This is a genomic window from Pseudomonas fungipugnans (genome assembly GCF_029955235.1).
Taxonomy (GTDB): domain Bacteria; phylum Pseudomonadota; class Gammaproteobacteria; order Pseudomonadales; family Pseudomonadaceae; genus Aquipseudomonas; species Aquipseudomonas fungipugnans.
In genome coordinates this window covers 2,473,256-2,530,659 of the sequence record NZ_JARBWL010000001.1, presented here as the reverse complement: position 1 = coordinate 2,530,659, position 57,404 = coordinate 2,473,256, and the positions used below count along the sequence as shown (strand labels likewise).

The following is a 57,404-nucleotide window of genomic DNA, read 5'->3' as shown; positions in this document are numbered from 1 at the left end:
AGGTCCATGCGCGAGAACACCTTGCCGGGTTGGCGGGCAAAGAAATACAGCAGGTCGAATTCCCGGGGCGTGAGGTCAAGACGACGGCTGTCGAGAGAGACTTCGCGGGTGATCGGGTCGATGGACAGACCGTCGATGATCAGGCTGCCGGCGTCCATCTTCAGGTTGCGCGCCATGGCATCGACCCGGCGCAGCAGCGCCTTGACCCGTGCCACCAGCTCCAGCATGGAAAAGGGTTTGGCCAGATAATCATCGGCGCCCAGTTCAAGGCCGAGGATGCGGTGCAGTTCACTGGAGCGCGCGCTGGTGATGATGATCGGCGTATAGCGCGCCATGGCCCGTGCGCGGCGGCAGATTTCCAGGCCATCCACGCCGGGCAGCATCAGGTCGAGAATCAGTGCGTCCCAGCTGCCTTGCTGCAACAGGCGCATGCCTTCGTCGCCGTCGGCGCAATGCACCACCTCGAACTGCTCATCGCGCAGATGCAGGCAGATAAGGTCGGCAATGTGCAGGTCGTCTTCGACCACGAGGACGCGTTTGGTCTGTTCCATAAAGCTCAATCCCTGGTGCGTAATGGGCACATTGTGCGGGTTTTCCCCGGAGCGAGTTATCACGAATTGTTTAACTCCCCGTGAGGATTTGGCGATCAACCCAAGCCTAGGCTGTGTTCCATGACACACGACTGGGATTTTCGGAGGCAGCCATGTTTTCACGGCGACAATTTCTGTTAGCGAGCGGCGGGCTGGGGGCTGCAGCCCTGGTCATCGGTGTATTGCCAAAATTTTCCGCAGGCACGGCGCTGATCAGCGAGGCCAGCGCCGCCGAAGCATTCGAAGTGACGCACAGCGACAGCGAATGGCACACCCTGCTCAGCGCCGAGCAGTACGATATCTTGCGCGAGGAGGGCACCGAACGGGCCTACTCCAGCTCACTGAATGATGAACACCGGGACGGCACCTTTGCCTGCGCCGGTTGCCAGTTGGCGTTGTTTTCGTCGACGACCAAGTTCGACAGTCACACCGGTTGGCCCAGTTTCTGGGCGCCGCTGGACAAGGCCGTGGCGACCCGCCAGGACCGCTCGTTCGGGATGACGCGCGACGAGGTCCACTGTCGTCGTTGTGGCGGTCATTTGGGCCATGTGTTCGACGATGGTCCGAAACCGACCGGACTACGCTATTGCATGAACGGCCTGGCAATGACTTTCGCGCCGCAGACGGCTTGATCCCACGGGCACTTTCTTTCACTCCTTTGATACAGGTCGACGTTTATGTGGCTACTGGTTCTCTCTTATCTCGGCGGTGTGCTGACGATCGTCAGCCCATGCATTCTGCCGGTGCTGCCCTTTGTCTTCGCCCGCACCGGGCAGCCGTTCATGAAGAGCGGCCTGCCGCTGCTGGCGGGCATGGCCCTGACCTTCGCGCTCGTGGCCTCGTTGGCGGCGGTGGGCGGTGGCTGGGTGGTGCAACTGAACCAGTACGGTCGCTGGCTGGCCTTGGTGTTCGTGGCGTTGTTCGGCCTGACCCTGTTGCTGCCGCAATTGGCTGATCGACTGACCCGGCCGCTGGTGGCCGCGGGCAGTCGTTTGTCGGAAGCGGCTGGCGCCGATCCTCGGCCACGTCCGGGGGCTTCGTTCCTGATCGGGGTCGCCACGGGGCTGCTCTGGGCGCCGTGCGCGGGGCCGATTCTGGGCTTGGTGTTGACCGGTGCGGCGCTGCAAGGCGCCAGCGTCGCGACCACTCTGCTATTGCTGGCTTATGCCGCTGGCGCCGCCACTTCACTGGCCGTGGCGTTGCTGCTGGGCGGCAAGGTGTTTGCCGCGATGAAGCGCTCGATTGGCGCAGGGGAGTGGGTGCGACGTGGGCTGGGTGCGCTGATGCTGGCCGGTGTGGCGGCGATCGCCCTGGGTCTGGATACCGGGATTCTGGCGCAGTTTTCCACGGCGTCTACCGGCGGTATCGAACAAGCGCTGGTTGGCCGGTTGGCCGGCAAGTCGCCGAACAACAGTGCAGTCCCGGCTGACGATCAATCGGCTGGCGCGATGAAAGTGGCGGCGAACACGCCGGGAGCACCCCTGCCGGTAGAAGGCAATCTGCCGCCGCTGGAGGGCGCCGTGCAATGGCTCAATTCTCCGCCGCTGACCGCCGAGGCGCTGAAAGGCAAAGTGGTGCTGGTGGATTTCTGGACCTACTCCTGCATCAACTGCCTGCGTACCCTGCCGTATGTGAAGGCCTGGGCCGAGAAGTATCGTGATCAGGGTCTGGTGGTGATTGGCGTGCATGCGCCGGAATTCGCCTTCGAGCGGGATGTGGGCAACGTCACCAAGGCCATGAAAGACCTGGGCATCAATTACCCGGTGGCCATCGACAACGATTACAAGATCTGGCGCGCCTTCAATAACGAATACTGGCCGGCGCACTACTTTGCCGATGCTCAGGGCCGTATTCGTTATCACCATTTTGGCGAAGGCGAGTACGCCGAGTCGGAGCGCGTTATCCAGCAGTTGCTGCGCGAAGCCGGCGCCAAGCAAGTCTCGGACGGCTTGATCAATGCCAATGCCGCAGGCGTCCAGCTGGCCCCGGACATGGGCGAAGTGCAGTCGCCGGAAACCTATGTCGGCTACCAGCGCGCCGAGCATTTTGTGCCTGAGGCAAGCCTGGCGCCGGACAAACTGGCGACGTACACCCCACCCGCGCAACTGGCCCTCAATGACTGGAGCCTCGGCGGCCAATGGAAAGTCGGCCCGGAACGTGCCACCGCCAGCGCCCCGGCCAGTCGCATCGTCTATCGCTTCCACGCCCGTGACCTGCACCTGGTGCTGGGGCCGGGCGCCGATGGCAAGCCGGTGCGTTTCAAAGTGCTGGTCGACGGCAAGGCCCCGGAAGCGGCCCACGGCACTGATGTGGCGCCCGATGGCAGCGGCACGGTGACCGAGCAGCGTTTGTATCAGCTTGTACGTCAGCCCGATGGCGTAACGGACAGGACGTTCAGCATCGAGTTTCTTGACCCTGGCGTATCGGCCTACGCGTTTACGTTTGGTTGATCACGTTCTCAATTTCCAAGGAGTCAGCTCCATGAAAACTCTCTTTACCTGGCGCCGGAGCTTGTTGGCTCTGGCCGCCGCCAGCGTCATGGGTCAGTGCTCGGCATTCTCCTTTGGCGCTGAAGACGCGGTCGCCATCGCCCCGCCAGCGCTGGACGAAACCACTCAGGCGCACAGCGAAACGGCGGTGTTCGCGGGCGGCTGCTTCTGGGGCGTGCAAGGCGTGTTTCAGCACGTCAAAGGCGTGAAAAAAGCCGTCTCCGGTTATGCCGGTGGCGCGGCCGATACGGCGCAGTACGAGCGGGTCAGTGATGGCGATACCGGCCATGCGGAATCGGTCGAAGTCACCTTCGACCCCACGCAAGTCAGTTACGGCAAGTTGCTGCAAATCTACTTCTCGGTGGCGCATAACCCGACCGAACTCAACCGTCAGGGGCCGGACAGCGGGACGCAATATCGCTCGGCAATTTTCCCGGAAAACCCCGAGCAGCAGCGCGTTGCCCAGGCCTACATCCGCCAGCTCGACGCCGCGCACTCGTTCAGCAAACCCATTGTCACCAAACTGGAAACCTATAACGGCTTCTACCCGGCTGAGGATTATCACCAGGACTTCCTGACCGAGCACCCGACGTATCCCTACATCGTGATCAACGACATGCCGAAAGTGCAGCAGTTGAAGCAGCTGTATCCGGATCGTTATCAGGAGAAAGCGGTGTTGGTGAAGGTGGGGTCATGAGTCTGGACGGCAGGTCGTTGGTGGTTGCTCGGCGGTAGAGCGGCGATGAAGACATTGGCTTTCCCTGGCGTTTTATTTGTCAGTGAATGCAAGCTTGATAAGCACAGCTGCGACTAGCGCTTGCCCCACATCTCAATGGCAAAGTCGACAAAGGCGCGCAGTTTTGGCAAACGGTGGCGATCCTGAGCGTACAACAGCGTCATCGGTCGGCTCGGCAGCAGGTAGTCCTGCATCAACGGCACCAGTGTTTCGTCCTTCAGGTCCTGCTCCACCAATGCGTCGGGCACCATCACGATGCCCATGCCGGTGCGTGCCGCCTGGTGCAGGCCTGCCGAACTGTTCATCAGCATCGGGCCGCTGACGTCGACCATGACTTCGCCGTCGGGCCCGCTGAGTCGCCATTGTTTTTCCACCGAGTGCCAGTCGTCGCCAGCCGGATAGGCGAAGGCCAGGCAGTCGTGATGTCGCAGGTCTTCGGGTTTTTGCGGTGTGCCCTTGCGTGCAAGGTAGGCCTTGGAGGCGCACATGGTCAGTGTGTACTCGAACAGTGGCCGGGCGATGAGGTTGGACGGTTCGATGGCGCCCAGACGAAACGCCGCGTCGAAGCCGTTTTCGAGCAAATCGGGTCGACCGTTGGTGAGCACCACGTCCAGTTTGACCCGCGGGCAGCGCAGGGAAAATTCGCTTAACGCCGGCGCCAGCCGCTCCGTGCCAAACGTTATCGGCGCGGTGATGCGCAGCGTCCCGGTGGGCTCGTCGAGGTTTTGTTCGGCCAGGCGCTCGGAGTCGGCGACCAGCCCCAGCACTTCGACACAGCGCTGGTAATACGCGGCGCCGAACTCGGTCAGGCGTTGACGCCGGGTCGTGCGGTTGAGCAGGCGCACGCCCAATCGTTCCTCCAGTGCCCGCAGATGATTGCCCACCATGGTCGTGGACATGCCGCACTGGAAAGCGGCGGCCGTCATGCTGCCGCTTTCCACCACCCTGACGTACACGGTCATTGCCTGGAACACATCCATTATCAAGCCCAGCTTTAAAATGATTGAAGAGATAGAGCGTTTATCCAACTCAGGTGGCTAACCATACTGCAAAAACACCGACCTTTGCTGGAGCTTGATGCCATGACCGCCGCCTGCCTGATGAGCACTTACCAACCGCTGGCCCTGAGCTTCTGCAAGGGCTTGGGCACGCGCCTGTGGGACCAGGCCGGTCGCGAATACCTGGACGCGGTGGCGGGTGTGGCGGTGACCAATGTCGGCCATTCCCATCCCAGAATTGTCTCGGCCATCACTGAGCAGGCCGGGCTGCTGCTGCACACCTCCAATCTCTACAGCATCGACTGGCAGCTGCGGCTGGCCCACAAGCTGACCCAACTGTCTGGGATGGACCGGGCCTTTTTCAACAACTCCGGCGCCGAGGCCAACGAGACGGCGCTGAAACTGGCGCGTTTGCATGGCTGGCACAAAGGCGTCGAGCATCCGCTGGTGGTGGTCATGGAGAACGCTTTTCATGGCCGCACCCTTGGCACGTTGTCCGCCAGCGACGGCCCGGCGGTGCGCCTGGGTTTCAATGAGTTGCCGGGGGATTTCGTCAAAGTGCCGTTTGGTGACTTGAAGGCGCTGGACAGGGTGCAACAGGCTCACGGCCAACGGATAGTGGCCGTGTTGATGGAGCCGATTCAGGGCGAAAGCGGCGTGCATCTGGCGCCGCCTGGTTACCTCAAGGCTGTACGCGCCCTGTGTGATCGGCGCGGCTGGCTGTTGATGCTCGATGAAATCCAGACCGGCATCGGTCGCACAGGGCGCTGGTTTGCGTTCCAGCACGAAGGCATCGTCCCGGATGTCATGACCCTGGCCAAAGGCCTGGGCAACGGCGTGCCCATCGGTGCCTGCCTGGCCCGTGGCAAAGCCGCCGAGCTGTTTACACCCGGCAGCCACGGCAGCACGTTCGGCGGCAATCCGCTGGCCTGTCGGGTCGGTTGCACGGTGCTGGACATCATCGAAGAACAAGGCTTGCTGGAAAACGCCTGGCTACAGGGCGAGCGGCTGCTGGAAAGATTGCGCATCGAGCTGGCAGACAACCCGAACGTGGTGGCGGTCCGTGGGCAAGGCTTGATGATCGGCATCGAGCTGGCGAACCCGGTCCGCGACCTGACCCTGATTGCCGCTCGCGATCATGGCTTGCTGATCAACGTGACCCGGGGCAAGACCATTCGATTGCTGCCGCCGCTGACGATTGATGAGCGGGAGGTGGAGATGATTGTCAGAGGGGTGGGGCGGGTGGTGAGTCCGGTGTAGTCAGCTCGATCTCGGCGTAGGAGCTGCCGAAGGCTAGTGTCACTCAGCCTGCCGCGCCTTGACCTTCGCCCGCCAATGCCGAACCAACGCAATCACCACCGCCAGCACCAGCACCCCCAACGCAATCGGCAGTCGATACGGTTTCAGGTTGCCCAGCATGCCTTCCAGCGCTTCACCCGCCCAGTAACCGCCGCTGGCGAAAAGTGTTGCCCAGACCACGGCGCCCAAGGCATTCAACAGGCTGAAACGGATGGGCGACAAGCCGCTGGCGCCGATCACCATCGGTCCTACCAGGCGCATGCCATACAGAAAGCGTACGGAAAAAACCGAAATCGAAGGGTAGCGATGAATCAGGTCTGTCACGCGGTCGATGGCCGCTTGCTTGCTTTTGAGTCGCGGCAGCAGGCGTCCGCCGAAATAGCGTCCGGTCCAGAACAGCAACTGATCGCCCAGCATCCCGCCGAGGCTGGCCCAGCCAATCACCGGCCACAGGTGCAGCAAATGCTGGTGAGCCGCCATGCCGCCGAGGATCAAAATGGTTTCGCCCTCCAGCAGACAGCCGAAGAACACCGCCCAGTAACCGTAGGTGGCCAGCAGATAATTGAAATCTATGTGTTCAAACACTGATGTTCCCCCAGACCTTTTGCCCATTGGAGCAGATACCGGCCTTGCACCCGATATTCACGCTAGCCGACTTTCACTGCATTGGCCGGCCATTCCACTTCGGCCAGCCGCTGGAGGATTGGTTCGATCAATCAACAACTTCCGGCGCCACCCTCCGGGTTCGCGGCGATCTATCCGGGTTGGGCTGGTAGATGGCCAACGGTGCAGCCAGGCTCGGTATCACTTGGCAGGAAAGATCACTGCCCATAGCACTAATGTGATGCACGCCGCCAGCAGGCCACAGGAGCCGCCGATCAAATGACGCCCGACCGGATGCGCATCCGGCCTGGATCTGGCGACTACCAGCAGCCATGTCCCGACGAAGGCGCCGATGATCGCCATGAACGCATAAAGAAAGTAAGCCGGCCCCCGAGGTCCAACCTGTTCGCCCATGAATATCAGCACGAGAGTCCCGACAATGAGACTGGCCAAAAAACCTGCCAGGTTGGCAAGCCAAAGGCTGAAGCTGCCACGGTTTCTGACGATCCAGGACCAGATCCCCGCTGACGCAGCGAAGAACACCAACATGCCGATGGGTACCATTCAGTCTTCCTTGTTAACAATGGCCTGCATTGTTCTTTGATGTGAGTCGATGGCGCGCACGATATCAAACCGTCGGCTCAATGTTGAAGGGCGCTACCGGTTACTGGATATCCTTCAGATAGTCCTTGAGCGCGATCAGCGGAGCATCCAGTTGCCCCATCGTCTGCGCGCTGTAGAAATTATCCGCCAGCCTTTGCAGCTCGCGACCCAACGCTGTGCCAGCCCCACCCAAAGCGTCCAGCGCCAACCCCACGCATTCAGCCACTTTGCGCTGAATAACCTCGACATCACCCCGGCGCACCAGCAAGCCAAACACCTCTCGCTCATAGTCACTCATCATCAAATCGTCCCGCAGAATCGGGCTTTGATCTTCTGTCTCATAAGCGATCTTGAGACAGAACAGGGCGACGGTTTCCAGTGGCAGTTCCATGGGGGTGAATCCTTGTGATGTCTTGTCGGTCCGCCTCAAGCACTTTATTGCAGGCGAAAAAAAAGGCCTTGCAAAGCAAGACCTTTCTTAATTTTGGTGCCCCGAGGGAGACTCGAACTCCCACTCCTTTCGAAAACGGATTTTGAATCCGCCGCGTCTACCAATTCCGCCATCAGGGCTCAATGGCGGCGAAGTATAGAGATGAGATTACCGTTGGTCAATCACGTTTCATGGTCAATTTTCACTATTTCGGCTAGACTTCCGGGCCCTGCTAGACGAACCCCATCATGCGCGTTGCTGACTTTACTTTCGAACTCCCTGATTCGCTGATCGCTCGCCACCCTTTGGCCGAGCGGCGCGGCAGTCGCCTGTTGACCCTCGATGGGGTCAGCGGCGCCCTGGCACACCGTCAATTCACTGATTTGCTTGAGCATTTGCGCCCGGGCGATTTGATGGTGTTCAACAATACCCGGGTGATTCCGGCGCGGCTGTTTGGCCAGAAGGCGTCCGGCGGCAAGCTGGAAATCCTGGTGGAGCGTGTGCTCGACAGCCATCGCGTGCTGGCCCATGTGCGCTCCAGCAAGTCGCCAAAGCCGGGGTCGAAGATCCTGATCGACGGCGGCGGCGAAGCCGAGATGCTGGCGCGTCACGACACGTTGTTCGAGTTGGGGTTTGCCGAAGAGGTATTGCCGCTGCTCGACCGTGTCGGGCACATGCCGCTGCCTCCTTATATAGACCGCCCGGACGAAGGCTCGGATCGCGAGCGCTATCAGACCGTGTACGCCGAGCGCCTGGGCGCGGTGGCGGCGCCGACGGCGGGGCTGCATTTCGATCAGCCGCTGCTGGAGGCGATTGCCGCCAAGGGCGTCCAGACTGCGTTCGTGACGTTGCACGTCGGCGCCGGGACCTTCCAGCCGGTGCGCGTTGAGAAGCTTGAAGACCACCACATGCACAGCGAATGGCTGGAAGTCGGCCAGGACGTGGTGGATGCGGTCGCGGCCTGTCGCGCTCGCGGCGGTCGGGTGGTGGCGGTGGGGACCACCAGTGTGCGTTCCCTGGAAAGTGCCGCGCGCGATGGCGTGCTCAAGCCGTTCAGTGGCGACACCGACATCTTTATCTACCCGGGCCGGCCGTTTCATGTGGTCGATGCCCTGGTCACCAACTTCCATTTGCCGGAATCCACGCTGTTGATGCTGGTTTCGGCGTTCGCCGGTTATCCCGAAGCCATGGCCGCTTATAAAGCCGCCGTCGAGCATGGTTACCGCTTTTTCAGCTACGGTGATGCGATGTTTATCACCCGTAATCCCGCACCACGTGGCCCCGAGGAAACAGAATGAGTCGCCAAAGTCGTATGTCTTTCGAGCTGCTTGCCACCGATGGCAAGGCTCGTCGTGGTCGTTTGACCTTCCCGCGCGGTACCGTCGAGACCCCGGCCTTCATGCCGGTGGGCACCTACGGCACGGTCAAGGGCATGCTGCCACGGGATATCACCGCCACTGGCGCGGAAATCATTCTGGGCAACACCTTTCACCTGTGGCTGCGTCCTGGCACTGAAGTGATCAAGAAGCACGGCGACCTGCACGATTTCATGCAGTGGAAAGGCCCGATCCTGACCGACTCCGGCGGTTTCCAGGTGTTCAGCCTGGGCGCCATGCGCAAGATCAAGGAAGAGGGCGTGACTTTCGCCTCTCCGGTCGATGGCGCCAAGGTGTTCATGGGGCCGGAAGAATCGATGCAGGTGCAACGTGACCTGGGCTCCGACATCGTGATGATTTTCGACGAATGCACCCCGTACCCGGCTGACGAAGACGTCGCCCGTGTGTCCATGGAACTGTCGTTGCGCTGGGCCCAGCGCTCGAAAAACGCGCATGGCGACAACACGGCGGCGCTGTTCGGCATCGTCCAGGGCGGCATGCACCAGGACCTGCGCATGCGCTCCCTGGAAGGCCTCGACAAGATCGGCTTCGATGGCCTGGCCATCGGCGGACTGTCGGTGGGCGAGCCCAAGCACGAAATGATCAAGGTGCTGGATTACCTGCCGGGTCAAATGCCGGCTGACAAACCTCGTTACCTTATGGGCGTTGGCAAACCGGAAGATCTGGTTGAGGGTGTGCGCCGCGGTGTGGACATGTTCGATTGCGTGATGCCAACCCGTAATGCCCGCAACGGGCATCTGTTCATTGATACAGGCGTGCTGAAGATCCGTAACGCGTTCCATCGCCATGATGATTCGCCACTGGATCCGACCTGCGATTGCTACACCTGCCAGAACTTCTCCCGTGCTTATCTGCACCATCTGGACAAGTGCGGCGAAATGCTGGGTAGCATGTTGAATACCATCCACAATTTGCGCCATTACCAGGTGCTTATGGCTGGTTTGCGCGAGGCTATTCAACAGGGTACATTGGCCGCCTTTGTCGATGCCTTCTACGCCAAACGCGGGCTTCCCGTTCCGCCTTTGGACTGAGTTTTCTGACCCCAAGATTCAACATTTGCAACTGGAGTGCTAAATGAGCTTTTTTATCTCTAATGCCATGGCTGACGCTGCTGCACCTGCGGCCGGCCCAATGGGCGGCGGCTTTGAGTGGATTTTCCTGGTCGGCTTCCTGGTCATCTTCTACCTGATGATCTGGCGTCCACAGGCCAAGCGCGCCAAAGAGCAGAAGAACCTGCTGGGCAGCCTGCAAAAAGGCGACGAAGTCGTGACCACCGGTGGTATCGCCGGCAAGATCACCAAAGTGGCCGATGATTTCGTGGTTCTGGAAGTTTCCGACACCGTGGAAATGAAGTTCCAGAAGGGCGCCATCGCCGCCACGCTGCCAAAAGGCACGCTCAAAGCGATCTAAGTTTCAACTTCTACTCAATCGACGGGGCGCGCAAGGCGCCCCGCGTCATAAGCGGGCGGCGTGATGCTGAACAAATACCCTCTGTGGAAATACATTCTGATCCTGGCGGTGCTGGCGGTCGGTCTGATTTATTCCGCTCCCAATCTATACCCTGATGACCCGGCCATTCAGGTCAGCGGTGCAAGCACTGCGCTGCTGGTCAATCAGGCGGATCTGGACCGTGTGAGCACAGCGCTCAAGGAGTCCGGGATCAACGTCAAGGCAGCCACGCTGTCGGCGAACGGCAAGGGCGGCCTGATCCGTCTGACCAAGGCTGAAGACCAGCTGCCAGCCAAAGACGTTGTGCGCAAGGCATTGGGTGATGACTACGTCGTTGCACTGAACCTGGCCCAAACCACCCCGCAATGGTTGCGTGCTCTTGGTGCGCATCCGATGAAGCTGGGTCTGGACTTGTCCGGTGGTGTGCACTTCCTGCTGGAAGTGGACATGGACAAAGCCCTCGACGCGCGTCTGAAAGTCTACGAAGGCGACGTCAAGAGCCTGTTGCGTAAAGAGAAGCTGCGCTATCGCAGCCTGCCGCAACTCAATGGCGCCATTCAGCTGGGCTTCGCTGACGAAGCAACCCGCGAACAGGCCCGTGCGCTGGTGCGCAAGAACTTCAACGATTTCGACATTGTTCCGGCTGACCTCAATGGCCAACCGGTGCTGCGTCTGGCGATGACCCCGGCCAAGCTGGCGGAAATCCGTGAATACTCCATCAAGCAGAACTTGACCACGGTACGTAACCGCGTCAACGAGCTGGGTGTTGCCGAGCCGATCGTTCAGCGTCAGGGCGCCAACCGCATCGTGGTTGAGCTGCCGGGCGTGCAGGACACCGCGGAAGCCAAGCGTATTCTCGGCAAGACGGCCAACCTTGAGTTCCGTCTGGCTGCCGAGCCGGGTGCTTCGAAAGCCACCTCCGAAACCTTCGAGTTCCGTGAGGGCAATCGTCCACCTGCACAGATCGAGCGTGGCCTGATCATCACTGGTGACCAGGTAACTGACGCCAAGGCTGGCTTCGGCGAGCACGGCACACCGGAAGTGAACATCCGTCTGGATGGTCATGGTGGCGAGCTGATGAGTCGTGCGACTCGCAGCAACGTCGGTCGCAGCATGGCGGTGATCTTTATCGAGCAGCGTCCTGTTACCACCTACACCAAGCAATTGGTCGACGGTGTCGAGAAAGACGTACCGGTTCAGACGTTCAAGGAAGAGAAGAAGATCATCAGCCTGGCGACCATCCAGTCGCCACTGGGTGCCCAGTTCCGTATTACTGGTCTGAACGGTCAGGGCGAATCGTCCGAACTGGCGCTGCTGCTGCGTGCCGGTGGTCTGGCTGCACCGATGTACTTCGCTGAAGAGCGCACCATTGGTCCAAGCCTGGGTGCCGACAACATCACCAAGGGTATCGATGCATCGCTGTGGGGCATGCTGTTTGTCTCGCTGTTCATCATTGCCATCTACCGCTTCTTCGGCGTCATCGCCACCGTCGCTCTGGCCGTGAACATGGTGCTGCTGCTGGCCCTGATGTCGCTGCTGGGTGCAACGCTGACCCTGCCGGGTATCGCCGGTATCGTGCTGACCATGGGCATGGCGGTCGACGCCAACGTTCTGATCTTCTCGCGGATTCGTGAAGAGATCGCAGCGGGCATGACGGTTCAGCGGGCAATCAATGAAGGCTTCGGCCGGGCATTCACCGCGATTCTCGACGCCAACCTGACAACATTGTTGGTCGGCGGGATTCTCTTTGCGATGGGCACCGGCCCGGTCAAAGGCTTCGCAGTGACCATGTCCCTCGGGATCTTTACCTCGATGTTCACGGCCATCATGGTGACCCGCGCGATGGTCAACCTGATCTTCGGCGGTCGTGACTTCAAGAAGTTGTGGATTTAAGGGGCTGCCATGTTACGTACAATCAACTTCATGGGCGTTCGCAACGTTGCGTTCGGCGTCACATTGTTCCTGACGGCGCTGGCCATTTTCAGCGTCTTCCACAAGGGCATGAACTATGGCCTGGACTTCACCGGCGGTACGCTCATCGAGCTGACCTACGAGCACCCGGCTGACGTCACCAAGGTGCGTGAGCAGCTGACTTCGGCCGGTTATCACGAAGCCATCGTGCAGAGCTTCGGTGCTACTACCGACCTGCTGGTGCGTATGCCGGGTGAAGATCCGCAGTTGGGTCACCAGGTGGCCGATGCCTTGAAAAAGGTTGGTGGCGATAACCCGGCCGTGGTCAAGCGCGTCGAGTTCGTAGGGCCGCAGGTCGGTGAAGAACTGCGCGATCAGGGCGGCCTCGGCATGCTGATGGCGCTGGGCGGCATCCTGATCTACCTGGCTTTCCGCTTTCAGTGGAAGTTCGCGGTCGGCGCCATTGTCTCGCTGATCCACGACGTGATCGTGACGGTTGGTATCCTGTCGTTCTTCCAGATCACCTTCGACCTGACGGTGCTGGCGGCGGTACTGGCGATTATCGGTTACTCGCTCAACGACACCATCGTGGTATTCGATCGGGTTCGTGAGAACTTCCGTGTTCTGCGCAAGGCCAGCCTGATCGAGAACATCAACATCTCGACCACGCAAACCCTGCTGCGGACCATGGCGACATCGATCTCCACCTTGCTGGCGATCTCGGCCCTGCTGTTCTTCGGTGGTGACAACCTGTTCGGTTTCTCCATTGCCCTGTTTGTCGGTGTTCTGGCGGGTACTTACTCGTCGATCTACATCGCGAACGTGGTGCTGATCTGGCTGAACCTCAACAGTGAGGATCTGATTCCTCCTGCCGCGACCGAGAAGGAAATCGACGACCGTCCATAACGGCCATCGTTTTTCCAGCTGTCAGCCGAAAAAAGGCGCGAGTTGAACTCGCGCCTTTTTTTATGCTCCAAGGCTGGGAGAAGCGCGGGCGATGACCCGCATGTGATGGTCAGGAGGTTCATGTGAACAAGTCGTTGCTGGTTGGTGCGGTATTGGGTGCTGTCGGTGTGACTGCCGGGGGTGCTGTTGCCACCTACAGCCTGGTAAAAAGCGGCCCTGAGTATGCGCAAGTGCTGGCAGTAGAGCCGGTCAAGACACAGATCAAGACTCCACGTGAAGTGTGCAAGGATGTAGCGGTAACCCGGCAAAAACCGGTCCAGGACCAACACCAGATCCTCGGTACAGTGATCGGTGCGGTGGGCGGTGGTTTGCTGGGTAATATGGTCGGCGGCGGTAACGGCAAGAAGATTGCCACCGTGGCGGGTGCGGTAGGTGGCGGTTATGCCGGTAACAAGGTGCAGGAAGGCATGCAGAACCGCGACACCTACACCACGACCCAGACTCGCTGTAACACCGTGAACGACATCAGCGACAAGGTCGTCGGTTACGATGTTCGTTACTCGTTGGACGGCAAGGAAGGCAAGGTGCGGATGGATCGCGATCCGGGTAACCAGATTCCGGTTGATAAGCAGGGGCAACTGGTCCTGGGGCAGAATCAGCCAGCTCAGTGACGGGCTGATTGCCTGACTCAAAAAGAAGCACCTTTCGGGGTGCTTTTTTTGTGGCTGAAATTCAAGTGACGCCACCGATCAATGTGGGAGCGAGCTTGCTCGCGATGACGGCCTCACATTCGATATTGATGGTGGCTGACATATAGCTATCGCGAGCAAGCTCGCTCCCACAGGGAGTTTGTTGCGCGCCTTGAGTCCGGATTCCAGGCATAAAAAAACGCACCGAAGGGCGTTTTCTCTGTCGCTGGACGCTTAGCGTTTCAGCGAAGGCGGCAGGTGCGGCTGGATCGCCGTCAATACTGCCTTGAAGCACTTGGTGTTACCGGCAACGATGTGGCCTTTTTCAAGGAAGTCGTGACCGCCGGTGAAGTCGCTCACCAAACCGCCTGCTTCCTGGATCAGCAGGGCGCCTGCAGCCATGTCCCACTCGGACAGGCCCGACTCCCAGAACGCGTCGAAACGGCCGGCTGCCACGTAGGCCAGGTCCAGGCTCGCCGAACCGGCGCGACGGATGCCGGCGGTCTGGCCTACCAGGGCGCGGAACATGCCCAGGTAGTTGTCGAGGTTGTCCATCTGGTCGTCACGGAACGGGAAGCCGGTGCCGAGCAGGGCGCCGTCCAGGCTGGTGCGGCCGCTGACGCGCAGACGACGACCGTTCAGTTGAGCGCCGCGACCACGGCTGGCGGTGAATTCTTCCTGGCGGACCGGGTCCAGAACCACTGCGTGTTCCAGGCGACCGCGGTATTTGCAGGCGATGCTGACCGCAAAGTGAGGAACGCCGCGCAGGAAGTTGGTCGTGCCGTCCAGTGGGTCGATGATCCACAGGTATTCTTCGCCTTCGATACCGGTGCCGGCGTGCATACCGGTTTCTTCACCCCTGATCGAGTGATTCGGGTAGGCCTTGCGCAGTGCGTCGATGATTTTCTGTTCGGCGGCGCGATCCACCTCGGATACATAATCCTTGGCGTCTTTTTCGTCGACCTTGATGGTATCCAGGCGCTCGATGGAGCGGAAGATCAATTCACTGGCGCTGCGGGCGGCGCGCAGCGCGATATTCAGCATGGGCTGCATGGATGTGTCACCTAAGGTTGTTAAAGAAAGCCGGGCATTCTATCAGAAAGTTTCTACAGGTGAAGGTCGGTGTTCGCTTTCATAGCTTAACGGTAGGTGGTTCTGTAAGATTTGCTCCCCTTTCCCGTGTTCGAGAACGCCTCCCGTGCTGCAAAACATTCGTGTCGTCCTGGTCAATACCAGCCACCCCGGCAATATCGGCGGGGCTGCGCGTGCCATGAAGAACATGGGCCTGTCGCGGCTGGTACTGGTCGAGCCGCGGCTGTTCCCGCACCACGAAGCCGATGCCCGTGCATCTGGTGCCGGGGATATCCTTGAAAATGCACAGGTCGTCGCCACTCTGGAAGATGCCTTGGTCGGCTGCAATCTGGTGCTGGGCACCAGCGCTCGTGACCGGCGTATTCCCTGGCCGCTGCTCGATCCCCGCGAATGCGGTGTGAAAGTGGTCGAGGAGGCAGGGCAGGGCGCCGAAATTGCGCTGGTCTTTGGTCGCGAAGATTCAGGCCTGACCAATGAAGAGCTGCAGCGATGTCATTATCACGTGCACATTCCATCCGACCCCGAGTTCAGTTCGCTGAACCTGGGGGCGGCGGTGCAGGTGCTGAGCTACGAAGTGCGCATGTCCTGGCTGACGGCCCAAGGCCAGCCGAGCAAGGTCGAGAAGGATGAAGTGGCGTCCACCAAAAGCGGTGAGCTGGCGACCATGGATGAACTGGAGCGATTCTATGAGCACCTGGAGCAAACCCTGGTGGCCATCGAATTCCTCGATCCGGAAAAACCACGGCACTTGATGGCGCGCCTGCGTCGGTTGTACGGACGCAGCTCGGTCAGCCGGGCGGAAATGAATATATTGCGTGGCATCCTCACGGAAACCCAGAAAGCGGCCCGTGGCGAGCTTCTAAAGCGGAAGGATTAAACATGTTCGAGCGTTTGCGTGAAGATATCCAGAGTGTTTTCCATCGTGACCCGGCAGCACGCAACGCCTTTGAAGTCCTGACGTGCTACCCCGGCATGCATGCCATCTGGATCCACCGCCTGTCGTCGGCCTTGTGGGGCATGGGCTGGAAATGGCTGGCGCGGCTGGTGTCGAACTTCGGCCGCTGGTTGACTGGCATCGAGATTCATCCCGGCGCCAAGGTTGGCCGTCGCTTCTTTATTGACCATGGCATGGGCATTGTCATCGGCGAAACCGCGGAAATCGGCAACGATGTCACCCTCTACCAGGGCGTGACCCTGGGCGGCACCAGCTGGAACAAGGGCAAGCGTCACCCGACCCTGGAAGATGGTGTGGTGGTTGGGGCGGGTGCCAAGGTGCTCGGGCCGTTCACCGTGGGTGCCGGCGCCAAGGTCGGCTCCAATGCCGTAGTGACCAAGGCTGTGCCGCCTGGCGCGACGGTGGTGGGGATTCCGGGGCGGATCATCGTCAAGAGTGACGAAGAGCAGGACGCTCGGCGCAAGGCCATGGCCGAGAAGATCGGCTTCGATGCCTACGGCGTCAGCGAAGACATGCCTGACCCGGTAGCGCGTGCCATTGGTCAGTTGCTGGATCACCTGCAAGCAGTCGATGGCCGGCTGGAGGGTGTGTGCGGCGCGTTGAAGGATCTGGGCAGTGATTATTGCGCCAAGGATTTGCCTGAGTTGCGCGAAGAGGATTTTGCCTGCGTGAAGGGCAAGGACGAGACCAAGGCCGGCTAAATGGCCGTGGCCCATTCGCGAGCAGGCTCGCTCCCACAAGAGTTTGCGCAAGTCCAATGTGGGAGGGAGGCTGCTCGCGAAGAACGGTAACGCGCATTTGCTGGTGATACGCTGCCAGCCTTTGCTATGATGCGCGCGCTCTTTTGCGGGTAAACCTGACTAAAGTACTAGGTCTTATAGTTGACTTAAATACTCGGGAATTGCATACTCGCCCCATTCTGAACTCCGTGGTAATTGTCCATGCGACTGACTACAAAAGGCCGATACGCCGTGACCGCCATGCTCGATCTGGCGTTGCACGCGCAGCACGGGCCGGTGTCCCTGGCCGATATCTCCGAGCGCCAAGGCATCTCCCTGTCCTATCTCGAACAGCTCTTCGCCAAATTGCGCCGCAGCAATCTGGTGTCCAGTGTTCGTGGTCCCGGTGGCGGCTACCAGCTGTCACGCGAGATGCAGGGCATCCAGGTGGCCCAGGTGATCGATGCGGTCAACGAATCGGTCGATGCCACCAAATGCCAGGGGCAGGGTGATTGCCATTCCGGCGACACTTGCCTGACCCACCATTTGTGGTGCGATCTGAGCCTGCAGATTCACGAATTTCTGAGCGGTATCAGCTTGGCTGACCTTGTGACTCGCCGTGAGGTGCAAGAAGTAGCCCAGCGTCAGGACCAGCGCCGTTGCAATGGCAAGGCGCCACGCCTGGACAAGATTGAAGCGTCCGCCGTCGAATGACAGCCAAAGAGCTAGCGGCACGCCAGCCAGCCTGATTTAGGAGATAGTCCATGAAATTGCCGATTTACCTTGATTACTCTGCGACCACCCCGGTTGATCCGCGTGTCGCGCAAAAGATGAGTGAATGCCTGCTGGTCGACGGAAACTTCGGTAACCCGGCGTCCCGTTCCCACGTATTCGGCTGGAAAGCTGAAGAGTCCGTCGAAAACGCTCGCCGTCAGGTCGCTGACCTGGTCAACGCCGATCCGCGTGAAATCGTCTGGACCTCCGGTGCCACCGAGTCCGACAACCTGGCAATCAAGGGTGCGGCGCATTTCTATGCCACCAAGGGCAAGCACCTGATCACCACCAAGATTGAGCACAAGGCTGTCCTCGACACCATGCGCCAACTGGAGCGTGAAGGCTTCGAAGTGACCTACCTCGAGCCTCGTACCGATGGCCTGGTCACCCCGGAAATGATCGAAGCAGCGCTGCGCGAAGACACCATCCTGGTGTCGGTCATGCACGTGAACAACGAAATCGGCACCGTCAACGACATCGCCGCCATTGGCGAGCTGACCCGCTCCAAGGGCATTCTGTTCCACGTTGACGCCGCTCAGTCCACCGGCAAGGTCGACATCGACCTGTCGAAGCTGAAAGTCGACCTGATGTCGTTCTCCGCCCACAAGACCTATGGCCCTAAAGGCATCGGCGCGCTGTACGTGAGCCGCAAGCCGCGTGTTCGCATAGAAGCGACCATGCATGGCGGCGGTCACGAGCGCGGCATGCGTTCCGGCACCCTGGCGACCCACCAGATTGTCGGCATGGGCGAAGCGTTCCGTGTGGCCAAGGAAGACATGGCTGCCGAAAACGTGCGCATCAAAGCCCTGAGCGACCGCTTCTTCAAACAGGTCGAAGGCCTGGAAGAGCTGTACATCAACGGCAGCATGACCGCCCGCGTACCGCACAACCTGAACCTGAGCTTCAACTACGTCGAAGGCGAGTCGCTGATCATGGCGCTCAAGGATCTGGCGGTTTCGTCCGGTTCGGCCTGCACCTCGGCGTCCCTTGAGCCTTCGTACGTACTGCGCGCCCTGGGCCGCAACGACGAACTGGCACACAGCTCGATTCGCTTCACCTTCGGCCGTTTCACCACCGAAGAAGAAATCGACTACGCCGCGCAGAAAGTCTGCGAGGCCGTTACCAAGCTGCGCACTCTGTCGCCGCTGTGGGATATGTACAAAGACGGTGTCGACATTTCGAAAATCGAGTGGGCGGCACACTGATTTCAAGTCGCCGCAAACCGGCCCTGTAGACCTCTGGTTGGCGGGGCTTCAAGAGCGACTCTCTGATGAGTGAGGATTAAGCACCATGGCTTACAGTGAAAAGGTCATCGACCACTACGAAAACCCGCGCAACGTCGGCAAGATGGACGCGGAAGATCCAGATGTCGGCACCGGCATGGTCGGCGCCCCGGCGTGCGGCGATGTGATGCGCCTGCAGATCAAGGTCAACGAAGCCGGCATCATCGAAGATGCCAAGTTCAAGACCTATGGTTGCGGTTCGGCCATCGCCTCCAGCTCCCTGGCGACCGAGTGGATGAAAGGCAAGACTCTGGATGAAGCAGAGACCATCAAGAACACTCAGCTGGCTGAAGAGCTGGCGCTGCCACCCGTGAAAATTCACTGCTCCGTACTCGCCGAAGACGCCATCAAGGCGGCCGTTCGCGACTACAAGCAGAAGAAAGGCTTGATCTAAGCATTTGGCGACGAGTAAGGAGTCAACGATGGCTATCAGCATGACAGAAGCGGCTGCTCGACACGTGCGACGCTCCCTCGACGGGCGCGGCAAAGGTGAAGGGATTCGTCTGGGTGTTCGCACCACGGGCTGTTCCGGCCTTGCCTACGTGCTGGAGTTCGTCGACGAGGTGGTTGCAGAGGATCAGGTGTTCGAGAGTCACGGCGAGAAAGTGATCATCGACCCGAAAAGCCTGTCCTACCTGGACGGCACCGAACTCGATTTCGTCAAGGAAGGGTTGAACGAAGGTTTCAAGTTCAACAATCCCAACGTGCGCGGTGAATGTGGCTGCGGCGAAAGCTTCAATATCTGAGGCTTCTCGTGGGTACTCCTTGTCATTTCGCTTTATTTGAGCTGCAACCGAGCTTCAATCTGGACCTCGACCAGCTGGCTACGCGCTACCGTGAGTTGGCGCGCAGTGTTCATCCGGACCGCTTTGCTGACGCCTCCGAGCGTGAGCAGCGGCTGGCGCTAGAGCAATCCGCGAGCCTCAACGAGGCCTACCAGACGCTCAAGAATCCCCCAAAACGCGCGCGATACCTGCTCGCCATGGGTGGTCGCGAGTTGCCGCTGGAGGTCACGGTGCATGACCCCGAGTTCCTGCTGCAACAAATGGAACTGCGCGAAGAGCTCGAAGACCTGCAAGACAGCGCCGATCTGGCCGGTGTTGCCGTGTTCAAGCGCCGCCTCAAAGCCGCCCAGGATGAACTGAACCAAAGCTTCGCAGCCTGTTGGGATGATGCAGCGCAACGTGAACAGGCCGAACGCCTGATGCGACGCATGCAGTTCCTCGACAAGCTCACCTACGAAGTGCGCCAGTTAGAAGAGCGCCTCGACGATTAACCCAGTGCCGCTCCGGTCGCACGCCTGATATACAGATAAGTCCTGATTACGATGGCCCTACTGCAGATCGCCGAACCCGGCCAAAGTCCTCAACCGCACCAGCGTCGTCTGGCTGTGGGGATCGACTTGGGCACTACCAATTCGCTGGTCGCTGCGTTGCGCAGTGGTCTTTCCGAGCCGCTGGCCGATGCTGACGGGCAGGTGATCCTGCCGTCTGCCGTGCGCTATCACGCCGACCGCGTCGAAGTCGGCGAGTCCGCCAAGCTGGCCGCCGCCACCGATCCCTTGAACACCGTGCTGTCGGTCAAGCGCCTGATGGGTCGTGGTCTGTCCGACGTCAAGCAGCTGGGCGACCAGTTACCGTACCGCTTTGTCGGTGGCGAGTCGCACATGCCGTTCATCGACACGATCCAGGGCCCGAAAAGCCCGGTCGAAGTCTCCGCCGATATCCTCAAGGTGCTGCGTCAGCGCGCCGAAGCGGCATTGGGTGGCGAGCTGGTGGGTGCGGTAATCACCGTTCCGGCCTATTTCGATGACGCTCAGCGCCAGGCCACCAAGGACGCGGCCAAGCTGGCCGGTCTGAACGTGCTGCGTCTGCTCAATGAGCCGACCGCTGCCGCCGTGGCGTACGGTCTGGATCAGCATGCCGAAGGCCTGGTCGCGATTTATGATCTGGGCGGCGGTACGTTCGATATTTCGATTCTGCGCCTGACCGGCGGTGTCTTCGAGGTGCTTGCCACTGGCGGCGACAGCGCGCTGGGCGGCGACGATTTCGATCACGCGATTGCCGGCTGGATCATCGAGAGCGCCGGTTTGTCGGCTGATCTCGATCCGGGTGCGCAACGTCATCTGCTGCAAGCAGCTTGCGCGGCGAAAGAAGCGCTGACCAATGCCTCGTCCGTTGAAGTCGCTTATGGCGACTGGAAGGCGGCACTGACCCGTGAAGCCTTTGATGCGCTGATCGAGCCAATGGTCGCTCGCAGCCTCAAGGCCTGCCGTCGTGCGGTGCGTGATTCCGGCGTCGAGCTGGAAGATGTGCATGCGGTGGTCATGGTGGGTGGTTCGACCCGGGTGCCACGCGTACGCGAAGCGGTTGCCGAAGCTTTTGGTCGCGAGCCGTTGACCGAGATCGATCCGGATCAGGTGGTGGCCATTGGTGCCGCGATCCAGGCCGATACGTTGGCGGGCAACAAGCGCGATGGCGGCGAATTGCTGCTGCTCGACGTGATTCCGTTGTCCCTGGGGCTGGAAACCATGGGCGGCTTGATGGAGAAGGTGATTCCGCGTAACACCACCATCCCCGTCGCCCGCGCCCAGGACTTCACGACTTACAAAGATGGCCAGTCGGCCATGGCCATCCATGTCTTGCAGGGCGAGCGCGAGCTGATCAGCGACTGCCGCTCCCTGGCGCGCTTCGAATTGCGCGGTATTCCGGCGATGGTGGCCGGTGCGGCGAAGATTCGCGTGACGTTCCAGGTCGATGCCGACGGTCTGCTCAGCGTTTCGGCCCGTGAACTGGGTTCGGGCGTTGAAGCCAGCATTCAGGTCAAGCCGTCCTATGGCCTGACCGATGGCGAAATCGCCAAGATGCTCAAGGATTCGTTCCAGCATGCCAATGACGACAAGGTCGCCCGTGTTCTGCGTGAGCAGCAGGTCGATGCCCAGCGCCTGATCGAAGCGGTGCAGGGTGCCCTCGATGTCGATGGCGAGCGCCTGCTCGACGCCGAAGAGCGCATGGTCATCCAAATGCAGATGCAGGAACTGACCGAACTGATGAAAGGCACCGATGGTTACGCCATCGAGCAGCAGACCAAGCGTCTGTCGCAAGTGACCGACGCCTTTGCTGCCCGCCGCCTGGACTCGACGGTGAAAGCCGCGCTGGCGGGGCGCAACCTGAATGAGATCGAGGAATAACAATGCCGCAGGTCATTTTTCTGCCACACGAGAAGTTCTGCCCGGAAGGCATGGTTGTCGAGGCTGAGCCCGGCACTTCCATTCTCGATCTGGCCCACGAACACCACATCGAGATGGAAAGCGCCTGCGGCGGCGTCTGCGCCTGCACGACCTGCCATTGTCTGATTCGCGAGGGTTTCGACTCGCTGAATGAGGCGGATGACCTGGAAGAAGACTATCTTGATCGGGCCTGGGGTCTGGAAGCGCAATCGCGACTGGCCTGCCAGGCGATCGTCGGCACTGAAGACATCACTGTCGAAATCCCGAAATACTCGCTTAACCACGCAGCCGAAGCGCCGCACTGATTCAAGGAATTTTCATGAGTCTGAAGTGGACTGATGTGCTGGAAATCGCGATCCAACTGGCTGAAAGCAAGCCGGATGTTGATCCAATGTCGGTTAATTTCGTCGATCTGCGCAAGTGGGTCATGGAATTGCCCGAATTTGACGACAAGCCTGAGCACTGTGGCGAGAAGGTTCTGGAGGCCATTCAGGCCAACTGGATCGAAGAGCGCGACTGAAGCGCGCCGCAGGTTAGGCAATACCCAAGAACCCGCGTATAATTCGCGGGTTTAATTTTTCACAAATTACCGTTTCTGGAGTTACACCATGGCTGTTCAACGTACTTTCTCCATCATCAAGCCTGACGCTGTTGCAAAAAACGTCATCGGCGAGATCACCACTCGTTTTGAAAAAGCTGGCCTGCGCGTTGTAGCTTCGAAACTGAAGCAACTGTCCAAAGCTGAAGCTGAAGGCTTCTACGCTGAACACAGCGCTCGTGGTTTCTTCGGCGACCTGGTTGCTTTCATGATTTCCGGCCCGGTTGTTGTTCAGGTTCTGGAAGGCGAAAACGCTATCGCTCTGAACCGTGAGCTGATGGGCGCTACCAACCCTAAAGAAGCTGCTGCCGGTACCATCCGCGCTGACTTCGCTGATTCCATCGATGCCAACGCTGTACACGGTTCGGACTCCGAAGCCGCTGCTGCTCGCGAAATCTCGTACTTCTTCGCAGCTACTGAAGTAACCACTCGCTAAGCATTGGCTTATGAGTGAAGGTGAATCCATGACTACATCGACTGTTAAAACTAACCTGCTGGGTCTGACTCAGCTGGAAATGGAAAAATTCTTCGACTCAATCGGGGAGAAGCGTTTCCGTGCCGGTCAGGTAATGAAATGGATTCACCATCTTGGCGTCGATGATTTCGACGCCATGACGAACGTCAGCAAGGCCCTGCGCGACAAGCTCAAGGTCATTGCCGAGGTTCGCGGCCCCGAAGTGGTCAGCGAGGACATTTCCACCGACGGCACCCGTAAATGGGTGGTGCGCGTGGCGTCCGGCAGCTGCGTCGAGACCGTCTACATTCCCCAGGGCAAGCGCGGCACTCTGTGCGTTTCGTCCCAGGCAGGCTGTGCCCTGGATTGCAGTTTCTGCTCCACCGGCAAGCAAGGATTCAACAGCAACCTCACCGCCGCCGAAGTCATTGGCCAGGTGTGGATTGCCAATAAATCGTTCGGCAGCATCCCGGCGACCGCCGACCGTGCCATCACCAACGTGGTGATGATGGGCATGGGTGAGCCGCTGCTGAACTTCGACAACGTCGTGGCCGCCATGCATCTGATGATGGATGACCTGGGCTACGGGATCTCCAAGCGCCGCGTGACCCTGTCCACTTCGGGCGTGGTGCCGATGATCGATGAGCTGTCCAAGCACATCGACGTGTCCCTGGCGTTGTCGCTGCACGCACCGAATGACGCATTGCGTAATCAATTGGTGCCGATCAACAAAAAATATCCGCTTAAGATGCTGCTTGAGTCGTGCCAGCGCTACATGTCGTCCCTGGGCGAAAAACGTGTGCTGACCATCGAGTACACCTTGCTCAAGGACATCAACGACAAGGTTGAACACGCGGTCGAAATGATCGAGTTGCTCAAGAACATCCCGTGCAAGATCAACCTGATCCCGTTCAACCCGTTCCCGCACTCCGGGTACGAGCGTCCGAGCAATAACGCCATTCGGCGTTTCCAGGATCAGCTTCACCATGCCGGTTTCAATGTCACAGTACGCACCACCCGCGGTGAAGACATCGATGCCGCGTGTGGCCAATTGGTAGGGCAGGTGCTGGATCGCACCCGTCGCAGCGAACGTTATATCGCCGTGCGCGAGTTGAGCGCCGAAAACGATATCGCACAGAACGCCGCGAACAATAATTAAGAGAGGATCTCTATGTCCCTGCGCTTTGCGCTGCCATTGCTGATAGCCAGTCTGTGTACTGGTTGTGTCGTGACGGGCGATTCCAACCCGATGAAGACCAGCAAGGGCCGCGACGAAGCGCGTGCCGCTTATGTGCAGCTGGGGCTGGGATACGTGCAGCAGGGCATGACCGAGCGGGCCAAAGTGCCGCTCAAGAAGGCGCTGGAGCTGGACGATTCGGATCCGGACGCCAACGCGGCGCTGGGGCTGGTGTTTCAGGCCGAAATGGAGCCCGAGCTGGCCGACCAGCATTTTCGCAAGGCGCTGTCCTCGCGTCCCGCCGATGCCCGTATCCTCAACAACTACGGCAGTTTTCTTTACGAACAGAAGCGTTACAAGGAAGCGTACGAGCGCTTTGAGCAGGCCGCTGCCGATACCCTGTATCCTGAGCGTTCGCGAGTGTTTGAAAACCTCGGCATGACAGCGTCGATGCTTGGCCAGCGTGAGCTGGCGCAGCAGCAACTGGAAAAAGCCCTGCGTTTGAACCGCCAACAGCCTCGTGCATTGCTGGAAATGGCTGAGTTGTCTTACGAAGACAGGCATTATGTGCCCGCGCGTGACTATTACGACCGTTTTAGCCTGCTGACCGAGCAAAATGCACGTAGTCTATTGCTCGGCGTTCGACTGGCAAAAGTGTTTGAAGATCGCGACAAGGCCGCCAGTTTTGGCCTGCAATTAAAACGACTCTATCCCGGTACGCCGGAATATCAGCAATACCTGTCGGAGCAATGATGAAAGCGGCGCATCCCGAAGTTGTAGCAGCGAATCGCGTTAACCCCGGTGAGACTTTGCGCCAGGCCCGCGAAAGCAATGGCTGGTCGCTGGCCGAAGTGGCCCTCAAGCTCAACCTCACCGTGACTTCCCTGAGCAATCTGGAAGCCGGCGCTTTCGACAAGCTGCCGGGGCACACCTTTGCTCGCGGTTATATTCGCGCCTACGCCAAGTTGCTGGGCATGGACCAGACTGTTCTGGTTCAGCAGTTCGACCAATCCACCGGCACCGATTCCCAGGGCAGCAACGTTCACAGCCTGGGTCGCATCGAAGAGCCGGTTCGGGTATCCCACACCATTTTGCGCATTGTCAGCCTGCTGTTGCTGATCGCGGTGATTGGTGGTGGTTTTGTCTGGTGGCAGGATCAAACCTCGCAGCGTACCAAGGACCTGGTCGGCCTGACCCCTGAACACGTTGAAGTCGAGGGCGCCGACGGCACCACGCAGATTCATCCGCTGGACGAGCCGGAAGACCAGGCTGTCGCGGAAGGTGAAGCCGAGGGCAAGACGGCCCTGGCGTTGCCACAAGCCGAACCATCGGCTGAAGCACCGACTGCTGCCGAGCCTGCAGCGCCTGCTGTTGTTGCGCCAGTTGCGCCAGTTGCTCCGGCAGCAACGCCAGCGGCTGCGGTACACAATGTCGCGCCAGTGGTTGCCGCTCCGGTAACGCCGGCGCCAGTTGCTCCCGCGCCAACCGTGGCCGCAGCTGTTGCACCGGTAGCGCCTGCTCCGGTAACTCCGGTGGCCGGCGAAGGCCAGGTCCAGCTGCAATTTACCGCCGATTGCTGGACGCAAGTGACCGATGGCAACGGCAAGGTGCTGTTGAGCGGTCTCAAGCGCAAGGGCGAAAACGTTTCTGTCAGCGGCAAGCCGCCCTTTGCCGTGCGTCTGGGCTTTGCCCGTGGCGCGCAGGTCAGCTACAACGGGCAAGTGGTTGATGTCGCTCCGTTCACCAGTGGCGAGACTGCTCGCCTGAAGTTGGGTCAATAAGTCATGCACGGCGAATCTCCAATCAAACGTCGCGAATCCCGCAAGATCTGGGTCGGTAACGTACCGGTAGGCGGCGATGCGCCTATCGCTGTGCAGAGCATGACCAACAGCGACACCAATGACGTGGCCGCCACCGTGGCCCAGATCAACCGCCTGGAAGCCGCTGGCGTCGATATCGTGCGCATTTCCGTGCCGGACATGGACGCCGCCGAAGCCTTCGGCAAGATCAAGCAACTGGTCAAGGTGCCATTGGTCGCCGACATCCACTTCGACTACCGGATCGCGCTGCGTGTCGCCGAACTGGGTGTCGATTGCCTGCGGATCAATCCGGGCAACATCGGTCGTGAAGATCGCGTGCGTGCGGTAGTCGATGCCGCCCGTGACCGCGGGATCCCGATCCGCATCGGCGTCAACGCCGGCTCCCTGGAAAAAGACCTGCAAAAGAAATACGGCGAGCCGACGCCGGCAGCGCTGGTCGAGTCGGCCCTGCGTCACGTCGAACACCTGGAACGCCTGAACTTCAAGGACTTCAAGGTCAGCGTGAAGGCCTCCGACGTGTTCATGGCCGTCGCCGCCTACCGCCTGCTGGCCAAGGAAATCGTCCAGCCGCTGCATTTGGGTATCACTGAAGCAGGCGGTTTGCGCTCAGGCACAGTGAAATCCGCCGTCGGCCTCGGTATGCTGCTCGCCGAAGGGATTGGCGATACTATTCGCATCTCGTTGGCGGCCGACCCGGTCGAGGAAGTGAAAGTCGGCTACGACATTCTCAAATCCCTGCACCTGCGTTCCCGTGGCATCAACTTCATCGCCTGCCCGAGCTGCTCGCGGCAGAACTTCGATGTGGTCAAAACCATGAACGAGCTGGAAGGGCGCCTCGAAGACCTGCTGGTACCGCTGGATGTCGCGGTGATCGGTTGTGTGGTCAACGGTCCGGGCGAAGCCAAGGAAGCCCATATCGGCTTGACCGGCGGCACGCCAAACCTGATTTACATCGACGGCAAGCCGGCGCAGAAACTGACGAATGATAATCTGGTGGATGAGCTTGAACGCTTGATCCGCCAGAAAGCGGCCGAAAAGGTCGAGGCTGACGCAGCAGTAATCGCGCGCGGCTGATCAAACGAATTAAGGAAATTTTGTGAGCAAGTCTTTGCAAGCCATACGTGGCATGAACGACATCCTGCCCGAACAGACTCCCCTGTGGCGTCATTTCGAAGGCACGGTTTCGCGTTTGCTGGATAACTACGGTTACAAGCAGATCCGCATGCCGATCGTCGAGTTCACCGAGCTGTTCAAGCGCTCCATCGGTGAAGTGACCGACATCGTCGAAAAAGAGATGTACACCTTCGACGACCGCAACGGTGACTCCCTGACCCTGCGCCCTGAAGGCACGGCGGCCTGTGTGCGTGCGGTACTTGAACACGGTATCACTGGCGGCGGCCAGGTACAGAAACTCTGGTACATCGGTCCGATGTTCCGCCACGAGCGCCCGCAAAAAGGCCGTTATCGCCAGTTCCACCAGATCGGTTGCGAAGTCTTCAACCTCGACGGTCCGGACATCGATGCCGAGCTGATCGTGTTGACCTGGCGCCTGTGGGGCGAGTTGGGCATCCGCGATGCGGTCAAGCTCGAACTCAACAGCCTGGGCACCAGTGAATCCCGTGGCCGTTATCGCGACGCCCTGGTTGAATTCCTGTCCGCACACCTGGACAAGCTCGATGAAGACAGCCAGCGCCGTTTGAAGACCAACCCACTGCGGGTTCTGGACACCAAGAACGCTGACACGCAAGCCGTGCTGGTCGATGCGCCGAAAATGGCCGACTACCTCGACGACGAGTCCCGCGTGCACTTCGAGGGCCTCAAGGCTCGCCTGGACGCTGCCGGCATTCCTTATGTGATCAACCCGAAGCTGGTTCGCGGGCTGGATTACTACAGCAAAACCGTTTTCGAATGGGTCACCGACAAGCTGGGCGCCCAAGGCACCGTGTGTGCCGGTGGTCGTTACGACGGTCTGGTGGAGCAGATGGGCGGCAAGCCGACCCCCGGCGTTGGTTTCGCCATGGGTATCGAGCGTCTGGTGCTGCTGCTGGAAACCCTGGAACAGATTCCGGAAGAAATTTCCCGTCAGGTTGACGTCTATCTCTGCGCCTTCGGTGAAGCCGCCGAGCTGGCCGGTCTGACCCTGAGTGAACGCGTTCGTGACCAATTGCCCAACCTGCGCCTGCAAGTCAATGCCGGCGCCGGCAGCTTCAAAAGCCAGTTCAAGAAAGCCGACAAGAGCGGTGCGCTGTATGCGCTGATCCTCGGTGACGACGAGATGGCCCAGCAAGTGGTAGGTTTCAAACCCCTGCGTGGCCAGGGCGAACAACAAAGCATTGCCTGGGATGCGCTCGCTGCACACCTGGCCACCTGCGTCGTGCAGGGTTGAAGCTGTCAAACAGCCGATTTAGCGATTAAGGAGTATTGGGGTGTCGAGTACCGAAGACGAACAACTGGCGGATTTGAAGGACTGGTGGACACGCAACGGCAAGCCCCTGGTCACTGGCGGCCTGTTGGCGCTGGTAATCGTGTTCGGCTGGCAGGCCTTTCACAAGTATCAGAGCAATCAGTCGCAAGGCGCCTCGATTCTCTATCAGCAATTGCTGGAAACCACGCTGACGCCGGACGGCAAGCCTGACGCCGCTCGTGTTTCGGACCTGGCCGGCAAGCTCAACAGCGAGTTCGGCGGCAGCGCCTACGCGCAGTACGGCAGCCTGTTCGTGGCGAAAGTTGCAGTCGACAGCGGCAAGCTGGATGACGCAGCCAGCGAGCTGAAAGCCATTACCGACAAGCCGGCCAACCCGGCGCTGGGCGAAATCGCCCGTCAGCGTCTGGCGCAAGTGCTGGCCGCACAGAACAAGGCCGATGAAGCCCTGAAACTGCTCGAAGGCGATGCCGACAAGTCGTTCCTGGCCACTCGTGAAGAACTCAAGGGCGACCTGCTGGTGCAACTGGGCCGTACCGACGAAGCGAACAAGGCGTATCAAAAAGCCAAGGCTGCACTGTCGGATGAAGCGGCGGTTGGCGGCTTACAAATCAAGCTGGACGACCTGGCCAAAGGGGATGCGTGACGTGATCCGTTGGAAACATGCAGCATTGCTGGCTCTGGCCTTGTTGGCCGCGGGTTGCAGCAGCAACAGCAAAAAAGAACTGCCACCGGCCGAACTGGTCGACTTCAAGGAAGAAGTGGTTCTGCACAAGCAATGGAGTCGTTCGATCGGTGACGGTCAGGGCGAAACCTACAACATGCTGGTGCCGGCAATCGATGGCGACAGCATCTACGCCGCTGACGTAAACGGTATTGTGGTCTCGATGGACCGCATGACCGGCGACGTCAAATGGAAGAAAGACCTTGAACTGCCTGTTTCCGGCGCCGTTGGCGTGGGTTACGGTCTGGTCATGGTCGGCACCCTCAAGGGCGAAATCGTTGCCCTGGACGCCACCAACGGTGAAGAGAAATGGCGCGCTCGCGTGTCCAGCGAAGTCCTCGCACCACCTGCCAACAACGGCGACGTTGTGGTGGTTCAGACTCAGGACGACCGTCTGATCGGTCTGGATGCCGCCACCGGCGCCCAGCGCTGGTTGTATGACAGCACGCCTGCGGTCCTGACCCTGCGTGGCACCAGTGCCCCCGTCGTCACCAACCGCCTCGCGGTCGCCGGGCTGTCGACCGGTAAAGTGGTTGCACTCGATATCACCAACGGCGTGCCGGTGTGGGAACAACGAATTGCCATTCCACAGGGTCGTTCGGAACTGGAGCGTGTGGTCGACATCGACGGCGGCCTGCTGCTGTCTGGCGGTACCGTCTATGTAGCCAGCTACCAGGGTCGCGCTGCGGCACTGGACCTGGAAAGCGGTCGTCAGCTCTGGCAGCGTGATGCTTCCAGCTATGCCGGTCTGGCCCAGGGTTTCGGCAGCGTCTACATCAGCCTGTCCACGGGCACGGTTGAAGCGGTCGACGAGCGTTCCACCACTGCATTGTGGAGCAACGACTCGCTGGCCCGCCGTCAGCTGTCGGCTCCGGAAGTGTTCTCCAGCTACGTTGCAGTCGGCGACATGGAAGGCTACCTGCACCTGCTGAGCCAGGTCGACGGTCGTTTCGTCGGTCGTGAGCGCATCGACAGCGACGGCCTGCGGGCTCGTCCGCTGGTGGTGGGTGACATGATTTATGTGTATGGCAACAGCGGCAAACTGGAAGCCCTGACCATCAAGTAATGGATTGACTATGCTTGGGTTGACCCCAAGCGGCTTCACCTGTGGGAGCGGGCTTGCTCGCGAAAGGCGTCAACGATGACGCGTGCGGTCTGGATAAACGCGGTGCTGTGACGTTTATTCGCGAGCAAGCCTGCTCCCACAGTGCTGCCCCGAGCACCAGCCGCTGCCTCGCAGCGGCTTTTGTATTTTCTGAAATAACGAAGTGGAGAGCCGCATGGTTCCCGTAATCGCCCTGGTGGGCCGACCGAACGTCGGCAAGTCCACCTTGTTCAACCGCCTGACCAGGACTCGCGACGCCATCGTCGGCGACTTGTCCGGTCTGACCCGTGATCGCCAATACGGTGAGGCCAAGTGGCAAGGGCGTTCCTACATTCTGGTCGACACCGGCGGTATCTCCGGTGACGAGCATGGTATGGACGAAAAAATGGCCGAGCAGTCGCTGCTGGCCATTGAAGAAGCCGATGTCGTTCTGTTCCTGGTAGATGCCAAGGCTGGTTTCACCGCCGCCGACCAGATGATCGCCGAGCATTTGCGCAAACGTAACAAGCGTTCCTACGTGGTTGCCAACAAGGTCGACAACATCGACCCGGAAATGGCCCGCGCTGAATTCGCCCCGCTGGGCATGGGCCACGCGATCCCGATCGCCGGCGCCCACGGTCGTGGCATCACCCAGATGCTGGAAATCGCCCTCAGCGACTTCCCCAAAGACGACGAAGAGCCTGAAGACGGCGAAGAAGAAATCGTTGCCGAGGGCGAGGAAGCCAAGCGCATTCCTGGCCCGAGCGAAAAAGACGGGATCAAGATCGCCATCATCGGTCGTCCGAACGTTGGCAAGTCGACCCTGGTCAACCGCATGCTCGGTGAAGACCGGGTTATCGTCTACGACCAGCCCGGCACCACCCGCGACAGTATCTACATTCCCTTCGAGCGTAACGAAGAGAAGTACACGCTGATCGACACCGCTGGTGTGCGCAAGCGCGGCAAGATCCACGAAGAAGTCGAAAAATTCTCCGTGGTCAAAACCCTGCAAGCGATCAAAGACGCCAACGTGGTGATCTTTGTGATGGACGCCCGCGAAGGCGTGGTGGACCACGACCTCAACCTCTTGGGCTTTGCCCTGGAAGCCGGTCGTGCACTGGTTATCGCGATCAACAAGTGGGACGGCATGACGCCGAGCGAGCGCGATTTCGTCAAGGTCGAGCTACAGCGTCGTCTGTTCTTCGTTGACTTTGCCGACATCCACTTTATCTCGGCACTGCACGGTACTGGCGTGGGCAACCTTTACGCCTCGGTACAGAACTCGTTCAAGTCCGCGGTTACCCGCTGGCCGACCAACCGTCTGACCCAGATTCTGGAAGATGCGGTTGGCGAGCACGCGCCACCGATGGTCAACAACCGCCGGATCAAGCTGCGTTATGCGCACTTGGGTGGTGCCAACCCGCCGATCATCGTGATCCACGGTAACCAGATCGAGAAAGTGCCGAAGTCGTACGTTCGCTATCTGGAGAACACTTACCGTCGTGTCTTGAAGCTGGTTGGTACGCCGATCCGCATCGAGTTCAAGGGCGGCGAAAACCCGTACGAAGGCAACAAGAACTCGCTCACCGACCGCCAGGTCAACAAGAAGCGTCGGATGATGTCGCACCACAAGAAAGCCGACAAAAAGCGCCGCGACAAGCGCTGATTGTCGACTTGCCCGCTCAATGTGGCGGGCCTTTGTGGCGAGGGAGCTTGCTCCCGCTCGACTGCGCAGCAGTCGCAAAACCAGCCGACGCGTTCTCTCTGAACGATCTCGGTTGCAGATATTGGGACCGCTTCGCGATCCAGCGGGAGCAAGCTCCCTCGCCACAGGTATGCGGTGATTGATTTAGAAGAAGGGCGCCATCAGGCGCCCTTTTTTTATGGGCGCCGTATGGGCTATCCTCGGGCTCTCCCGCGCCGCCGTAGAGCCGGGTGTTGAGCAGGGAATCACCGATGATCACCAGTAAGCTGCCGAATGTCGGCATCACTATCTTCACTCAGATGTCTCAGCTCGCGGCGCAGACCGGAGCCATAAACCTGTCCCAGGGCTTTCCCGATTTCGAGGGCCCGCAAGCCCTGCGCGATGCCGTGGGCTGGCACATCGCCAACGGCCATAACCAATACTCGCCAATGACCGGCCTGCCAGTACTGCGTCAGCAGATTGCGGCCAAGATCGCGCGCAGTTACGGCGCCCAGGTCGATGCCGACAACGAAGTGACCGTCACCCCCGGTGCGACGCAGGCGATCTTCTGTGCCATTCAGGCCGTTATCCACAGCGGCGATGAAGTGATCGTGTTCGATCCGGCCTATGACAGCTACGAACCGGCCGTTGAACTGGCAGGCGGTCGTTGCGTGCATGTGCAGCTTGGCCTGAAAGACTTCTCCATCGATTTCGAGAAGCTCACGCAAGCCCTCAGCCCACGTACACGGATGATCATCCTCAATACCCCGCACAACCCCAGCGGTGCGTTGATCAGTCGTGCCGAGCTGGATCAGCTGGCGGCGTTGATCCGCGACCGAGACATCTATGTGCTCAGCGACGAAGTCTATGAACACCTGGTGTTCGACGGCGTGCCCCACGTCAGTGTCCTGGCCCACGAAGAACTGTATAAACGTGCCTTCGTCGTCAGTTCGTTCGGCAAGACCTACCACGTCACCGGCTGGAAAACAGGCTATGTCGTCGCGCCACCGGCCCTTACGGCGGAGCTGCGCAAGGTGCACCAGTACGTCAGTTTCTGCGGCGTGACGCCGCTGCAATATGCGCTGGCCGACTACATGGCCGAGCACCCGGAACACGTGGAAGAATTGCCGGGTTTCTATCAGGCCAAACGCGACCTGTTTTGCGACCTCCTGGCGCCGTCACGCTTCAGTTTTACCCGAGTGACCGGCACCTATTTCCAGCTGGTCGACTACTCGCAGATCCGCCCGGACCTCAATGACGTCGAGATGGCGATGTGGATGACCCGCGAACACGGCGTGGCGAGCATCCCGATCTCGGTGTTCTACCAGACTCCGCCCGAAGGTCAGCGCCTGGTGCGCTTGTGCTTCGCCAAACGTGAGGAGACCCTGCGTGAAGCAGCGGCAAAACTATGCGTGATTTGAGTGCACTGCCCAATTTGAACATCGCGCTGATCCAGACGACATTGGCCTGGCATGACCGGCAGGCCAATCTGGAGCATTTCGTGCAGTTGCTGGAGCAGGCGCGGGGGGCGGACCTGATTATCCTGCCGGAGATGTTCACCACCGGTTTTTCCATGGAGTCCGAGACCCTGGCCGAGTCGGAAAACGGTCCGACCAGCAAATGGCTGCGCATCCAGGCTGAAAAGCTCGACGCCGTAATCACCGGCAGCGTGATCATTCAGGCTGCCGACGGCAGTCATCGCAATCGCTTGCTATGGGCGCGTCCAGATGGCGAAGTGTTGCATTACGACAAGCGCCATCTGTTCCGCATGGCCGGTGAGCACAATCACTACACCCCCGGTGAGCGCCAGGTGCAGTTCGAGCTCAAGGGCTGGCGTATTCGGCCACTGATTTGCTACGACCTGCGTTTCCCGGTGTGGAGTCGTGATGCGCAGGACACCGATCTGCTGCTCTACACCGCCAACTGGCCGGGCGCACGACGCCTGCACTGGAACCGCTTGCTGCCGGCCCGTGCCATCGAGAACCTGTGTTATGTGGCGGCGGTGAATCGCATCGGTACGGATGGCAAAGGGTTTGCGTATACCGGAGACAGTCAGGTGCTGGATTTCCAGGGCGAAACGTTGCTGAGTGCCGGGGAGGCCGACGGGGTGTTTCAGGTGGTGCTGGATGCGGCGGAACTGGCGGCGTACCGCACGCGGTTTCCGGCGAATCTGGATGCCGATACCTTCGAATTCACCTGAGATGTCGACTGCCTGACAGGCCCCATCGCGAGCAAGCTCGCTCCCACATTTGATCGATGTGAACACAGATTTTGTGTACACCAAAAATCCACTGTGGGAGCGCGCTTGCTCGCAATGAGGCCGGTGCAGGCAACACAAAAACCAGGTCAAACAAAAAGGCCCCAAGGTTCTCACCCCGGGGCCTTTTGCATTTCAGCGAAGCCTTAGGCGGCTTTCGCTTCCGGCTGGCTCAGCGAGCGGTTCAGCGCGCTGAACAACGCCTTGAAGCTGGCCGTGGTGATGTTCTCATCGATACCCACGCCGTGCACCGCACGCTGACCGTCAACGCGCAGTTCAATGTAGGCCGCCGCCTTGGCATTGGTGCCCGCGCCGATGGCGTGTTCGTTGTAGTCCATGATCTCCACCGGAATCGGCAGACCGGCCACCAGAGCCTCCAGGGCGCCGTTGCCCTTGCCGCGCCAGTGCAGGTTGGTTTCGCCCTGGCCTTTGCCCGAGACTTCTACTTCGACAGAGCTGTTGCCGTTCTCTTCCTGCAAGCGGTGGCTGACCAACGCATACGGAGTGTTGGCCTGCAGGTACTCGCTGTGCAGCAAGGCGTGGATCTGCTGGGCGGTCATTTCCAGGCCCAGGCGATCGGTTTCACGCTGCACCACCTGGCTGAATTCGATCTGCATGCGACGTGGCAAGCTGATGCCGTATTCCTGTTCCAGCAGGTAAGCGATACCGCCTTTGCCCGACTGGCTGTTGACGCGGATTACCGCCTCGTAGCTGCGACCGATGTCGGCCGGGTCGATCGGCAAGTACGGCACTTCCCACAGGGTGTCCGGTTTTTGCTGGGCAAAGCCTTTGCGGATGGCATCCTGGTGGGAACCGGAGAACGCGGTGTGAACCAGGTCGCCGACGTACGGGTGACGCGGGTGCACCTGGATCTGGTTGCACTCTTCGACGACTTTGCGCACGCCATCGATGTCGGAGAAGTCCAGCTCAGGGTGAATGCCCTGGGTGTAGAGGTTCAGTGCCACGGTCACCAGATCAACGTTACCAGTGCGCTCGCCGTTGCCGAACAGGCAGCCTTCGACACGGTCGGCGCCGGCCATCAGGCCCAGCTCGGTAGCGGCCACGCCAGTGCCACGGTCGTTGTGGGTGTGCAGGCTGATGATCACGCTGTCACGACGGTTGATGTGACGGCCAAACCATTCGATCTGGTCGGCATAGATGTTCGGCGTGGCGCATTCGACAGTCGCCGGCAGGTTGAGGATCACCTTGTGCTCGGGCGTCGGGTTCCACACGTCGATCACCGCGTCGCACACTTCCTTGGCGAACTCGAGTTCGGTCGCGCTGAAAGTTTCTGGCGAGTATTCGAATTGCCATTGGGTTTCTGGCTGCTGTGCGGCGTATTTGACGAACAGCTTGGCAGCGTTCACGGCGATGGCCTTGATTCCGTCCTTGTCCTGGTTGAAGACAATGCGGCGGAAGGAAGGGGAGGTCGCGTTGTACAGGTGAACGATGGCTTTCTTCGCCCCACGAAGGGATTCGAAGGTGCGCTCGATCAAGTCTTCACGGCCCTGGGTCAGCACCTGAATGGTGGTGTCGTCCGGGATGTGGCCGTCTTCGATCAGGGTACGGACGAAGTCGAAGTCAGTTTGCGACGCTGCCGGGAACGACGCCTCGATTTCTTTCACGCCCACTTGCACCAGGGTTTTCCAGAAACGCAGCTTTTTCACCGCATCCATTGGCTCGATCAGCGACTGGTTGCCGTCACGAAGGTCCGAGCTGCACCAGATCGGCGCGGCAGTGATGGTCTTCGACGGCCAGGTGCGGTCCGGGATATCGATGGTCGGGAACGCGCGGTATTTCGAAGACGGGTCTTTGAGCATGCTCATCGGGAAATCCTTATTGTGTGGGCCGAAAAGAGGCGGCCTGCCGGTGGATCAAATGTTCTTGGGGAAAAGCGTAAGGCGAGGCACCGCAATTCAGCCCGGCAGTCGTGCACTGACAAGGCACAGACTGCGGTGCTGGCGAAGCTGAATAAGGGTGTGAGAGGTTTTCATGCCTTCAACCCTAACCGCGAGGGTGAAAGATGGCAAGCGACTGAAAAACTTTGAGAGGAATACTCGAAAAGGCTTTTTTATCGAGATTTTATTGCGTTGAGTGACGGCGATTGTGGTGATGTTTGCGCGAGGATTAAGCGTGGCGCAATTGATGACTTACAGTTCCGGGGAGCTTCTTCGGTGTCTGTTAAATGGTCTTCGCGGGCAAGCCTGCTCCCACATTTGATCTTCGGCGTACACACACATTCGCTGTTCACACCAATCCCATGTGGAGCGTGGCTTGCCCGCGAAGGGCCAGTAGCTTCACCGCCAATCTATGGCTGAAACGCCCCGATAAAAATCGCCGGATCCACCCGTGCATCGTTCAGGCTGATATTCCAGTGCATATGCGGCCCGGTCGCCCGGCCCGTGGAACCGACCTTGCCGACCACACCACCGCGAGCCAGTTGCTGCCCGACCTTCACATCAATCTTCGACATATGGCAGAACATGCTGATAAAGCCCTGCCCATGATCGACAAACACGGTGTTGCCGTTGAAGAAATAGTTGCCGATCAGGATCACCTTGCCCGCCGCCGGGGTCTTGATCGGTGTGCCCGCCGGCACCGCGAAGTCCAGCCCCGCGTGGGGATTGCGCTCTTCACCGTTGAAGAACCGGCGTACGCCAAACTTGCTCGACAGCGGCCCGTTGACCGGTTTATCCAGTAGCAGGTTGCTCGGGGTGTTCGGGCTGAAGCTGCGATACGCCTGAATCTGCTCGGCCAGCTCACCCTCGATGCGCTTGAGATTCGCCGGGTTCGGGTTCACCTGCTGGGTGTTCTTCAGGGTGATGTGCTGTTCCGGGTATTTCTTGTTGCCGACCGTGAAGTTCAGGTTACGGCCGCCGCTGCTCACCTGTTGGGTGCCAGGTTTGACCGTCAACGGCACGCCGACAATCGCCAGCCAGTTGTTCTGTTCCTTGATCACCAACACCGGTTTGCCTTGATAAGTGGCTTTCGGCGCCTGAGCCGCCGCGCCCAGATCCACCACCGCCACGCCACCCGGCACCGGTTTGTTCAGCAGGCGGGTGATGTAGCTGTCGGCGTGGGCATTGAAGGCCAGACACAACAGAAGCAGCGGAGCTAGAAAACGCGGCATGGATCAATCCAGTAAAGAGAGGGTGACAGGCGTCAGGTGATTGTCTTCGACCCGAACGTGCAGTTCGCCGGTACCGAGTCTGGCTTTCAGGCGTTGGCCGGTGTGGGTCTGTTCTGCACTGCGGATCGCGTTGCCGCGCTCATCCAGCAGAATGCTGTAGCCACGGGCAAGGGTCGCCAACGGGCTGACCACTTGCAGCGTCTGAACCTGGCTTTGCAGTTGCAGGCGCCGGGCCTTGAGGCCTTCGCGCATCGAGCGCGGCAGGCGTTCGGCGAGGCTGTCCAGACGCTGGCGCAGCATGGCCAGTTGCCGCCCCGGATGTTGCCCGGCGAGGCGGGTTTCCAGACGAATCAGGCGTTCGCGACGGGTGTTGAGGCTACGTTCGAAGGCGCGGCGCATGCGCATGTCCAGATCGTCCAGGCGTTGCGTTTGCTGGCGCAGGCGTTCGCCGGGATGACGCAGGCGGCGCGACAGGCCTTCCAGTCGCAGGCGATCACGCATCAGCCGATCGCGGATGCGCATGACCAGCCGGCGATGCAGGCTTTCCACACGGCGGACCAGGTCACTGGAATCCGGCGCGAGCAATTCGGCGGCGGCAGACGGCGTCGGGGCGCGAACGTCAGCCACGAAGTCACTGATCGAAACGTCGGTTTCATGCCCGACCGCACTGACAATCGGCGTCACACAGGCGTCTACGGCACGGGCCACGGCTTCTTCGTTGAAGCACCAGAGGTCTTCCAGCGATCCGCCACCACGGGCCAGGATCAGCGCGTCGAAGCCACGGGCGTCCGCCAGTTTCAAGGCGCGGACGATTTGCGCGGTGGCTTCGCGGCCTTGCACGGCAGTGGGGATCAGCGTCAGCCGCACCTGCGGCGCACGACGGCGAAATACGCTGATGATGTCGCGAATCACCGCGCCAGTCGGCGAGCTGATAATGCCGATACGTTGCGGATGCGCCGGCAGCGGCACCTTGCGTTCAGCACTGAACAGGCCTTCGGCACTGAGTTTTTCCTTCAGGGCGTCGAAGGCCAGACGCAAGGCGCCATCGCCGGCCGGCTCCACGGTGTCGAGGATCAGTTGATAGTCGCCACGACCTTCGAACAGCGAAACCTTGCCCCGCACCTTGACCGCCAAGCCGTCCTTGAGCGCCTGGCGCACCCGTGCGGCGTTTTGCCGAAACAGCGCGCAACGCACCTGCGCGCCACTGTCCTTGAGGGTGAAATACACATGGCCAGAGGCTGGGCGGGCGAGGTTGGAAATTTCGCCTTCGACCCAGATATTGCTGAACACGTCTTCAAGCAACACCCGCGCGCGGCCGTTGAGCTGGCTGACAGTCAGGACTTCACGGTCCAGGCCGAGTCTTGCAAAGGGATCTTTAATCATGGGGTGCATGATAAAGGCATTCGCCAAACAATCTCCATGCGTCTACGCAAATCCCCTGGTGGGAGCAGGCTTGTTCGTGAGGGGCCATGTCAGCCGATATCTTTATTGAATGACACACCGCTTTCGCGAGCAAGCCCGCTCCCAGAGGGATTTGTGCAGGTGTTGATGAAGTGTTGCACCAGCGCCGTTGGACTTTGACGGCAGGCGAGGGCCACGGTGCTCAGGCAATCCGGATCGGCCAGCGGCAGGAAATGGATGTCGGGTGGGGCAATGTCCTGCATCGATTCCGGCAGCAGGGCGATGCCAAATCCGGCCTGGATCAATTGCAGTTGCGTGGTTTTGCGTGACACCACCCGCGCCGCTTTTGGAAAGAAGCCCTGACGCATGCACAGCTCGGCAGACAGATAACTCAGGCCGCCGCGCTGCGGATGCGGGATGGAGATAAACGCCTCGTCCCGCAACTGCGCAAGCTCGATGCCACCAGCCGACTTATCCACAGCCAGTCGATGATTCGGCGGCACGGCCAGCAGCAAGCGCTCGCTATATAAAGGAACAATCTGTACGCCTTCACGCTGGCGCAGCACCGGCAGGCGCAACAGGCCGACATCGAGACGACCTTCAATCAACTCCTCAAGCTGTGCCTCTGAGGACAGTTTGACAACCTCCATGCTCGCGCCGGGCTGATGGTCCAGGTACTCGCTGATGGCCCGCAGCAGCCGACCGCTCATTGGCACGGTGCTGGAATGACTCAGGCGCAGGGTGCCAAGTTGACCGTTGCCGATTTGAGAGGCCATCTCGCTGGCCTTGATCAGTTCATTGAGCAGGTTTCTAGCCCGAGGCAGAAACGCTTCGCCAGCTGCCGTGAGCCTCGGTTGACGTGCAGTGCGCTGGAACAACGGTGTTTGCAGGCGTTGTTCCATGTCCTTGATTTGTCGGCTCAACGCCGATTGGGCCACGAACAGGCGTTCGGCCGCCGCACTGAAACTGCCGCATTCGGCAATTTCCACGAAATAACGCAACTGACGGGTAGAAAGCACGAGGCATGCCTTTTCGAGATGGGTAGACGACTTTTAAGATATTAGTCGCAACGCTCGACCCTGGCTAAAGTCATCTCAGGTATTCAAGGAACGCCCTGCAAAATGAATCTGCTTGAGTTGTTGCACCAATGGCCGTTCGGCGCGACGGATTGGCTGGTGATCGGGTTGGGCATCGTCCTGGCTTACATCGTGTTCGGCATTGCCGGGTTCGGCACGGCGCTGGTGGCAGGGCCGATTCTGCTTCTGTTCATGCCACTGTCGAAAATCGTGCCGTTGCTGGTGTTGCTGGATTTCGTCGCGGCGTTTGGCAATTTATTGCCGTCGCGGCGGGACGTGGCAAAACCCGAATTGCTGCGACTGCTGCCATGCATGGCGCTGGGTTGCACGCTGGGGGTGATTTTTCTGCTGAACCTCAAGTCCGATTTGTTGCTGCTATTGATGGGGCTGTTCATCAGCGCCTATGCGGTTTACAGCCTGTGGGTGAAAGCCCGTCCGACGCAGTTGGCCGCCGGTTGGGCGGTGCCAATGGGCATCGTCGGGGGGATGTTCGGGGCATTGTTTGGCAGTGGCGGCTTTTTATATGCGATCTACTTGAACAGCCGACTGCCCAAGGCGCCGGCCCGGGCCACCCAGAGCGCGTTGATCAGTTGCAGCACCGTGGTGCGTTTGAGCCTGTTTGCCATCGCGGGGGTGTATGCCGAGCTACCCTTGATAGTGCTGGCGGTGTGTTTGTTGCCGGCCATGGCGCTGGGGCTGTGGATCGGGCGGCGGTTGACCATGAGAATGTCCCGCGAGGCGTTTGTGCGGCTGGTGACCTGGCTGGTACTGGCGAGCGGGATTGCCTTGATCGGGCGGTACCTGAGTACTTGACCTGAGTGTGTCAGGGATTAAGCTGCCGGCCGTTCCGACGCCTTCGCGGGCAAGCCCGCTCCCACCCTTGACCGAGTTGTCCGGATGGACACGGTCCCCTGTGGGAGCGGGCTTGCCCGCGAAAGCGTCATCTGCCACAGCGCAGAATATCCCTTTGACGCAGCAGGCTTGCACCATGAATTCCCAAAGCATCATCGTCCCGAAAATTTCCACGCTGCCGGTCCACGAGCCCCGGGCCCGGGCGATCGTGCGCTGGCTGGTGCGCAAGAATATCGTCAAGGAAGAGCTCACCACCTGCGGGCGCACCGGCAATCGCATGGGCTACGCACTGGCCGACGGTGCCCGCGCCGTCGTGCTGCATCCCGAGGCGCTGCCGTTCGGCGAGCCGGTCAATGGCCTGGAAATCATCACCAAGCGCTGCATCTATACACCGGCCAAAGGTTTTCTGGGGGAGGCGGGCTGCGCCGAGTGCCGCAAGGAAGTCGGCGAGGCATTATTCGAAAGCCTGGAAGACTGGATGCCGGGGCGCACCGACAACTTCACCTGCCCGGAATGCGGGCACGAGGACGACATCAACGGCTTTCTGTTTTTGCAGGAGTGCGGGTTTTCCAACCTGGGGTTCATCTTCAACAACTGGCTGGAGGCGGGATTCAAGCAGAGCTTTCTCGACGAGTTTGCCGACTGGCTTGATCTGCCGGTGAGCTGGGTCAAGGTCGAACACTAAGCCTTGCGCAACAACGTAGGAGCTGCCGCAGGCTGCTCCTGTAAAAAGCCGCAAAGCTTGCGAATCTTCTCAGTAATCCCCGTATGTCAGTAATGCCAATAATAGACAGAGTTTTACATTGAGCCCGAGGGGGTGTCTGAGTATAATGGCGCGCTTCCATTTTCCCGCTCGGGAGCCCCCGCGATGCTGCGTATCAGCCAAGAAGCTCTGACATTCGACGACATTCTCCTCGTGCCCGGTTATTCCGAGGTGCTTCCTAACGAAGTCAGTCTCAAGACCCGCCTAACCCGTGGCATCGAGCTGAATATTCCTCTGGTTTCTGCCGCCATGGACACCGTTACTGAAGCCCGTCTGGCAATCGCCATGGCTCAGGAAGGTGGCATCGGCATCATCCACAAGAACATGACCATCGAGCAGCAAGCTGCCGAAGTGCGCAAGGTCAAGCGTTACGAAGCCGGCGTGGTCAAGGACCCGATCACCATCGAGGCTGACGCCACGGTTCGTGAACTGTTCGAACTGACCCGCATGCACAACATCTCCGGCGTTCCGGTACTGCACGATGGCGACCTGGTCGGCATCGTCACTTCCCGTGACGTGCGTTTCGAAAACCGCATGGACGTCTCCGTCCGTGAAGTGATGACGCCTAAAGAGCGTCTGGTCACGGTCAAGGAAGGCGCCGACAAGAACGACGTCCGCGAGCTGTTGCACAAACACCGTATCGAGCGCGTTCTGATCGTCGACGACAAATTCGCCCTCAAAGGCATGATGACCGTCAACGACATCGAAAAAGCCAAGGCTTACCCGCTGGCCAGCAAGGACGATCAAGGTCGTCTGCGCGTTGGCGCTGCCGTTGGCACCGGTAAAGACACCGGCGACCGCGTAGCCGCTCTGGTCAATGCCGGCGTGGACGTGGTGGTGGTCGACACCGCACACGGTCATTCCAAAGGCGTGATCGACCGCGTTCGCTGGGTCAAGCAGAACTTCCCTGAAGTGCAGGTCATCGGCGGCAACATTGCCACCGGCGCTGCCGCCAAGGCCCTGGCCGAAGCCGGCGCTGACGCCGTCAAGGTCGGTATCGGCCCTGGCTCGATCTGCACCACCCGCATCGTCGCCGGTGTCGGCGTCCCGCAAATCAGTGCCATCGCCAACGTCGCTGCTGCCCTTGAAGGCACTGGCGTTCCGTTGATCGCCGACGGCGGCATCCGTTTCTCCGGTGACCTGTCCAAGGCCATCGTTGCCGGTGCTTCCTGCGTGATGATGGGCTCGATGTTCGCCGGTACTGAAGAAGCGCCGGGCGAGATCGAACTGTTCCAGGGCCGTTCGTACAAGGCTTACCGTGGCATGGGGTCGCTGGGCGCCATGTCCCAGGCTCAAGGCTCCTCCGACCGTTACTTCCAGGACTCTTCGGCAGGCGCCGAGAAACTTGTACCTGAAGGTATCGAAGGCCGTGTTCCTTACAAGGGCACCCTGAGCGCCATCATCCATCAACTGATGGGCGGCCTGCGTTCCTCGATGGGCTACACCGGCAGTGCCGACATCGAAGAAATGCGCACCAAGCCTGAGTTCGTGCGGATCACCGGTGCCGGTATGGCCGAGTCCCACGTTCACGACGTGCAAATCACCAAAGAAGCGCCAAACTACCGCGTAGGTTGAGGCTTCAAGCAAAACGTTAAGTAACCGGGGCTGTTTTATTCAGCCCCGAGTTGTTTCTGAATCAAGACTGTTTCTGAATTACTAGACGAGACTGAATCATGGCCCTCGACATTCACGCCCACCGCATCCTGATCCTCGACTTCGGTTCCCAGTACACCCAGCTGATTGCCCGCCGCGTGCGTGAAATCGGCGTGTACTGCGAACTGCATCCGTTCGACATGGACGACGAAGCGATTCGCGAATTCGCTCCAAAAGGCGTCATTCTCGCCGGCGGTCCCGAGTCCGTGCACGAAGCCAACAGCCCTCGCTGCCCGCAAGCGGTGTTCGACCTGGGCGTACCGGTCTTCGGTATCTGCTACGGCATGCAAACCATGGCTGAACAGCTGGGTGGCAAGGTCGAAGGCTCCGAGCTGCGTGAGTTCGGTTATGCCCGCGTTGACGTAGTCGGCAAGAGCCGCCTGCTCGACGGCATCGAAGACCACATCGACGCTGACGGCCTGTTCGGCCTCGACGTCTGGATGAGCCACGGTGACAAGGTCACCAAGATGCCGGAAGACTTCCACATCCTGGCCAGCACCCCGAGCTGCCCGATCGCCGGTATGTTCAACGATGCTCGCGGCTACTACGGCGTGCAGTTCCACCCGGAAGTGACCCACACCAAACAGGGCGGTCGCATCCTGTCGCGTTTCATCCTCGACATCTGCGGTTGCGAAGCGCTGTGGACCCCGTCGAAGATCGCTGAAGACGCGATTGCCAACATCCGTGCCCAGGTGGGCACCGACAACGTACTGCTGGGCCTGTCCGGCGGTGTCGACTCCTCGGTGGTTGCGGCGCTGCTGCACAAGGCCATCGGCGATCAACTGACCTGCGTCTTCGTCGACAATGGCCTGCTGCGTCTGCACGAAGGCGAGCAAGTGATGGCCATGTTCGCCGAGAACATGGGCGTCAAGGTGATCCGCGCCAACGCCGAAGAGCAGTTCCTGAACAACCTGGCTGGCGAAAGCGACCCAGAGAAAAAACGCAAGATCATCGGCCGTACCTTTATCGACGTATTCGATGCCCAGTCCAACAAACTGGACAACATCAAGTACCTCGCCCAAGGCACCATCTACCCGGACGTGATCGAGTCGGCTGGCGCCAAAAGCGGCAAGGCTCATGTGATCAAGTCGCACCACAACGTGGGCGGCCTGCCGGAAGAAATGAACCTCAAGCTGGTTGAACCCCTGCGCGAGCTGTTCAAGGACGAAGTCCGTCGTCTGGGCCTGGAACTCGGCCTGCCGTACGACATGGTCTACCGTCATCCGTTCCCGGGCCCGGGCCTGGGCGTGCGGATCCTTGGTGAAGTGAAGAAGGAATACGCCGACCTGCTGCGTCGTGCCGACCACATCTTCATCGAAGAACTGCGCAAGGCCGACTGGTATCACAAAGTCAGCCAGGCCTTCGTGGTGTTCCAGCCGGTGAAATCGGTTGGCGTGGTCGGCGATGGCCGTCGTTACGCCTGGGTTGTCGCCCTGCGTGCCGTAGAAACCATCGATTTCATGACTGCGCGTTGGGCACACCTGCCTTACGAACTGCTGGAAACCGTTTCCGGTCGCATCATCAATGAAATCGAAGGCATCTCCCGCGTTACTTACGACGTGTCGAGCAAGCCGCCAGCGACCATCGAGTGGGAATAATTCCACACGTTGTCCGCTGCTGAATAAACAAAACCCCGGCCTGGTGCCGGGGTTTTGCGTTTTCGGGTCAGGGGTTATTCAGGGATGCGACCCAGGTTGGACATCCGATTGCTCAACGTTATGGCGCGGGACAGTTCGAAGAGGTTTGGGTAAGGCTGTTGATGGATTTCAAGCCAGGAAGGGCGATTGATGAAATAGCTTCCATCCGCCTGCCTTTGTATTGGGGTCGAGACAATCCCTTCTGTTCTGCTGCGGTGCCACAATGTGTTGGTCTCTCCGGAACGCTCGATGTAGAAATTGCCCGGGCTGGACAACAGCCGTTCCCGCTGCGCCGCCGTTCTGACAAACGGGGGCGTTTCCATCGGCAGGTACATGTCGGCATAAAAGGCATCGAAGTGACCACGGAAAACCGGGTCAGCGGGCGCAATTCTATGCACGTCGATCCCCGCATCCAGCATCACGCCTTGCCCATGACCTGGACCCGCTTCCTCGATTCGCAACCCGACGCCGCCGTTTCGTTCGCTCAAGCCTGCGACGTTTCTGAATGTGTTGGTGTTTTCTGGCACCGTGAGCGCAAGCCATTTTCCGGGGCGAGATGCCTGGTCAGCCTGAATGATCTGAGTGGCGAAGTAGTTGCTCAAGCGCTGCTGCTCGACACTTGGAAACCGGGGCGTCGAGAGGGTGTAGCTGGCCGCGCAATCAATTGCCTGAACGCGGATGCCATTCTGTTTAGCGCGCATCACCACCTCCAGATAGGTGAACGGCGGTTCCTGATCAGCGCTGATGATCTTCAGGTAGTTTTCCAGGTCGTTGGGCATGGCCCCTGCTCTGGACGCGAAATAAAAATCCAGATCAGCCTGGTTGAAATCGCTCAGCAGACGCGGCATGTACAGGGCCTCGACACCCTCGCGGGCGAACTGGGGCATGTTCTCGATCAGGAAGCGGTTGCTGGCAATGCGATCGGGACTTTCACCGATAACCAGTCCTTTGGCCTCACTGAAGACCTTTGTGATGAAGTCGACCGCAGTCGCGTTTTGCGTGGGCACACGTGGGCGTTCTGGCGAGCGTTTGAATTGCAAATCATCCGGGATTTTTTGCGAATCGATGCGCAACTTGCTTCGCAGTTCGGTCAACCTGCTGGTGTTGATGGTGGTGTCCGGGTCACTTTCGCCCGAAAGGGCATGTCCGCGCTGTCCTTCGGTCTTGAGCACCCAGTTTTTCATGTCGGGCCTGCGGCTCGGCGAGATTTCGTAAGGGAAGCCAAGCTCCGGCTGAATTTTATTGGGCGTCAAGGGCAGGCGAATGTGGGTGGAAGGTCCAGGTTTCGCAGGGGCGGGCGTTGCCAGTTCGGTGCTGTCCTCGGCCGGTATCCTGACCAGGCGCATGCCTCGGGCGATGAGGGCGTTGCGCAAGCCTTCCAGTGTTCTGAAGTGGCGCCCGTTGACCGTTTCCCAGTTGGCGTTATCGACCCGGTAGCCACCATTTTCCTTGTAGATGGGGGTTCGTATCAGTACGCCGTTTCGGTTGCGGCTCACCAATACCGGGACCTGTTCGTTCAGCAAAGTGAACATGCCATTTTCGGTCAGGAATCTGTCCGCCCAGCGCATGCTGCTGACAACCGCAGGCGTTTCCAGCTGCAGGCGCAGATCGCTCTGGAGCGCCAGCGCCGTGCCCTCATGTTCAATCGTCTTGCCGGGATCCGCTTCAATGCCACGCGCTTTTCCTGCGGGCACTTCCTCGATGCGCATTCCGACAGCACCTTCCAGCTCGCTGAGCCCGGCGACACTGTCCAGGGCGCTGGCGTCGCTCTCCCTGACCAGCGCCACCCATTGATGCGCGCCACGGGCGGCTTGATCGGCATCGATCACCGTACGGGCGAAGTAGTTTTTTATCTGTACATCGAGTGGATCTCTGATCACCGAGGGGCCTGCCTCTCGATAACTGGAGAGACAATCAATGGCCTGAACCCGAATGTGATTTTTCTGTGCGGTCTTCACCAACTCCAGGAACGTGAACTGGCCGCTGGGGTCAGCGCTTTCGACTTGATCAATTTCGTTGAGATAGCGCTCAAGTCTTTGCGACATATTGCCGGTCCTGGTGAACGAATCCAGATCGGCCTGCTGAAAGTCAGTGAGCACCTGTTGCAGGTACAACGTCCGGACCCTCAACTTGCTCAGCAGCGGCATGTTTTCGATCAGGAACTGTTTGCTCGCCATACTGCCCCGGCCTTCGCCGATCACCAGGCCCCGTGTGTCCTTGAGCAATCCCTTGAGGATCTCCTTGGGCGTCGCCAAGGTGCTGAACGTCGGGATTTTCGGACGTGCAGGCAACTGAATATCGGCAAAGAATGCGCTCGTGTCGGCCTGCAACTGGCGGTACCGGCGTAACGCTTCGACGCTGTCATCGATCCTGTTGAACATCGTCGTGCCATTGCCTGCCGTTCTGATCCCGGGCCTCGAGTTTTCAGGCATATCGTAGGGCGTGGGCGGGGTCTCGACCTGCGGCAGCGGTTCGGACGTCTGGCCCCAGAGTTTCAGGCCGAAGATCTTGCCACCCACGCCACCTTTCAGGCCCAGCGGCTTCACGGGCTCCCATTGCAGGTATTCGTTGAGGCGCACGGGAATGTTGCGATAGAACGACCACGGGTTGGCCGGGTCGATGATGACCCAGCATTTCATCTGCCCGACGTAACGGACCTGGTAGTAATACTGCTGGGTGCCGACCTGCATGAAGATGTACTTCTTGCCGGAAAGGGTTTCGATAATGCCTTGGGCCGCCCCGGTGCCCTCTCGGGTGGGTTCGGTAATCTCGTCCCTGAACGAGGTGAAATAGTCTTCCTGCTCCATCGATGGAAAGCGCTCGGGCACCAGTTCTTCGAGGGGCGGTGCGGCGATCGGCTCAAGCGGCGGTTTGCTGATTTTTTCCTCGGTGGCCAGCACCCCGTCGGCTTCAGTGAATTCCGGCACGCCGCCGCCCTTGAGGAACATGGCGTTGAACAGGGTATCGATGGCCGAAAAAATCGCGCCGGTGACTCCGGCCTTGCGCTCGGCGGCAGTTTTACCGGTCACCGCCTGATCAATGTTCAGGCCGACATTCGCCAGGCCTGCGCCAACCACCGCCAGTGCCACTGGCCAACCCACTGCCGCCAAAGGCCCGAACATGCGGCCGAAGGCATTGAGGTAACCCATCCAGAGTTTTTTTCGCAGCTCGCCATTGGAGGTCATCATGAACGTGGCGTCGCTGAGCATGCGCGCGTGGGTAGCGTCGCGCAGGTACGTGAAGGGGTCCTCCTTGATGAACGCCCCCTGATCCGCGAGCAACTGATGGTCGTTGTGTTTCCAGGCATTGAACAACAGGTCCAGCACGCTGTTGAGACCGACATTCTCAATGTGCGGCTCGCTCATGAATTTTGTCAGCGTATTGGCCATTGGCACGAGCGACAGCACCCACTGCTCTGTTTTATCAAGCTGCGCGGTGTCTTCCATGATGTCGTGATCGGCCGCCTGGAAGTGCGACAGAAAGCGTTGGCGCCCTGATGGGCTTTCCACGGTATGCAGAATCCACCAGTGCAGGTCTTCGACGCTTTCGAATACGTGAAAGCCCCACAACTCGCCGGGCACATAAACGATCTGCCGGTTATCGCCATCGACGATGCAGAGGATGTCGGTGGACACGAAGCTGCCGACGCACAGTCGGCGGATACGCAGGGTTTTCGAGGGCTGAAATTCAGCTTCAAGCATGTGCTGCGTGGCCGGCCAGCTGACGGTGCCCGCGCAGGCCTTGATCACCGTGCGCAAATGGTCGGCGGTCAGTCGCCCGGCTTCGTGATCTTCAACGGCTTTGGCCAGGAAGGTGCACTTGGCCAGGGCCCTGAAAGTTTTGCTTTGGGTGTTCCAGAATGCCTCGACCTGGTTTGTATAGTGCTCGACGAAGTTGTAGGCCCAGAAGGCCTTGAGCACGTCGCTGCCGAACAGCCGGACCTCATTGGTCTGGTCATAGGTCCCGACTTCCGGGCCTGCGGTATAGAAGCCGCAGTCGTTGTCGAGCATGTCGGCGTTGTCCTGGTCATGCACGGTGAAACGGGTGATCACCAGTTGTGTCAGCGTCATGGAGTCGTGGGGGTGTTCGATGTGTTCCCAGCCGGTGAAGGTCTGGTCGTTGCTCTGGGAGCCATGGAAGCGATGCCAGTACACCTGATCGGGTCCAGGCGTAGTGATGCCGTGGTCGGTGAGGATGCGTGTGGCGAAGCTGGTCGCCATGTCATACATGTCGGGACAGGCTTCGATCAGTGCCGGGACCAGCGCCTTGAGGGCCTTTGCGTCGGCGGCGTTGGGTAATTCAAGGGCGGGAGCGGAGGGGGGCGTTGCAAACATGTCTATCTTCCTTGACAGGGTGTTTTCACCCTTACTATCCCAAGGTAGACGCGATAAATCTGTAGGATCCGGCGCCGTTTATTGCAGGCTCCGGAGGGCCTGAAGCACGGAATAGAACCTTTGACCCTGTGCGAATCAGCGCCGAGCCACATCCGAAAAATAGAACTTGTCCAGCGTATGCCGCGACTCGGTGTACTCGAACTGGCGGCCATCCTGCAAAAACGTCTGGTTACTGACCACGATCACATGGCTCTGGCCGTCCAGGTCCAGAAGCAACTGGTCGTCCTTGCTTCGAGGCACTGCTTCGATGGTGCGCTGGGCGTAGGCGATTTGCAGTTGCAGGGTCTGTTCGATGAAGGCGTAGATCGATTGTTCGGCGATGTCTGGGGACAGGCCGGGAATCACATCGCTGACAAAGTGGTTGATGTCGAGGATCACCCGTTTGCCGTCGATGCGCCGCACCCGTTTGATTCGTGTGATCTGGCTGCCTTCCTCGGCCTTGATGTGCTCCAGCAGCGCACCCTCAAGCGGCATCTGAGCGAATTCGACCACCTCGGTACTGACGTCGTTGCCCAGCCGTGGATAGGTCTCCTGGAAGCTGACGATGCCGCCGAGCTGGAACTCGATCGGGTTGGTCGACAGCACGAAGGTGCCTTTGCCGTGGATTTTCTGCGCGAAGCCGCGTTCCTGCAACTGCTCGATGGCCTTGCGCACAGTGCCGCGACTGGCCTGATAGCTTTCCATCAATTCGGTTTCAGAAGGCAACCGGGCGCCGCGTTCCAGACGTTCGGTGGTAATGCTGGCAAGCAGATCGGTGTAGATCTGGTTGTATTTACTCATGGGGATGGCTCTATGCCGCGCTGTACTGAAGGCTTGGAACCTTAAGGGCAGGGTAGGGGTTTGTCCATGCGGCTTTGGGTTTCTTTGACTTGGGAGGTAGGAAATATCGTCGCCTGACGTGATCAGGATAAACAAAATCAAACTCGTCTGTACGAGTTGTTGCTTTAACTCGTACAGACGAGTACTTTTCGTTTCGGCGTGCTGCCAATAACAAAAAACGACAACGGAAGAACAAGCATGAGCCACGACTATCCGAATATCGCCAGCGAGCTGCTGCACAGCCTCGGTGGCAGCGACAACCTCGAACAGGCCGCGCACTGTGTCACGCGCTTGCGCCTGGCCCTCAAGGACCCGAGCCTGGTCAACAGCGCCACGCTGAACCAGATCGATCTGGTCAAGGGCTCGTTCTTCACCGGTGGTCTGTTCCAGGTGGTGATCGGCCCCGGCGAAGTGGAAAAGGTCTACGCCGAACTGCGCCGGCAAACCGGCCTGGCCGCGTCGACCATCGCCGACGTTAAACAAAAAAGCGCCGACAAGATAAACGCCATGCAGCGACTGGTGCGGGTGTTTTCCGATGTGTTCATGCCGATCCTGCCGGCGCTGATCATTGCTGGCCTGCTGATGGGCATCAACAACCTGATCGGCGCCAAAGGCATGTTCATCGAGGGCAAGACGCTGCTCGATGCTTACCCGGACCTCGACGGTATCTGGAGCCTGATCAACCTGATGGCCAATACGTCGTTTGTGTTCCTGCCGGCGTTGGTGGGCTGGTCGGCGGCCAAGCGTTTTGGCGGCAGCGAAATCCTCGGCATCGTGCTCGGCCTGATGCTGGTGCATCCCGACCTGCTCAACGCCTGGAACTACGGCAAAGCGGTGGCCGGGCTCGACGGTCAGAGCTTGCCGTACTTCGATATTTTCGGCTGGTTCAAGATCGAGAAGGTCGGTTATCAGGGCCAGATCCTGCCGATCCTGCTGGCAGCCTACGTCATGAGCGTGATCGAAAAATGGCTGCGGGCGCGAGTGCCGAATGCGGTGCAACTGCTGGTGGTGCCGATCACCACCATTGTTGTCACCGGCGTACTGGCGCTGGCCGTGATCGGCCCGGTCACCCGGCATCTGGGGATTCTCATCACCGAAGGCGTGGTCGCCTTGTTTGACTTGGCGCCAATGGTCGGCGGGGCCATCTTCGGACTGCTGTATGCGCCACTGGTGATCACCGGCATGCACCACATGTTCCTCGCCGTCGACTTGCAACTTATCTCCACTCAGGGCGGCACCTTTATCTGGCCGATGATCGTCATGTCCAATCTCGCCCAGGGCAGCGCGGCGCTCGCGGTGTTCTACACCACCCGCAACGTGCGGGACAAAAGCATGGCCTCGACTTCGGCGATTTCGGCGTATTTCGGCATCACCGAACCGGCGATGTTCGGGGTCAACCTGCGCTACAAATTTCCGTTTTATTGCGCGTTGATCGGCTCGGCGCTGGGCTGCATCTTCCTGTCGCTGAACAAGGTCCAGGCCTCGGCGATTGGCGTCGGTGGGCTGCCCGGTTTTATCTCGATCATTCCGCAGTTCATCCCGATGTTTGTGATCGGGATGATCATTGCCATGGTCGTGCCGTTTGTTTTGACCTGCGGGTTGAGCATGAAGATTGTCCGGCCTGGTTTTCGGGTTGCCTGACAGATCGCTATCGCGGGCAAGCCCGGCTCCCACAGTTGATTGCATTCCAAATTGTGGGAGCGAGCTTGCTCGCGATGAGGCCCTAAGGGGCGTTACAAAACTTACTGAAGGAATAACGCCATGCAAGACTGGCAACGTTCGGTGATCTACCAGATCTACCCGAAGAGTTTTCACAGCCACGCCGGCAACCCCACGGGTGATTTGCTCGGCGTCGTGGCCAAGCTCGACTACCTGCACTGGCTGGGCGTCGATTGCCTGTGGATTACACCGTTCCTGCGTTCGCCCCAGCGCGACAACGGTTACGACATCAGCGACTACTACGCCATCGACCCGAGCTACGGGACCATGGCTGACTGCGAACTGCTGATCGCCGAAGCCGGCAAGCGCGGGATCAAGTTGATGCTCGACATCGTGGTCAACCATACCTCGATTGAACACACCTGGTTCCAGCAGGCTCGCAGCAGCCTCGACAACCCGTACCGTGATTTCTATATCTGGCGCGACCAGCCGAACAATTGGGAATCCAAGTTCGGCGGTTCGGCCTGGGAGTACGAAGCCCAGACCGGTCAGTACTTCCTGCACCTGTTCGACCACACCCAGGCCGACCTGAACTGGGACAATCCGAAGGTGCGCGCCGAAGTCTTCAAAATGATGCGTTTCTGGCGCGACAAAGGCGTGGGTGGTTTCCGTCTGGACGTGATCAACCTGATCTCCAAACCGGCGGACTTTCCTGAGGACAACAGCGACGGTCGGCGCTTCTACACCGACGGCCCGAACGTCCACGATTACTTGCAGCAAATGCACCGCGAAGTGTTCGAAGGGCATGATCTGATCAACGTCGGCGAGATGTCCTCCACCAGCCTGGCGCACTGCATTCGCTATTCGCGGCCTGAATCGAAAGAGCTGTCGATGACCTTCAATTTCCATCACTTGAAGGTCGATTACCCAAACCTGCAAAAATGGGTTCGCGCCGATTTCGACTTCCTCGAACTCAAGCGCATCCTCTCTGACTGGCAAATCGGCATGCAGGCCGGTGGCGGCTGGAATGCACTGTTCTGGTGTAATCACGATCAGCCGCGAGTGGTCTCACGCTTTGGTCACGACGGTGAGCATCGAGTCGTGTCGGCGAAGATGCTCGGCACGGCGTTGCACTTCCTCCAGGGCACGCCGTTCGTGTATCAGGGCGAAGAGCTGGGCATGACCAATCCGGGTTTCGATCACATCGGCCAGTACCGCGATGTCGAGACCCTGAACATTCATCGACTCAAGCGCGAGGCCGGTGTGAGTGACGCCGATAACATGGCGGCGATCATGCAGAAGTCCCGTGACAACGGCCGTACGCCGATGCACTGGAATGCCGAGCGGAATGCCGGTTTCAGCGTGGCCGAACCGTGGATCGGTGTGCCGGCCAACGCTGCACGAATCAACGTTGCCAGCCAACTTGATGACCCTGATTCGGTGCTGCATCACTACCGGCAGTTGATCACTTTGCGCCGCCGTGAAGCCTTGATGTCCGACGGCGTGTACCGGCAGTTGCTGCCTGGGCATGCGCAAGTCTGGGCGTATGTGCGTGAAGGCCAGGGTGAGCGATTGCTGGTGCTGAACAACTTCTACGGCACCTCCTGTGAAGTTGAATTGCCGGCTGAGGTGATCAGCGAAGCAATGACGCAGCGCTTGGTGATCAGCAACTACCCGGACTCTGCGCCGCGCAATCGGCAGGTGTTTTTGCGGCCTTTTGAGTCGTTCGTCCTGCACCTGACCAACCACTAAAACATACCGATTCAAAAACACGCAGAACGCTGCGCGGGGGACTTTTGCGCGCCGTTTTTGCTGCAGCACACAATAAAAATAATGGGGTGGCTCTTGAAAACAATAATAAATCGCAGCCTTGTAGCAGCAGGTGTTTGCCTGGCATTACCACTGTCGGCCCAGGCGCTGGAGTTCGCCGGTTACTTGCGTAGCGGCATCGGGACCTCGGTCAACAGCGGCAAACAGCAGTGCTTCCAACTGCCGGGGGCGCAGACCAAATATCGCTTGGGCAACGAATGCGAGCAGTACGCCGAACTGGAGTTACGCCAGGATCTTTACACCCTGGACGACGGTTCGGTGTTGAGCGTCGATGGCATGGCTTCGTTGTACAACCAGTACGACAAGGACCTGACCTTCAACGGTGATAACGGCTCGGTGCGCATGCCGCAGCTGTATACGCAGTGGTCAAACCTGCCGAGCCTGAACGGTGGTTCGCTGTGGGCCGGCCGGCGTTACTACAAGCGGAACGACATCCACATTTCCGACTTCTACTACTGGAACCAGAGCGCCACCGGCGGCGGAATCGAAGACGTGCAGATCGGTGATCTGAAATACAGCTACGCCCTCTCGCGCAAGGATAATCTGTACCAGAAGGACTACATCAACCGGCATGACTTCAACGTCGCCGGGTTCAAGATCAACCCCGGTGGCGAGTTGGAGGTGGGCCTGAGTTACATCGACAAACCCGACAGCCAGGATGCTCACCGTGGCTGGGCGATCACCACCCAGCATGTGCAGAAAGGCTTTCTGGGCGGCAAGAACAAACTGGCCTTCCAGTACGGCGAAGGCCCCGGCACCGGGTTGGGTTATACCGGTAACGTGAAGCTGGACGACAGCAACAAAAGTTATCGCGTGGTGGAGTTCTTCGACTGGCAAGTGACGCCACGCTTTGGCGGCCAGATCGAGGCGGTCTATCAGAAAGACATCCGCCCGGACGGTGCCGACCAGAACTGGATGTCCATTGGCGTGCGCCCGGCGTATGCGATTACCGAGCAGTTCAAGCTGGTGACCGAGTTGGGCCACGATCAGGTTGACGCGCCGGGCGGGACGCGCAAGCTGAGCAAGTTCACCTTCGCCCCGACCTGGTCGCCCAAGGGCCCGGAGTTCTGGGAACGCCCCGAGGTGCGCCTGTATTACACCTATGCCAGCTGGAACGAGGCGGCCAAACGGGCAGCCAATGAACTGGCGGCGGGCTCGGCGTTGTCCGACACCGGCGCCTTCGGCACGGCGCTCCACGGTGCCAATGTCGGATTGCAGGTCGAGTACTGGTGGAAATAAACGCATAACCTCGGTAGCGCCTACAAAGTATCGCAAGCGTCTTTTAAAAGAACAAAACAGCAGGTGACGTCATGGCCACACCCCAACATTTGCAACTGCTCGCGCCGCTGTCCGGCGTACTGATGCCCCTGGACCAGGTGCCCGATCCGGTGTTTTCCAGCCGCGTGATCGGTGACGGTTTGTGCATCGATCCGACAACTAAAACCTTGTGCGCGCCACTGGCCGGGGTGATCAGCAATGTGCAGACCAGTGGTCATGCCGTCAGCATTACCGACGACCACGGTGTGCAGGTGTTGATGCACATCGGCCTCGATACCGTGAACCTGGCGGGCAAAGGGTTTACCCGGTTGGTGGAAGAAGGTCAGCGGGTGGAGGCGGGTCAGGCTCTGATCGAATTTGATGTCGATTACATCGCCTTGAATGCGCGCAGTCTGTTGACCTTGATGCTGGTGGTCAGTGGTGAACCGTTCACCTGGCTGGTGCCCGAAGCGGGTCTGGTGGAAAGCGGCCAACCGCTGCTGAGTCTGAACTCCGCCGGGCAGGTGAGGGATGAGCTATTGGCTGATCAGGGCGAAGCACTGTTCTCCAAACCGGTGACCCTGGCCAACCCGAACGGCTTGCACGCGCGTCCGGCGGCGGTGTTTGCCCAGGCGGCGAAAGGCTTTTCGGCGAGCATCCATCTGCATAGACAGCAGGACAGCGCCAATGCCAAATCCCTGGTGGCGATCATGGCGTTGCAAACGGCGCACGGTGATCGGGTGCAAGTCAGCGCGGTGGGGCCGGATGCGCAGGTTGCGATCAAAACCCTGAGCGAGCTGCTGGTCGCCGGTTGCGGCGAAAGCGTGACGGTGCTGGCGGATGTGCAACCGACCGAGACGTGCGCGCAGACGGTACTGCGTGGGGTTTGCGCATCCGCAGGTTCGGCGTTTGGTCTGGTCGTTCAGATCGCCGAGCAGACACTGCACGTGAGCGAATTCGGCAAGGGCGCGCAGGTTGAGCGTGAACAGTTGGCTCAGGCCTTGAGCGAGTCGCAGCGGGACTTGCAACAACTGCGTGACAACGCCAACAGCGACGCCCAGGGCGAGATATTCAAGGCGCATCAGGAACTGCTCGAAGACCCGGGTTTGCTGGATCAGGCCCAGTCGCTGATCAGCGAAGGCAAAAGCGCCGGATTCGCCTGGCGGGCGACGACCGAAGCGACGGCGGTTCAGTTCAAGAGTCTCGGCAGCCCCTTATTGGCGGAGCGGGCAGCAGACCTGGCGGATGTGGGGCAACGGGTGCTCAAGCGGATTCTGGGCGTGCAGGATCAGGTGATGGATGTGCCGGAGGGGGCGATCCTGATCGCCGAGCAACTGACCCCGTCGCAGACTGCCGGGCTCGATACCCGCAAAGTGCTGGGGTTCGCCACGGTGGGGGGTGGCGCCACCAGCCACGTCGCGATTCTGGCCCGGGCCGCTGGCTTGCCGGCGGTCTGCGGTTTGCCTGTTCAGGTGCTGGCGCTGGTCAATGGCACGCAAGTGTTGCTGGATGCCGACAAGGGTGAGCTGCACCTTGATCCGGATCTCGCTGCCATCGAGCAGCTTCAGGCCGACCGTCAGCAACAACAAAAACGCCATCAACACGAACTCGCCCACGCCGCGTTGGCGGCCTGTACCCGCGACGGTCATCACATCGAGGTGACGGCCAACGTCGCCTCGCTGAATGAAACCGAACAGGCCATCAGCCTGGGCGGTGAGGGCGTCGGATTGTTGCGTTCGGAGTTTCTGTATCTGGATCGCAACCACGCGCCGAGCCATGACGAACAAGCGTCCACCTACAGCGCCATCGCCCGCGCCCTGGGACCGACGCGCAATCTGGTGGTGCGCACGCTGGATGTCGGCGGCGACAAGCCCTTGGCCTACGTGCCGATGGAGAGTGAAACCAACCCGTTCCTCGGCATGCGCGGAATTCGCCTGTGCCTGGAGCGTCCGCAACTGCTGCGCGACCAGTTCAAGGCGATCCTTGGCAGTGCCGGGCTGGCCCGTTTGCATATCATGCTGCCGATGGTCACCCAGCTCAGCGAATTGCGTCTGGCCCGGCAACTGCTCGAAGAAGAGGCGCAGGCGCTGGGTCTCACGGAGTTGCCGAAACTGGGGATCATGATCGAAGTGCCGGCAGCGGCATTGATGGCGGACCTGTTTGCGCCAGAGGTGGACTTCTTTTCCATCGGCACCAATGACCTGACCCAATACACGCTGGCCATGGACCGCGATCACCCGCGCCTGGCCAGTCAGGCCGACAGCTTTCATCCGTCGGTGCTGCGCCTGATCGCCACCACGGTCAAGGCTGCCCATGCCCACGGCAAGTGGGTGGGCGTGTGTGGTGCGCTGGCCTCGGAAACCCTTGCGACCCCGTTATTGCTGGGGCTGGGGGTGGACGAGTTGTCGGTGAGTGTGCCGCTGATTCCAGCGGTGAAAGCGGCGGTACGTGAAGCGAATCTGACGGATTGCCAGGCCATTGCCCGGCAAGTGCTGGGACTGGAAAGTGCCGAGCAGGTGCGCGAGGCATTGCGGCTTTATCACGCCGCGGTGGTTGATACT

General features: G+C 59.8%; 51 protein-coding genes and 1 tRNA gene (2 of these 52 running past the window's edge). 39 read left to right on the top strand and 13 right to left on the bottom strand.

Annotation, left to right across the window (positions count from 1 at the left end):
* Nucleotides 1-551 carry the 5' portion of a response regulator transcription factor gene (locus POF45_RS10380; protein WP_259496407.1) on the bottom strand. It extends 166 nt beyond the left edge of the window, so 551 of the gene's 717 nt are visible here — the first part of the coding sequence; it begins with the start codon at nucleotides 549-551; the stop codon falls past the left edge of the window.
* Between the two features lie 152 nt (nucleotides 552-703).
* Between POF45_RS10380 and msrB the strand changes: the two genes are divergently transcribed.
* The 3 genes from msrB to msrA are packed head-to-tail and all read left to right on the top strand — an operon-like array spanning nucleotide 704 to nucleotide 3,776.
* Nucleotides 704-1,222 carry a peptide-methionine (R)-S-oxide reductase MsrB gene (gene msrB, locus POF45_RS10375; RefSeq protein ID WP_282315630.1) on the top strand — a complete coding sequence of 173 codons (519 nt, stop codon included), beginning with the start codon at nucleotides 704-706 and terminating at the stop codon, nucleotides 1,220-1,222.
* Between the two features lie 45 nt (nucleotides 1,223-1,267).
* Complete coding sequence (locus POF45_RS10370) at nucleotides 1,268-3,040, top strand: cytochrome c biogenesis protein DipZ (RefSeq protein WP_282315629.1); 1,773 nt, start codon at nucleotides 1,268-1,270, stop codon at nucleotides 3,038-3,040.
* 31 nt (nucleotides 3,041-3,071) lie between these two features.
* The gene (gene msrA / locus POF45_RS10365; RefSeq protein ID WP_282315628.1) at nucleotides 3,072-3,776 is read left to right on the top strand and encodes a peptide-methionine (S)-S-oxide reductase MsrA; all 705 of its coding nucleotides are present in this window, start codon (nucleotides 3,072-3,074) and stop codon (nucleotides 3,774-3,776) included.
* Between the two features lie 113 nt (nucleotides 3,777-3,889).
* On the opposite strand, the gene POF45_RS10360 is transcribed toward msrA, so the two are convergent.
* Complete coding sequence (locus POF45_RS10360) at nucleotides 3,890-4,795, bottom strand: LysR family transcriptional regulator (RefSeq protein ID WP_282315627.1); 906 nt, start codon at nucleotides 4,793-4,795, stop codon at nucleotides 3,890-3,892.
* A gap of 102 nt (nucleotides 4,796-4,897) precedes the next feature.
* On the opposite strand from POF45_RS10360, the gene POF45_RS10355 reads away from it, so the two are divergent.
* Complete coding sequence (locus POF45_RS10355; protein WP_282315626.1) at nucleotides 4,898-6,073, top strand: aspartate aminotransferase family protein; 1,176 nt, start codon at nucleotides 4,898-4,900, stop codon at nucleotides 6,071-6,073.
* A gap of 39 nt (nucleotides 6,074-6,112) precedes the next feature.
* Here the strand turns inward: POF45_RS10355 and POF45_RS10350 are convergent, their stop codons facing one another.
* The 4 genes from POF45_RS10350 to POF45_RS10335 form a co-directional block, all read right to left on the bottom strand.
* Nucleotides 6,113-6,697 carry a DedA family protein gene (locus tag POF45_RS10350; protein ID WP_259496400.1) on the bottom strand — a complete coding sequence of 195 codons (585 nt, stop codon included), beginning with the start codon at nucleotides 6,695-6,697 and terminating at the stop codon, nucleotides 6,113-6,115.
* A 219-nt stretch (nucleotides 6,698-6,916) separates the two neighbouring features.
* Nucleotides 6,917-7,279 (bottom strand): hypothetical protein, encoded by a 363-nt coding sequence (locus POF45_RS10345; RefSeq protein ID WP_282315625.1) that lies wholly within the window; start codon nucleotides 7,277-7,279, stop codon nucleotides 6,917-6,919.
* A 100-nt stretch (nucleotides 7,280-7,379) separates the two neighbouring features.
* Nucleotides 7,380-7,709 (bottom strand): hypothetical protein, encoded by a 330-nt coding sequence (locus POF45_RS10340; protein ID WP_282315624.1) that lies wholly within the window; start codon nucleotides 7,707-7,709, stop codon nucleotides 7,380-7,382.
* Nucleotides 7,710-7,803: 94 nt separating this feature from the next.
* Nucleotides 7,804-7,888 (bottom strand) — tRNA-Leu (locus POF45_RS10335).
* 108 nt (nucleotides 7,889-7,996) lie between these two features.
* On the opposite strand from POF45_RS10335, the gene queA reads away from it, so the two are divergent.
* The 6 genes from queA to POF45_RS10305 all read left to right on the top strand — a co-directional run bounded on the left by queA (nucleotide 7,997) and on the right by POF45_RS10305 (nucleotide 14,082).
* On the top strand, nucleotides 7,997-9,046 hold the full coding sequence (queA, locus tag POF45_RS10330; protein ID WP_282315623.1) for a tRNA preQ1(34) S-adenosylmethionine ribosyltransferase-isomerase QueA: 1,050 nt from the start codon (nucleotides 7,997-7,999) through the stop codon (nucleotides 9,044-9,046).
* 14 nt (nucleotides 9,047-9,060) lie between these two features.
* The gene (tgt, locus tag POF45_RS10325; protein WP_162130630.1) at nucleotides 9,061-10,176 is read left to right on the top strand and encodes a tRNA guanosine(34) transglycosylase Tgt; all 1,116 of its coding nucleotides are present in this window, start codon (nucleotides 9,061-9,063) and stop codon (nucleotides 10,174-10,176) included.
* Nucleotides 10,177-10,219: 43 nt separating this feature from the next.
* Entirely contained in the window at nucleotides 10,220-10,555 is a 336-nt protein-coding gene (gene yajC, locus POF45_RS10320; RefSeq protein ID WP_053214538.1) for a preprotein translocase subunit YajC, read from the top strand.
* 63 nt (nucleotides 10,556-10,618) lie between these two features.
* Complete coding sequence (gene secD, locus POF45_RS10315; protein ID WP_259496374.1) at nucleotides 10,619-12,487, top strand: protein translocase subunit SecD; 1,869 nt, start codon at nucleotides 10,619-10,621, stop codon at nucleotides 12,485-12,487.
* A gap of 9 nt (nucleotides 12,488-12,496) precedes the next feature.
* Nucleotides 12,497-13,411 carry a protein translocase subunit SecF gene (secF, locus tag POF45_RS10310; RefSeq protein WP_259496373.1) on the top strand — a complete coding sequence of 305 codons (915 nt, stop codon included), beginning with the start codon at nucleotides 12,497-12,499 and terminating at the stop codon, nucleotides 13,409-13,411.
* A gap of 122 nt (nucleotides 13,412-13,533) precedes the next feature.
* Nucleotides 13,534-14,082 (top strand): glycine zipper 2TM domain-containing protein, encoded by a 549-nt coding sequence (locus tag POF45_RS10305; RefSeq protein ID WP_259496372.1) that lies wholly within the window; start codon nucleotides 13,534-13,536, stop codon nucleotides 14,080-14,082.
* A 252-nt stretch (nucleotides 14,083-14,334) separates the two neighbouring features.
* Here POF45_RS10305 and suhB read toward each other — a convergent pair whose 3' ends face one another.
* The gene (suhB, locus tag POF45_RS10300; RefSeq protein WP_259496369.1) at nucleotides 14,335-15,153 is read right to left on the bottom strand and encodes a type III secretion system regulator SuhB; all 819 of its coding nucleotides are present in this window, start codon (nucleotides 15,151-15,153) and stop codon (nucleotides 14,335-14,337) included.
* Between the two features lie 145 nt (nucleotides 15,154-15,298).
* On the opposite strand from suhB, the gene trmJ reads away from it, so the two are divergent.
* From trmJ to POF45_RS10195, 21 genes are all read left to right on the top strand, one after another.
* Nucleotides 15,299-16,069 carry a tRNA (cytosine(32)/uridine(32)-2'-O)-methyltransferase TrmJ gene (gene trmJ / locus POF45_RS10295; RefSeq protein WP_259496367.1) on the top strand — a complete coding sequence of 257 codons (771 nt, stop codon included), beginning with the start codon at nucleotides 15,299-15,301 and terminating at the stop codon, nucleotides 16,067-16,069.
* A 2-nt stretch (nucleotides 16,070-16,071) separates the two neighbouring features.
* Nucleotides 16,072-16,848 (top strand): serine O-acetyltransferase, encoded by a 777-nt coding sequence (cysE, locus tag POF45_RS10290; protein WP_259496366.1) that lies wholly within the window; start codon nucleotides 16,072-16,074, stop codon nucleotides 16,846-16,848.
* 240 nt (nucleotides 16,849-17,088) lie between these two features.
* Nucleotides 17,089-17,580, top strand: coding sequence for a Fe-S cluster assembly transcriptional regulator IscR (iscR, locus tag POF45_RS10285; protein ID WP_092278442.1), 492 nt, complete (start codon nucleotides 17,089-17,091; stop codon nucleotides 17,578-17,580).
* Between the two features lie 50 nt (nucleotides 17,581-17,630).
* Nucleotides 17,631-18,845: an IscS subfamily cysteine desulfurase gene (locus POF45_RS10280; RefSeq protein ID WP_259496365.1), complete on the top strand. Its 1,215-nt coding sequence runs from the start codon at nucleotides 17,631-17,633 to the stop codon at nucleotides 18,843-18,845.
* A gap of 85 nt (nucleotides 18,846-18,930) precedes the next feature.
* On the top strand, nucleotides 18,931-19,317 hold the full coding sequence (gene iscU / locus POF45_RS10275; protein WP_028620148.1) for a Fe-S cluster assembly scaffold IscU: 387 nt from the start codon (nucleotides 18,931-18,933) through the stop codon (nucleotides 19,315-19,317).
* A gap of 28 nt (nucleotides 19,318-19,345) precedes the next feature.
* Complete coding sequence (gene iscA, locus POF45_RS10270; protein ID WP_028620147.1) at nucleotides 19,346-19,669, top strand: iron-sulfur cluster assembly protein IscA; 324 nt, start codon at nucleotides 19,346-19,348, stop codon at nucleotides 19,667-19,669.
* Nucleotides 19,670-19,677: 8 nt separating this feature from the next.
* Nucleotides 19,678-20,199 (top strand): co-chaperone HscB, encoded by a 522-nt coding sequence (hscB, locus tag POF45_RS10265; protein ID WP_259503257.1) that lies wholly within the window; start codon nucleotides 19,678-19,680, stop codon nucleotides 20,197-20,199.
* A 51-nt stretch (nucleotides 20,200-20,250) separates the two neighbouring features.
* Complete coding sequence (gene hscA, locus POF45_RS10260; RefSeq protein WP_282315622.1) at nucleotides 20,251-22,113, top strand: Fe-S protein assembly chaperone HscA; 1,863 nt, start codon at nucleotides 20,251-20,253, stop codon at nucleotides 22,111-22,113.
* Nucleotides 22,114-22,115: 2 nt separating this feature from the next.
* Nucleotides 22,116-22,457, top strand: coding sequence for an ISC system 2Fe-2S type ferredoxin (fdx, locus tag POF45_RS10255; RefSeq protein WP_259496360.1), 342 nt, complete (start codon nucleotides 22,116-22,118; stop codon nucleotides 22,455-22,457).
* Nucleotides 22,458-22,471: 14 nt separating this feature from the next.
* On the top strand, nucleotides 22,472-22,672 hold the full coding sequence (gene iscX / locus POF45_RS10250; protein WP_162438249.1) for a Fe-S cluster assembly protein IscX: 201 nt from the start codon (nucleotides 22,472-22,474) through the stop codon (nucleotides 22,670-22,672).
* A gap of 88 nt (nucleotides 22,673-22,760) precedes the next feature.
* Nucleotides 22,761-23,186 (top strand): nucleoside-diphosphate kinase, encoded by a 426-nt coding sequence (gene ndk, locus POF45_RS10245; RefSeq protein WP_007916882.1) that lies wholly within the window; start codon nucleotides 22,761-22,763, stop codon nucleotides 23,184-23,186.
* 28 nt (nucleotides 23,187-23,214) lie between these two features.
* Nucleotides 23,215-24,363: a dual-specificity RNA methyltransferase RlmN gene (gene rlmN / locus POF45_RS10240; protein WP_033061468.1), complete on the top strand. Its 1,149-nt coding sequence runs from the start codon at nucleotides 23,215-23,217 to the stop codon at nucleotides 24,361-24,363.
* Between the two features lie 12 nt (nucleotides 24,364-24,375).
* Nucleotides 24,376-25,134 carry a type IV pilus biogenesis/stability protein PilW gene (pilW, locus tag POF45_RS10235; protein ID WP_259496358.1) on the top strand — a complete coding sequence of 253 codons (759 nt, stop codon included), beginning with the start codon at nucleotides 24,376-24,378 and terminating at the stop codon, nucleotides 25,132-25,134.
* Entirely contained in the window at nucleotides 25,134-26,162 is a 1,029-nt protein-coding gene (locus POF45_RS10230) for a RodZ domain-containing protein (RefSeq protein ID WP_282315620.1), read from the top strand. The genes pilW and POF45_RS10230 overlap by 1 nt, the downstream gene beginning before the upstream one ends.
* 3 nt (nucleotides 26,163-26,165) lie before the next feature.
* The gene (gene ispG, locus POF45_RS10225; RefSeq protein WP_259496354.1) at nucleotides 26,166-27,275 is read left to right on the top strand and encodes a flavodoxin-dependent (E)-4-hydroxy-3-methylbut-2-enyl-diphosphate synthase; all 1,110 of its coding nucleotides are present in this window, start codon (nucleotides 26,166-26,168) and stop codon (nucleotides 27,273-27,275) included.
* A 22-nt stretch (nucleotides 27,276-27,297) separates the two neighbouring features.
* Nucleotides 27,298-28,587 (top strand): histidine--tRNA ligase, encoded by a 1,290-nt coding sequence (gene hisS, locus POF45_RS10220; RefSeq protein WP_259496352.1) that lies wholly within the window; start codon nucleotides 27,298-27,300, stop codon nucleotides 28,585-28,587.
* Between the two features lie 40 nt (nucleotides 28,588-28,627).
* Nucleotides 28,628-29,269, top strand: a complete 642-nt coding sequence (locus tag POF45_RS10215) for a tetratricopeptide repeat protein (protein WP_259496351.1) — start codon at nucleotides 28,628-28,630, stop codon at nucleotides 29,267-29,269.
* Nucleotides 29,262-30,413: an outer membrane protein assembly factor BamB gene (gene bamB / locus POF45_RS10210; protein WP_259496349.1), complete on the top strand. Its 1,152-nt coding sequence runs from the start codon at nucleotides 29,262-29,264 to the stop codon at nucleotides 30,411-30,413. The genes POF45_RS10215 and bamB overlap by 8 nt, the downstream gene beginning before the upstream one ends.
* Before the next feature lie 214 nt (nucleotides 30,414-30,627).
* The gene (gene der, locus POF45_RS10205; protein WP_259496347.1) at nucleotides 30,628-32,097 is read left to right on the top strand and encodes a ribosome biogenesis GTPase Der; all 1,470 of its coding nucleotides are present in this window, start codon (nucleotides 30,628-30,630) and stop codon (nucleotides 32,095-32,097) included.
* 290 nt (nucleotides 32,098-32,387) lie between these two features.
* A complete protein-coding gene (locus POF45_RS10200; RefSeq protein WP_259496346.1) occupies nucleotides 32,388-33,536 on the top strand; it encodes a pyridoxal phosphate-dependent aminotransferase in 1,149 nt (382 codons plus the stop codon).
* Nucleotides 33,524-34,315, top strand: a complete 792-nt coding sequence (locus POF45_RS10195) for an amidohydrolase (protein ID WP_282315619.1) — start codon at nucleotides 33,524-33,526, stop codon at nucleotides 34,313-34,315. Before POF45_RS10200 ends, POF45_RS10195 begins: the two co-directional genes overlap by 13 nt.
* 203 nt (nucleotides 34,316-34,518) lie before the next feature.
* On the opposite strand, the gene leuA is transcribed toward POF45_RS10195, so the two are convergent.
* The 4 genes from leuA to POF45_RS10175 form a co-directional block, all read right to left on the bottom strand.
* The gene (gene leuA / locus POF45_RS10190) at nucleotides 34,519-36,198 is read right to left on the bottom strand and encodes a 2-isopropylmalate synthase (protein ID WP_259496343.1); all 1,680 of its coding nucleotides are present in this window, start codon (nucleotides 36,196-36,198) and stop codon (nucleotides 34,519-34,521) included.
* A gap of 482 nt (nucleotides 36,199-36,680) precedes the next feature.
* Nucleotides 36,681-37,502 (bottom strand): peptidoglycan DD-metalloendopeptidase family protein, encoded by an 822-nt coding sequence (locus POF45_RS10185; protein WP_259496341.1) that lies wholly within the window; start codon nucleotides 37,500-37,502, stop codon nucleotides 36,681-36,683.
* A 3-nt stretch (nucleotides 37,503-37,505) separates the two neighbouring features.
* The gene (xseA, locus tag POF45_RS10180) at nucleotides 37,506-38,885 is read right to left on the bottom strand and encodes an exodeoxyribonuclease VII large subunit (RefSeq protein WP_282316029.1); all 1,380 of its coding nucleotides are present in this window, start codon (nucleotides 38,883-38,885) and stop codon (nucleotides 37,506-37,508) included.
* Nucleotides 38,886-38,974: 89 nt separating this feature from the next.
* Nucleotides 38,975-39,922 (bottom strand): LysR family transcriptional regulator, encoded by a 948-nt coding sequence (locus tag POF45_RS10175; RefSeq protein WP_282315618.1) that lies wholly within the window; start codon nucleotides 39,920-39,922, stop codon nucleotides 38,975-38,977.
* Between the two features lie 102 nt (nucleotides 39,923-40,024).
* On the opposite strand from POF45_RS10175, the gene POF45_RS10170 reads away from it, so the two are divergent.
* The 4 genes from POF45_RS10170 (at nucleotide 40,025) to guaA (ending at nucleotide 44,845) form a co-directional block, all read left to right on the top strand.
* The gene (locus POF45_RS10170; protein ID WP_259496337.1) at nucleotides 40,025-40,792 is read left to right on the top strand and encodes a sulfite exporter TauE/SafE family protein; all 768 of its coding nucleotides are present in this window, start codon (nucleotides 40,025-40,027) and stop codon (nucleotides 40,790-40,792) included.
* Nucleotides 40,793-40,967: 175 nt separating this feature from the next.
* Nucleotides 40,968-41,516, top strand: coding sequence for a sugar ABC transporter ATPase (locus POF45_RS10165; RefSeq protein WP_259496336.1), 549 nt, complete (start codon nucleotides 40,968-40,970; stop codon nucleotides 41,514-41,516).
* A 183-nt stretch (nucleotides 41,517-41,699) separates the two neighbouring features.
* Nucleotides 41,700-43,169 (top strand): IMP dehydrogenase, encoded by a 1,470-nt coding sequence (gene guaB / locus POF45_RS10160; protein ID WP_201114639.1) that lies wholly within the window; start codon nucleotides 41,700-41,702, stop codon nucleotides 43,167-43,169.
* A 98-nt stretch (nucleotides 43,170-43,267) separates the two neighbouring features.
* Nucleotides 43,268-44,845, top strand: a complete 1,578-nt coding sequence (gene guaA, locus POF45_RS10155; RefSeq protein ID WP_259496334.1) for a glutamine-hydrolyzing GMP synthase — start codon at nucleotides 43,268-43,270, stop codon at nucleotides 44,843-44,845.
* A 74-nt stretch (nucleotides 44,846-44,919) separates the two neighbouring features.
* On the opposite strand, the gene POF45_RS10150 is transcribed toward guaA, so the two are convergent.
* Together POF45_RS10150 and treR are read right to left on the bottom strand one after the other, a co-directional pair.
* Nucleotides 44,920-49,218, bottom strand: coding sequence for a membrane-targeted effector domain-containing toxin (locus POF45_RS10150; protein WP_282315617.1), 4,299 nt, complete (start codon nucleotides 49,216-49,218; stop codon nucleotides 44,920-44,922).
* A gap of 135 nt (nucleotides 49,219-49,353) precedes the next feature.
* The gene (gene treR, locus POF45_RS10145; protein ID WP_282315616.1) at nucleotides 49,354-50,058 is read right to left on the bottom strand and encodes a trehalose operon repressor; all 705 of its coding nucleotides are present in this window, start codon (nucleotides 50,056-50,058) and stop codon (nucleotides 49,354-49,356) included.
* A 237-nt stretch (nucleotides 50,059-50,295) separates the two neighbouring features.
* Here treR and treP point away from each other — a divergent pair, with 237 nt between their 5' ends.
* From treP to ptsP, 4 genes are all read left to right on the top strand, one after another.
* Complete coding sequence (gene treP / locus POF45_RS10140; RefSeq protein ID WP_282315615.1) at nucleotides 50,296-51,738, top strand: PTS system trehalose-specific EIIBC component; 1,443 nt, start codon at nucleotides 50,296-50,298, stop codon at nucleotides 51,736-51,738.
* Between the two features lie 120 nt (nucleotides 51,739-51,858).
* On the top strand, nucleotides 51,859-53,508 hold the full coding sequence (treC, locus tag POF45_RS10135; RefSeq protein WP_282315614.1) for an alpha,alpha-phosphotrehalase: 1,650 nt from the start codon (nucleotides 51,859-51,861) through the stop codon (nucleotides 53,506-53,508).
* A gap of 93 nt (nucleotides 53,509-53,601) precedes the next feature.
* Nucleotides 53,602-54,825, top strand: a complete 1,224-nt coding sequence (locus POF45_RS10130; RefSeq protein WP_282315613.1) for a maltoporin — start codon at nucleotides 53,602-53,604, stop codon at nucleotides 54,823-54,825.
* A 71-nt stretch (nucleotides 54,826-54,896) separates the two neighbouring features.
* Nucleotides 54,897-57,404: the 5' portion of a phosphoenolpyruvate--protein phosphotransferase gene (ptsP, locus tag POF45_RS10125; protein WP_282315612.1), read on the top strand. 21 nt of this gene lie beyond the right edge of the window; 2,508 of the gene's 2,529 nt are visible here — the first part of the coding sequence; its start codon is at nucleotides 54,897-54,899; the stop codon falls past the right edge of the window.

Excerpts from the sequence above, each read along its gene's own strand:
- POF45_RS10230 (WP_282315620.1), top strand. The coding sequence starts at position 25,134 with ATGAAAGCGGCGCATCCCGAAGTTGTAGCAGCGAATCGCGTTAACCCC.
- iscR (WP_092278442.1), top strand. The coding sequence starts at position 17,089 with ATGCGACTGACTACAAAAGGCCGATACGCCGTGACCGCCATGCTCGAT.
- POF45_RS10370 (WP_282315629.1), top strand. The coding sequence starts at position 1,268 with ATGTGGCTACTGGTTCTCTCTTATCTCGGCGGTGTGCTGACGATCGTC.
- xseA (WP_282316029.1), bottom strand. The coding sequence starts at position 38,885 with ATGATTAAAGATCCCTTTGCAAGACTCGGCCTGGACCGTGAAGTCCTG.
- queA (WP_282315623.1), top strand. The coding sequence starts at position 7,997 with ATGCGCGTTGCTGACTTTACTTTCGAACTCCCTGATTCGCTGATCGCT.
- POF45_RS10150 (WP_282315617.1), bottom strand. The coding sequence starts at position 49,218 with ATGTTTGCAACGCCCCCCTCCGCTCCCGCCCTTGAATTACCCAACGCC.
- POF45_RS10200 (WP_259496346.1), top strand. The coding sequence starts at position 32,388 with ATGATCACCAGTAAGCTGCCGAATGTCGGCATCACTATCTTCACTCAG.
- msrB (WP_282315630.1), top strand. The coding sequence starts at position 704 with ATGTTTTCACGGCGACAATTTCTGTTAGCGAGCGGCGGGCTGGGGGCT.
- POF45_RS10355 (WP_282315626.1), top strand. The coding sequence starts at position 4,898 with ATGACCGCCGCCTGCCTGATGAGCACTTACCAACCGCTGGCCCTGAGC.
- iscU (WP_028620148.1), top strand. The coding sequence starts at position 18,931 with ATGGCTTACAGTGAAAAGGTCATCGACCACTACGAAAACCCGCGCAAC.
- leuA (WP_259496343.1), bottom strand. The coding sequence starts at position 36,198 with ATGAGCATGCTCAAAGACCCGTCTTCGAAATACCGCGCGTTCCCGACC.
- POF45_RS10345 (WP_282315625.1), bottom strand. The coding sequence starts at position 7,279 with ATGGTACCCATCGGCATGTTGGTGTTCTTCGCTGCGTCAGCGGGGATC.
- msrA (WP_282315628.1), top strand. The coding sequence starts at position 3,072 with ATGAAAACTCTCTTTACCTGGCGCCGGAGCTTGTTGGCTCTGGCCGCC.
- POF45_RS10185 (WP_259496341.1), bottom strand. The coding sequence starts at position 37,502 with ATGCCGCGTTTTCTAGCTCCGCTGCTTCTGTTGTGTCTGGCCTTCAAT.
- ispG (WP_259496354.1), top strand. The coding sequence starts at position 26,166 with ATGCACGGCGAATCTCCAATCAAACGTCGCGAATCCCGCAAGATCTGG.
- guaB (WP_201114639.1), top strand. The coding sequence starts at position 41,700 with ATGCTGCGTATCAGCCAAGAAGCTCTGACATTCGACGACATTCTCCTC.
- ndk (WP_007916882.1), top strand. The coding sequence starts at position 22,761 with ATGGCTGTTCAACGTACTTTCTCCATCATCAAGCCTGACGCTGTTGCA.
- POF45_RS10170 (WP_259496337.1), top strand. The coding sequence starts at position 40,025 with ATGAATCTGCTTGAGTTGTTGCACCAATGGCCGTTCGGCGCGACGGAT.
- fdx (WP_259496360.1), top strand. The coding sequence starts at position 22,116 with ATGCCGCAGGTCATTTTTCTGCCACACGAGAAGTTCTGCCCGGAAGGC.
- treR (WP_282315616.1), bottom strand. The coding sequence starts at position 50,058 with ATGAGTAAATACAACCAGATCTACACCGATCTGCTTGCCAGCATTACC.
- yajC (WP_053214538.1), top strand. The coding sequence starts at position 10,220 with ATGAGCTTTTTTATCTCTAATGCCATGGCTGACGCTGCTGCACCTGCG.
- guaA (WP_259496334.1), top strand. The coding sequence starts at position 43,268 with ATGGCCCTCGACATTCACGCCCACCGCATCCTGATCCTCGACTTCGGT.
- secF (WP_259496373.1), top strand. The coding sequence starts at position 12,497 with ATGTTACGTACAATCAACTTCATGGGCGTTCGCAACGTTGCGTTCGGC.
- der (WP_259496347.1), top strand. The coding sequence starts at position 30,628 with ATGGTTCCCGTAATCGCCCTGGTGGGCCGACCGAACGTCGGCAAGTCC.
- iscX (WP_162438249.1), top strand. The coding sequence starts at position 22,472 with ATGAGTCTGAAGTGGACTGATGTGCTGGAAATCGCGATCCAACTGGCT.
- treP (WP_282315615.1), top strand. The coding sequence starts at position 50,296 with ATGAGCCACGACTATCCGAATATCGCCAGCGAGCTGCTGCACAGCCTC.
- bamB (WP_259496349.1), top strand. The coding sequence starts at position 29,262 with ATGCGTGACGTGATCCGTTGGAAACATGCAGCATTGCTGGCTCTGGCC.
- cysE (WP_259496366.1), top strand. The coding sequence starts at position 16,072 with ATGTTCGAGCGTTTGCGTGAAGATATCCAGAGTGTTTTCCATCGTGAC.
- pilW (WP_259496358.1), top strand. The coding sequence starts at position 24,376 with ATGTCCCTGCGCTTTGCGCTGCCATTGCTGATAGCCAGTCTGTGTACT.
- tgt (WP_162130630.1), top strand. The coding sequence starts at position 9,061 with ATGTCTTTCGAGCTGCTTGCCACCGATGGCAAGGCTCGTCGTGGTCGT.
- hscA (WP_282315622.1), top strand. The coding sequence starts at position 20,251 with ATGGCCCTACTGCAGATCGCCGAACCCGGCCAAAGTCCTCAACCGCAC.
- rlmN (WP_033061468.1), top strand. The coding sequence starts at position 23,215 with ATGACTACATCGACTGTTAAAACTAACCTGCTGGGTCTGACTCAGCTG.
- treC (WP_282315614.1), top strand. The coding sequence starts at position 51,859 with ATGCAAGACTGGCAACGTTCGGTGATCTACCAGATCTACCCGAAGAGT.
- suhB (WP_259496369.1), bottom strand. The coding sequence starts at position 15,153 with ATGCAGCCCATGCTGAATATCGCGCTGCGCGCCGCCCGCAGCGCCAGT.
- iscA (WP_028620147.1), top strand. The coding sequence starts at position 19,346 with ATGGCTATCAGCATGACAGAAGCGGCTGCTCGACACGTGCGACGCTCC.
- POF45_RS10165 (WP_259496336.1), top strand. The coding sequence starts at position 40,968 with ATGAATTCCCAAAGCATCATCGTCCCGAAAATTTCCACGCTGCCGGTC.
- POF45_RS10340 (WP_282315624.1), bottom strand. The coding sequence starts at position 7,709 with ATGGAACTGCCACTGGAAACCGTCGCCCTGTTCTGTCTCAAGATCGCT.
- POF45_RS10195 (WP_282315619.1), top strand. The coding sequence starts at position 33,524 with ATGCGTGATTTGAGTGCACTGCCCAATTTGAACATCGCGCTGATCCAG.
- POF45_RS10360 (WP_282315627.1), bottom strand. The coding sequence starts at position 4,795 with ATGGATGTGTTCCAGGCAATGACCGTGTACGTCAGGGTGGTGGAAAGC.
- secD (WP_259496374.1), top strand. The coding sequence starts at position 10,619 with ATGCTGAACAAATACCCTCTGTGGAAATACATTCTGATCCTGGCGGTG.
- POF45_RS10280 (WP_259496365.1), top strand. The coding sequence starts at position 17,631 with ATGAAATTGCCGATTTACCTTGATTACTCTGCGACCACCCCGGTTGAT.